The organism is Intrasporangium calvum DSM 43043, from assembly GCF_000184685.1.
In the GTDB taxonomy this organism is placed as follows: domain Bacteria; phylum Actinomycetota; class Actinomycetes; order Actinomycetales; family Dermatophilaceae; genus Intrasporangium; species Intrasporangium calvum.
Genome location: NC_014830.1, coordinates 224,855 through 281,212 on the forward strand (window position 1 = coordinate 224,855; position 56,358 = coordinate 281,212).

At 71.9% G+C, this 56,358-nt stretch carries 50 protein-coding genes (1 of these 50 running past the window's edge); 20 read left to right on the plus strand and 30 right to left on the minus strand.

What is annotated here, in order from left to right:
- Positions 1 to 91: 91 nt before the first annotated feature.
- The 3 genes from purB to INTCA_RS01070 all read right to left on the minus strand — a co-directional run bounded on the left by purB (position 92) and on the right by INTCA_RS01070 (position 3,001).
- A complete protein-coding gene (gene purB, locus INTCA_RS01060; RefSeq protein ID WP_013491089.1) occupies positions 92 to 1,501 on the minus strand; it encodes an adenylosuccinate lyase in 1,410 nt (469 codons plus the stop codon).
- A 191-nt stretch (positions 1,502 to 1,692) separates the two neighbouring features.
- Positions 1,693 to 2,484, minus strand: a complete 792-nt coding sequence (locus tag INTCA_RS01065; RefSeq protein ID WP_013491090.1) for a VOC family protein — start codon at positions 2,482 to 2,484, stop codon at positions 1,693 to 1,695.
- Between the two features lie 4 nt (positions 2,485 to 2,488).
- Entirely contained in the window at positions 2,489 to 3,001 is a 513-nt protein-coding gene (locus tag INTCA_RS01070) for a low molecular weight protein-tyrosine-phosphatase (protein ID WP_013491091.1), read from the minus strand.
- Positions 3,002 to 3,082: 81 nt separating this feature from the next.
- Here INTCA_RS01070 and INTCA_RS18465 point away from each other — a divergent pair, with 81 nt between their 5' ends.
- Positions 3,083 to 3,508 (plus strand): hypothetical protein, encoded by a 426-nt coding sequence (locus INTCA_RS18465; RefSeq protein WP_013491092.1) that lies wholly within the window; start codon positions 3,083 to 3,085, stop codon positions 3,506 to 3,508.
- Positions 3,509 to 3,517: 9 nt separating this feature from the next.
- Entirely contained in the window at positions 3,518 to 4,864 is a 1,347-nt protein-coding gene (locus tag INTCA_RS01080; RefSeq protein ID WP_013491093.1) for an MFS transporter, read from the plus strand.
- 90 nt (positions 4,865 to 4,954) lie between these two features.
- Here the strand turns inward: INTCA_RS01080 and galE are convergent, their stop codons facing one another.
- The 7 genes from galE to INTCA_RS01115 all read right to left on the minus strand — a co-directional run bounded on the left by galE (position 4,955) and on the right by INTCA_RS01115 (position 13,594).
- Complete coding sequence (gene galE / locus INTCA_RS01085; protein WP_013491094.1) at positions 4,955 to 5,971, minus strand: UDP-glucose 4-epimerase GalE; 1,017 nt, start codon at positions 5,969 to 5,971, stop codon at positions 4,955 to 4,957.
- Positions 5,972 to 6,309: 338 nt separating this feature from the next.
- Positions 6,310 to 7,206 carry a M56 family metallopeptidase gene (locus tag INTCA_RS01090; RefSeq protein ID WP_013491095.1) on the minus strand — a complete coding sequence of 299 codons (897 nt, stop codon included), beginning with the start codon at positions 7,204 to 7,206 and terminating at the stop codon, positions 6,310 to 6,312.
- Between the two features lie 14 nt (positions 7,207 to 7,220).
- Entirely contained in the window at positions 7,221 to 7,634 is a 414-nt protein-coding gene (locus INTCA_RS01095; protein WP_013491096.1) for a BlaI/MecI/CopY family transcriptional regulator, read from the minus strand.
- A gap of 12 nt (positions 7,635 to 7,646) precedes the next feature.
- A complete protein-coding gene (gene cydC / locus INTCA_RS01100; protein WP_013491097.1) occupies positions 7,647 to 9,356 on the minus strand; it encodes a thiol reductant ABC exporter subunit CydC in 1,710 nt (569 codons plus the stop codon).
- Entirely contained in the window at positions 9,353 to 11,014 is a 1,662-nt protein-coding gene (gene cydD / locus INTCA_RS01105) for a thiol reductant ABC exporter subunit CydD (RefSeq protein WP_013491098.1), read from the minus strand. The genes cydC and cydD overlap by 4 nt, the downstream gene beginning before the upstream one ends.
- Positions 11,015 to 11,021: 7 nt before the next feature.
- The gene (gene cydB / locus INTCA_RS01110; protein ID WP_013491099.1) at positions 11,022 to 12,095 is read right to left on the minus strand and encodes a cytochrome d ubiquinol oxidase subunit II; all 1,074 of its coding nucleotides are present in this window, start codon (positions 12,093 to 12,095) and stop codon (positions 11,022 to 11,024) included.
- A gap of 14 nt (positions 12,096 to 12,109) precedes the next feature.
- Positions 12,110 to 13,594: a cytochrome ubiquinol oxidase subunit I gene (locus INTCA_RS01115; RefSeq protein WP_013491100.1), complete on the minus strand. Its 1,485-nt coding sequence runs from the start codon at positions 13,592 to 13,594 to the stop codon at positions 12,110 to 12,112.
- A 185-nt stretch (positions 13,595 to 13,779) separates the two neighbouring features.
- Here INTCA_RS01115 and INTCA_RS01120 point away from each other — a divergent pair, with 185 nt between their 5' ends.
- Positions 13,780 to 14,157 (plus strand): GntR family transcriptional regulator, encoded by a 378-nt coding sequence (locus tag INTCA_RS01120; RefSeq protein ID WP_013491101.1) that lies wholly within the window; start codon positions 13,780 to 13,782, stop codon positions 14,155 to 14,157.
- A 26-nt stretch (positions 14,158 to 14,183) separates the two neighbouring features.
- Positions 14,184 to 15,221, plus strand: a complete 1,038-nt coding sequence (locus INTCA_RS01125) for a quinone-dependent dihydroorotate dehydrogenase (RefSeq protein ID WP_218916282.1) — start codon at positions 14,184 to 14,186, stop codon at positions 15,219 to 15,221.
- 82 nt (positions 15,222 to 15,303) lie between these two features.
- On the opposite strand, the gene paaK is transcribed toward INTCA_RS01125, so the two are convergent.
- The 4 genes from paaK to INTCA_RS01145 form a co-directional block, all read right to left on the minus strand.
- On the minus strand, positions 15,304 to 16,617 hold the full coding sequence (gene paaK / locus INTCA_RS01130) for a phenylacetate--CoA ligase PaaK (protein ID WP_013491103.1): 1,314 nt from the start codon (positions 16,615 to 16,617) through the stop codon (positions 15,304 to 15,306).
- Positions 16,618 to 16,683: 66 nt separating this feature from the next.
- Positions 16,684 to 17,562 (minus strand): amino acid ABC transporter ATP-binding protein, encoded by an 879-nt coding sequence (locus INTCA_RS01135; protein WP_013491104.1) that lies wholly within the window; start codon positions 17,560 to 17,562, stop codon positions 16,684 to 16,686.
- Complete coding sequence (locus tag INTCA_RS01140; RefSeq protein WP_041307091.1) at positions 17,562 to 18,533, minus strand: amino acid ABC transporter permease; 972 nt, start codon at positions 18,531 to 18,533, stop codon at positions 17,562 to 17,564. The genes INTCA_RS01135 and INTCA_RS01140 overlap by 1 nt, the downstream gene beginning before the upstream one ends.
- A 29-nt stretch (positions 18,534 to 18,562) precedes the next feature.
- Entirely contained in the window at positions 18,563 to 19,477 is a 915-nt protein-coding gene (locus INTCA_RS01145; RefSeq protein WP_013491106.1) for an ABC transporter substrate-binding protein, read from the minus strand.
- Between the two features lie 344 nt (positions 19,478 to 19,821).
- On the opposite strand from INTCA_RS01145, the gene INTCA_RS01150 reads away from it, so the two are divergent.
- The gene (locus INTCA_RS01150; protein ID WP_013491107.1) at positions 19,822 to 21,408 is read left to right on the plus strand and encodes a DEAD/DEAH box helicase; all 1,587 of its coding nucleotides are present in this window, start codon (positions 19,822 to 19,824) and stop codon (positions 21,406 to 21,408) included.
- Between the two features lie 61 nt (positions 21,409 to 21,469).
- Here INTCA_RS01150 and INTCA_RS01155 read toward each other — a convergent pair whose 3' ends face one another.
- Entirely contained in the window at positions 21,470 to 22,297 is an 828-nt protein-coding gene (locus INTCA_RS01155) for an RDD family protein (RefSeq protein ID WP_083807830.1), read from the minus strand.
- 88 nt (positions 22,298 to 22,385) lie between these two features.
- On the opposite strand from INTCA_RS01155, the gene INTCA_RS01160 reads away from it, so the two are divergent.
- On the plus strand, positions 22,386 to 23,381 hold the full coding sequence (locus INTCA_RS01160) for a stage II sporulation protein M (protein WP_013491109.1): 996 nt from the start codon (positions 22,386 to 22,388) through the stop codon (positions 23,379 to 23,381).
- Between the two features lie 116 nt (positions 23,382 to 23,497).
- Here the strand turns inward: INTCA_RS01160 and INTCA_RS01165 are convergent, their stop codons facing one another.
- Genes INTCA_RS01165 through INTCA_RS01195 form a run of 7 tightly spaced genes read right to left on the minus strand, consistent with a single transcriptional unit; the run spans position 23,498 to position 30,487 of the window.
- Positions 23,498 to 24,793, minus strand: a complete 1,296-nt coding sequence (locus INTCA_RS01165; RefSeq protein WP_013491110.1) for a DUF58 domain-containing protein — start codon at positions 24,791 to 24,793, stop codon at positions 23,498 to 23,500.
- A 22-nt stretch (positions 24,794 to 24,815) separates the two neighbouring features.
- The gene (locus INTCA_RS01170; protein ID WP_013491111.1) at positions 24,816 to 25,823 is read right to left on the minus strand and encodes an AAA family ATPase; all 1,008 of its coding nucleotides are present in this window, start codon (positions 25,821 to 25,823) and stop codon (positions 24,816 to 24,818) included.
- Positions 25,820 to 27,067 carry a DUF4350 domain-containing protein gene (locus INTCA_RS01175; protein ID WP_013491112.1) on the minus strand — a complete coding sequence of 416 codons (1,248 nt, stop codon included), beginning with the start codon at positions 27,065 to 27,067 and terminating at the stop codon, positions 25,820 to 25,822. The genes INTCA_RS01170 and INTCA_RS01175 overlap by 4 nt, the downstream gene beginning before the upstream one ends.
- Positions 27,064 to 27,708: a DUF4129 domain-containing protein gene (locus INTCA_RS01180; protein WP_013491113.1), complete on the minus strand. Its 645-nt coding sequence runs from the start codon at positions 27,706 to 27,708 to the stop codon at positions 27,064 to 27,066. Before INTCA_RS01180 ends, INTCA_RS01175 begins: the two co-directional genes overlap by 4 nt.
- 2 nt (positions 27,709 to 27,710) lie before the next feature.
- Entirely contained in the window at positions 27,711 to 28,835 is a 1,125-nt protein-coding gene (locus INTCA_RS19350) for a DUF7847 domain-containing protein (protein ID WP_013491114.1), read from the minus strand.
- A 48-nt stretch (positions 28,836 to 28,883) separates the two neighbouring features.
- Positions 28,884 to 29,315: a hydroxyphenylacetyl-CoA thioesterase PaaI gene (gene paaI / locus INTCA_RS01190; RefSeq protein ID WP_013491115.1), complete on the minus strand. Its 432-nt coding sequence runs from the start codon at positions 29,313 to 29,315 to the stop codon at positions 28,884 to 28,886.
- Positions 29,312 to 30,487 (minus strand): FAD-dependent oxidoreductase, encoded by a 1,176-nt coding sequence (locus tag INTCA_RS01195; RefSeq protein WP_013491116.1) that lies wholly within the window; start codon positions 30,485 to 30,487, stop codon positions 29,312 to 29,314. Before INTCA_RS01195 ends, paaI begins: the two co-directional genes overlap by 4 nt.
- Positions 30,488 to 30,542: 55 nt before the next feature.
- Between INTCA_RS01195 and paaN the strand changes: the two genes are divergently transcribed.
- The 3 genes from paaN to INTCA_RS01210 all read left to right on the plus strand — a co-directional run bounded on the left by paaN (position 30,543) and on the right by INTCA_RS01210 (position 34,658).
- Complete coding sequence (gene paaN / locus INTCA_RS01200) at positions 30,543 to 32,267, plus strand: phenylacetic acid degradation protein PaaN (RefSeq protein WP_013491117.1); 1,725 nt, start codon at positions 30,543 to 30,545, stop codon at positions 32,265 to 32,267.
- A gap of 32 nt (positions 32,268 to 32,299) precedes the next feature.
- The gene (locus INTCA_RS01205; RefSeq protein ID WP_013491118.1) at positions 32,300 to 33,625 is read left to right on the plus strand and encodes an MFS transporter; all 1,326 of its coding nucleotides are present in this window, start codon (positions 32,300 to 32,302) and stop codon (positions 33,623 to 33,625) included.
- Positions 33,626 to 33,806: 181 nt separating this feature from the next.
- A complete protein-coding gene (locus INTCA_RS01210) occupies positions 33,807 to 34,658 on the plus strand; it encodes a cell wall-binding repeat-containing protein (RefSeq protein ID WP_013491119.1) in 852 nt (283 codons plus the stop codon).
- Positions 34,659 to 34,736: 78 nt separating this feature from the next.
- Here the strand turns inward: INTCA_RS01210 and INTCA_RS01215 are convergent, their stop codons facing one another.
- A complete protein-coding gene (locus tag INTCA_RS01215; protein WP_013491120.1) occupies positions 34,737 to 37,730 on the minus strand; it encodes an AAA family ATPase in 2,994 nt (997 codons plus the stop codon).
- Between the two features lies 1 nt (position 37,731).
- Positions 37,732 to 38,928, minus strand: coding sequence for an exonuclease SbcCD subunit D (locus INTCA_RS01220; protein WP_013491121.1), 1,197 nt, complete (start codon positions 38,926 to 38,928; stop codon positions 37,732 to 37,734).
- A gap of 250 nt (positions 38,929 to 39,178) precedes the next feature.
- Here INTCA_RS01220 and INTCA_RS01230 point away from each other — a divergent pair, with 250 nt between their 5' ends.
- Positions 39,179 to 39,649, plus strand: a complete 471-nt coding sequence (locus INTCA_RS01230) for a VOC family protein (protein ID WP_013491122.1) — start codon at positions 39,179 to 39,181, stop codon at positions 39,647 to 39,649.
- 16 nt (positions 39,650 to 39,665) lie between these two features.
- Positions 39,666 to 40,001 carry a TfoX/Sxy family protein gene (locus INTCA_RS01235; RefSeq protein WP_013491123.1) on the plus strand — a complete coding sequence of 112 codons (336 nt, stop codon included), beginning with the start codon at positions 39,666 to 39,668 and terminating at the stop codon, positions 39,999 to 40,001.
- A 253-nt stretch (positions 40,002 to 40,254) separates the two neighbouring features.
- On the opposite strand, the gene INTCA_RS01240 is transcribed toward INTCA_RS01235, so the two are convergent.
- Together INTCA_RS01240 and INTCA_RS01245 are read right to left on the minus strand one after the other, a co-directional pair.
- Entirely contained in the window at positions 40,255 to 40,638 is a 384-nt protein-coding gene (locus INTCA_RS01240; RefSeq protein WP_013491124.1) for a phage holin family protein, read from the minus strand.
- A gap of 5 nt (positions 40,639 to 40,643) precedes the next feature.
- The gene (locus tag INTCA_RS01245; RefSeq protein ID WP_013491125.1) at positions 40,644 to 41,732 is read right to left on the minus strand and encodes a 6-phosphofructokinase; all 1,089 of its coding nucleotides are present in this window, start codon (positions 41,730 to 41,732) and stop codon (positions 40,644 to 40,646) included.
- Between the two features lie 152 nt (positions 41,733 to 41,884).
- On the opposite strand from INTCA_RS01245, the gene hisC reads away from it, so the two are divergent.
- The 4 genes from hisC to INTCA_RS01265 all read left to right on the plus strand — a co-directional run bounded on the left by hisC (position 41,885) and on the right by INTCA_RS01265 (position 46,861).
- Positions 41,885 to 43,003 (plus strand): histidinol-phosphate transaminase, encoded by a 1,119-nt coding sequence (gene hisC, locus INTCA_RS01250; RefSeq protein WP_013491126.1) that lies wholly within the window; start codon positions 41,885 to 41,887, stop codon positions 43,001 to 43,003.
- A gap of 216 nt (positions 43,004 to 43,219) precedes the next feature.
- The gene (pdhA, locus tag INTCA_RS01255; RefSeq protein ID WP_013491127.1) at positions 43,220 to 44,374 is read left to right on the plus strand and encodes a pyruvate dehydrogenase (acetyl-transferring) E1 component subunit alpha; all 1,155 of its coding nucleotides are present in this window, start codon (positions 43,220 to 43,222) and stop codon (positions 44,372 to 44,374) included.
- Positions 44,374 to 45,360, plus strand: coding sequence for an alpha-ketoacid dehydrogenase subunit beta (locus INTCA_RS01260; protein ID WP_013491128.1), 987 nt, complete (start codon positions 44,374 to 44,376; stop codon positions 45,358 to 45,360). Before pdhA ends, INTCA_RS01260 begins: the two co-directional genes overlap by 1 nt.
- A gap of 22 nt (positions 45,361 to 45,382) precedes the next feature.
- The gene (locus tag INTCA_RS01265) at positions 45,383 to 46,861 is read left to right on the plus strand and encodes a dihydrolipoamide acetyltransferase family protein (protein ID WP_013491129.1); all 1,479 of its coding nucleotides are present in this window, start codon (positions 45,383 to 45,385) and stop codon (positions 46,859 to 46,861) included.
- Between the two features lie 27 nt (positions 46,862 to 46,888).
- Here INTCA_RS01265 and INTCA_RS01270 read toward each other — a convergent pair whose 3' ends face one another.
- The 3 genes from INTCA_RS01270 to INTCA_RS01280 form a co-directional block, all read right to left on the minus strand.
- Complete coding sequence (locus tag INTCA_RS01270) at positions 46,889 to 47,749, minus strand: glycosyltransferase 87 family protein (protein WP_041307106.1); 861 nt, start codon at positions 47,747 to 47,749, stop codon at positions 46,889 to 46,891.
- Complete coding sequence (locus INTCA_RS20610) at positions 47,731 to 48,093, minus strand: glycosyltransferase 87 family protein (RefSeq protein ID WP_041307108.1); 363 nt, start codon at positions 48,091 to 48,093, stop codon at positions 47,731 to 47,733. Before INTCA_RS20610 ends, INTCA_RS01270 begins: the two co-directional genes overlap by 19 nt.
- Before the next feature lie 379 nt (positions 48,094 to 48,472).
- Positions 48,473 to 50,551, minus strand: a complete 2,079-nt coding sequence (locus INTCA_RS01280; protein WP_013491130.1) for an MDR family MFS transporter — start codon at positions 50,549 to 50,551, stop codon at positions 48,473 to 48,475.
- Positions 50,552 to 50,623: 72 nt separating this feature from the next.
- Between INTCA_RS01280 and INTCA_RS01285 the strand changes: the two genes are divergently transcribed.
- Positions 50,624 to 51,217 (plus strand): acyl-CoA-like ligand-binding transcription factor, encoded by a 594-nt coding sequence (locus INTCA_RS01285; protein WP_013491131.1) that lies wholly within the window; start codon positions 50,624 to 50,626, stop codon positions 51,215 to 51,217.
- 4 nt (positions 51,218 to 51,221) lie between these two features.
- On the opposite strand, the gene INTCA_RS01290 is transcribed toward INTCA_RS01285, so the two are convergent.
- On the minus strand, positions 51,222 to 51,572 hold the full coding sequence (locus INTCA_RS01290) for a TraR/DksA family transcriptional regulator (RefSeq protein WP_013491132.1): 351 nt from the start codon (positions 51,570 to 51,572) through the stop codon (positions 51,222 to 51,224).
- A 113-nt stretch (positions 51,573 to 51,685) separates the two neighbouring features.
- Between INTCA_RS01290 and INTCA_RS01295 the strand changes: the two genes are divergently transcribed.
- The 4 genes from INTCA_RS01295 to INTCA_RS01310 form a co-directional block, all read left to right on the plus strand.
- Entirely contained in the window at positions 51,686 to 53,143 is a 1,458-nt protein-coding gene (locus INTCA_RS01295) for a hypothetical protein (protein ID WP_013491133.1), read from the plus strand.
- A 77-nt stretch (positions 53,144 to 53,220) separates the two neighbouring features.
- Positions 53,221 to 54,486: an Nramp family divalent metal transporter gene (locus INTCA_RS01300; RefSeq protein WP_114610919.1), complete on the plus strand. Its 1,266-nt coding sequence runs from the start codon at positions 53,221 to 53,223 to the stop codon at positions 54,484 to 54,486.
- A 261-nt stretch (positions 54,487 to 54,747) separates the two neighbouring features.
- A complete protein-coding gene (locus INTCA_RS01305) occupies positions 54,748 to 55,908 on the plus strand; it encodes an acyl-CoA dehydrogenase family protein (protein WP_013491135.1) in 1,161 nt (386 codons plus the stop codon).
- Positions 55,908 to 56,358: the 5' portion of an acyl-CoA dehydrogenase family protein gene (locus tag INTCA_RS01310; RefSeq protein ID WP_013491136.1), read on the plus strand. 608 nt of this gene lie beyond the right edge of the window; 451 of the gene's 1,059 nt are visible here — the first part of the coding sequence; its start codon is at positions 55,908 to 55,910; the stop codon falls past the right edge of the window. The genes INTCA_RS01305 and INTCA_RS01310 overlap by 1 nt, the downstream gene beginning before the upstream one ends.

A 56,358-nucleotide genomic window follows, 5' to 3' on the forward strand; every position in this document is an offset into this window, starting at 1 on the left:
TGCTGGTGGAGAGGGCGGGAGGCTGCGGGCGGACCGGTCCGGCTGGAACCCGGCTCAGCGGCATACGGCCTGGGGCGACCCAGCCCCTGCCTCAGGGCAGGTAGTCGACCAACCGGCTCGCCAGCGCCGTGTAGGTCTGAGGCGTCAGCGCGAGGAACCGCTCCTCGACGTCAGCCGGCAGCCCGAGCCCACGGACGAACTCGCGGACCTCGTCGCCCCCGACCCGGCGGCCCCGCGTCAGCTCCTTGAGCCGCTCGTACGGCTCCTCCATGCCCGGCACGCCCCGCGCTCCCAGCGCCCGCATCGCCGACTGGATCGGCTCGCCGAGGACCTCCCAGTTCGACTCGAGGTCGGCCGCCATCGCCGACGGGACGGCGTCGAGCCCGGCCAGTCCCCGCGCCACGTTGTCGAGCGCGAGGAGGCTGTGTCCGAAGGCCGACCCGATGTTGCGCTGCATCGACGAGTCGGTGAGGTCACGCTGCAGCCGGCTCTGGACGAGGGTCGACCCGAGGACGTCGAGGAGCGCGTTGCCGACCTCGAGGTTCGCCTCGGCGTTCTCGAAGCGGATCGGGTTGACCTTGTGGGGCATCGTGCTCGAGCCGACCGTCCCCTGCCCGCGGACCTGCGCGAAGTAGCCCATCGAGATGTACGTCCACACATCCGTGCAGAGGTTGTGCAGGACCCGGTTGAAGCGCGCGACGTCGGCGTAGAGCTCGGCCTGCCAGTCGTGGCTCTCGATCTGGGTCGTCAGCGGGTTCCAGGTGAGCCCGAGCCCTTCGACGAACTCGCGCGACACGGTCGGCCAGTCGACGTCGGGCAGCGCGAGGGCGTGGGCGCCGAACGTGCCGGTGGCCCCGTTGAACTTGCCGAGGTACTCCTGCCGGTCGACCCGGCGCAGCTGCCGGCCCAGTCGGAACGCGAGCACGGCCAGCTCTTTGCCCATGGTCGTCGGGGTGGCCGGCTGGCCGTGGGTGTGTGCGAGCAGCGGCACGTCCCGGAGGTCGCGGGCCAGCGCGGAGACCTGCTCGACGAGGGCCTGTGCCCGGGGCAGCCAGACGTCCGCCACGGCGCCCTTGACCATCAGGGCGTAGGCGAGGTTGTTGATGTCCTCGCTCGTGCAGCCGAAGTGGACCAGCTCAGCGAGACCCTTGTCCTCCTCGGCGGGAGCGATCTCGGCGAGGCGGCGCTTGAGGAAGTACTCGACCGCCTTGACGTCGTGCACGGTGACCCGCTCGATCTCGGCGAGCTCGGCCACCTCGACCGGCCCGAACGTCTCGACGAGGCCGCGCAGCGCCGAGATCTCCGCGTCGGTCAGCCGGCGGACCCCGGGGACGATGCCGTGGGACGTCTGGTGGATCAGCCACTCCACCTCGACGCGCACCCGCTCCCGGTTGAGTGCGGCCTCCGAGAGGTGGTCGACGAGCGGGGCGACGGCGGCACGGTAGCGCCCGTCGAGCGCGCCGAGCGCGATGGGGGGTGTTGCGGCAGCGAGGGAGGCCATGCGCCCATCCTCCCAGAGCGCGTGGCGTGCTTCCGAGCCGTCCGTATGCCGCTGGGCTGGCCGGGTGCCCACGTGCTGGGCCCTCTCCTGCCGCCCTCACCTGCCCGCAACACACCCGCTTGTCGTGCGGTCCTACCGTCTGCAGTTGGGGGGACCGGGCGCTAAGCGGGTGTGTTGCGGCGGAGGGGCGGTCAGTCCAGCTCGGGGACGAGGACCGAGAACACCTCTCCCTCGGGGCCGCTGAGCACCGCACCGAGGCCGAAGGGTCCGTCGAAGGGTCCTTGGAGCAGCGTGCCGCCGAGGTCGAGCGCGTGGGCGACGGTGGTCACGACGCTGTCCGTGGCGAAGTGGGCCACCCAGTGCGCTGGGATCTCGGGCGGCCAGTCGGCCTCGATCTCGGCCAGGCCGTACGCAGGGTTGCCGTCACCGGTGTGGGCCGTCGACCAGCGGGGGCCGCCGTTCTCGGTCTCGTCGATGAAGCCGTGGGCGAAGATGTTCTCGTAGAAGTCGAGCACCACGTCGTAGTCGCGGGTCAGCAGCTCGTTCCAGGTCAGGGAGCCCGGCTGGTCGAGGGTGCCGCTGCCGGGCAGGTCGCCCGGCTCCCACACCCCGAAGTAGGCGCCCCCCGGGTCGACCGCGACCATGGTGCGTGCCAGCGCCCCGATCTGGACGGGGCGGCCGAGGGGGCGTCCCCCGTAGGTGGCGATGGCCTGCGCCGCGACGGTGATGTCGCCGACGCGAAGGTAGGTCGTCCACTGGCTCGGCACCGGGGCGGTCGGGGGCCGGCGGCTGATTCCGGCGACGGGCTGGTCCGCGAGCAGCGCCATGGTGTAGCCCCCGCTGGCCGCGTCGCCCGTCAACCAGCGCCAGCCGAACAGCTCGCTGTAGAAGTGCTGGGCCCGGCCGACGTCGCTGACCAGGAGGTCCACCCAGCAGGGGGCCCCATAGGGGTAGTGCGGAACGGTCACGTGGAGGTCTCTCATGCGATCAGGGGTGCTCCATCTCCAGCCTTCCCCTGATGTGCTCGAGGACACCCTTGCAGGCGGCCTCGACCTCGGTGAAGCACCGCCGGAAGTGCTCCTCGTCGCCGTACCAGGGGTCGCTCGTCTCGAGCGTCCCGGCCGCGACCGCGGTCGGGTCGAACTCGCGGACCAGGCGGATCCGAGAGCGGTGGTCCGATGTCGGCGCGAGCCGGCGCAGGTGCCGGACGTGCCCGTCGTCGGAAGCGAGAACGAGGTCGATGTCGTCGAACGCGGTCGCGTCGAACTCTCTCGCCCGATGGCCCGAGCCGTCGTAGCCGTGGTGGGCCAGGACATCGACGGTGCGAGGGTCGGCGCGCTCGCCGACGTGCCAGTCGCCGGTGCCGCTCGAGGACACCGTCACGGCGTCGGCCAGGCCGGCCTCCGCGACGAGCTGCTCGAGGATGACGTGGCCCATCGGCGACCTGCAGATGTTGCCGCTGCACACGAAGGTGACGTGGAACGGGCGAGGCGACGGCATGGCCCCATTCAACACCCGTCCACCACATCGCCGGCGCCGTGTCGCCGAGCCGTTGTCGGCGGTCGGTGAGACGGTGTGCCCATGACGACGACCCGTGGTGCGAGGACCCCCCGAGAGCTGCTGTCCGCCTTCGTGGGACGGGTGGCGGCCGGTGACGTGGCCGGGATCGCCGGGGCGTATGCCGCTGACGCCGTCGTCAGCCTGCCGCGCGGTCGGGAGGCGGCCGGCTCCCAGGCGATCGAGCGTGCCTACGCGGCCGCGCTGGCCGGGGGTGCGCTCCTCGCCGTGGGCCGGCCCGACGATGCGGCCGCCCTCGAGCTGCTCGTCGAGTCCGCTCGGGTCATCGAGACCGGTCCGCTGTCGATGGTCTCGTTCACGGGCGCCGACGGTGCGGTCCGGACGATGGTGGCCTGGCAGGGCGAGGACGGCTGGGCCTGGGTCCGCGACGGGTCGATGCTCCGCGACGTCGAGGCCGCGCTCGGGGCGGGCCTGTCCGACGTGGCGTAGGTTCCTCGTGTGGTGGACGGCAGCGAGACGCGCGAGGGGGCCACCGCGCGCCGGTCGCACCTCGTCGACATCTCGCCGCTTCGGGCGAGCCTGCCGTTCGCGCGGCTGTGGGCCGGCAACACGCTCGCGGGCATCGGGGCGCAGGTCACGGCCACCGCAGTCGCCCTGCACATCTACGACCTCACGGCTTCGACCTTCATGGTCTCCCTCGTCGCCTGGTTCGCCCTCGGGCCGGTCATTGCCTCCGGGTTGTACGGCGGCGCCGTCGCGGACCGCTTCGACCGACGGTCCGTCGCGCTCATCGCGTCGGTGGTGGCCTGGGCGTCGACCGTCTCGCTGGCCGCCATCGCGTGGGCGGGGGTCACGACGGTCTGGGCCTTCTACGTCATCACCACGGTCAACGCCGTCGCAGCCACCATCGCGTCGGCGACGCGACAGGCCATCACGCCCCGGCTGCTGCCGCTGCACCTGCTGCCCCAGGCCGCCGCGCTGACGGGTATCTCGATGGGCCTCATGGTGACGGCCGGCCCCGGGCTCGCCGGCGTGCTCGTGGCCCGGGTCGGCTACGCGTGGACCTACACCGTCGACGTCCTGCTCTTCGTCGCGGGGCTGTTCGGCCTCTGGACGCTGCCGCGGATCCGGCCAGAGCTCGACGAGGACGGGGCACCACCGGCGAGCGGGCTGCGCGCGGTCGTGGAGGGTCTCGCGCACCTGCGCACGGCGCCGAACGTCCGGATGAGCTTCGTCGTCGACATCATCGCGATGACGTTCGGGCATCCGATGGTCCTCTTCCCCGCCGTCGGTGCCGTGGTCATCGGCGGGGGCCCGGTCACCGCCGGGCTGCTCCTCGCGGCGTTCGCTGCCGGGGGCATCCTCTCGAGCCTCGGGTCCGGGCGCGTCACCGGCGCCCGGTGGCAGGGGCGGGCCATCCGCAACGCGATCATCGTCTACGGCGTCGCGATCCTCGGCTTCGGGATGGTCCTCGCCGTCGTCATGGTGGGCGGTCATGCGGTGAGCAGCCGCGACTTCGGGGATGCCGACCGCACCGCCCTCGTGGCCGCGGTGGTCTGCCTGGCCGTGGCCGGAGGAGCCGACAACGTCAGCTCGATCTTCCGCCAGTCGATCCTGCAGGCTGCGGTCCCGGACCGGCTCCGCGGCCGGATGCAGGGCATCTTCACCGTCGTCGTCACCGGCGGCCCGCGCCTCGGGCAGATGCTCGCCGGGTCCCTGGCCACGCTCACCGTGACCTGGGTGCCACCGGTCGTCGGTGGGGCGCTCGTGGTCGGGCTCGTCGTGCTCGCCGTGGCGAGAGTGCCGAGCTTCCGGGACTACGACGCGCTCGACCCCCGGCCCTAGGGTTGCGCAGGAGCCCAGCCGAGCGGCGGCGTGATGTCGCGCTGGAAGCCAGCCCAGCGGCATACGGCCTGCGCTTGGTGGCTGGCGCCGTCAGGCCTCGGGGTAGCCCTCCGGGTTCTGGCTCTGCCACCGCCAGGTGTCGACGCACATGTCGTCGATGTCCTTCTGCGCCCGCCAGCCCAGCTCGCGCTGGGCCCGGGTGGGATCCGCGAACGCCGCAGGCAGGTCCCCGGCTCGCCGACCGACGACCTCGTAGGGGATCTGCCGGCCGCTGGCACGCTCGAACGCCTGGATGACCTCGAGGACGCTCGTACCGACGCCCGTGCCGAGGTTCCACGTCGACACCGGGGCGGCCGTCCTCGCCAGCTGGTCCAGAGCCGCGAGATGGCCGGCGGCGAGGTCCTCGACGTGGATGTAGTCGCGCAGGGCCGTGCCGTCCGGGGTGGCGTAGTCGCTGCCGAAGACGTGGAGCCGCTCGCGTCGCCCGACCGCCACCTGCGCGACGAAGGGCATGAGGTTGTTCGGGATGCCCTGTGGGTCCTCGCCGATGGTCCCCGACTCGTGCGCGCCCACCGGGTTGAAGTAGCGCAGCAGGGCGATCCGCCACGACGGGTCGGCCCGGGCCACGTCGCGCAGGACCTGCTCGATCATGACCTTGGTCCAGCCGTACGGGTTCGCGGCCGCGGTCGGCATGTCCTCCGTGAAGGGGGGTTCGTTGCTGCCGTAGACGGTGGCGGAGGAGCTGAAGACGAGCGTGCGGACCTGGTGGCGGCGCATCGCCCGGATCAACGAGAAGGTGGTGCCGAGGTTGTTCTCGTAGTACTCGAGCGGCTTCTCGACGCTCTCGCCGACGGCCTTGAGCCCGGCGAAGTGGATCACGGCGTCGATCGGCTCCTGCGTGAAGAGGTGCTCGGTCTTCTCCTGGTCCACGAGATCGAACGCGTGCACGGGCAGGTGGGCGCCCGTGATTGCCTCGAGCCGGGCCACCACGGTCGGCTTGCTGTTGGCGAAGTTGTCGACGATGACGACGTCGTGACCTGCGGCGACGAGCTGGACGACCATGTGGGAGCCGATGTAGCCGGCGCCGCCGGAGACGAGTACACGCATGGAGCGAGCCTATCGACGCCGCAACACACCCGTCTGTCGCGTGCCTCCCCCTGCTGCAGGCCGGTGGAGCAGTCGGTAGCCGGGTGTGTTGCTCGGGGGTGTGGGCTCAGGCCGGGGGCCCTCAGTCGTGTCGGCCGCGAAGTCGGGGGCGGCGTCGCACAGGCGGAGCGAGGTCATGGTGGGGACCTTTCGGCCGGAACTGCGCTTCGACCTGCACTGAAACCATGACCATGACTTATGGAACAGGCCCGTCCGACCCTCGGACTCGAGTCGATGTGATCGATCGAGCATCGGACCGGTCGATGACATCGACCGGGAGGAGGGTCAGAGGGGGAGGGTCAGGCGGTGGCCCACGCGACGACGAGCAGGGCGACCGGCATGATCACGACCGACGTGGCGAAGAGGTACATCACCGTCGCCGCGACCCCGGCGGGCAGCCCCGCGACGGGTCCGGGCTGGAGCAGCTCGAGTCGCAGCCGGGCTGCCGACGGGGACTCGCCCATCGCGAGCATCCCCTCGGGCTTGACGGCCCCGGTGGCCATCCCGACGATGGCGCGGGCCGTGGACACGACGCCGGTGGCTCGCACGGCCGCGCGGTCGGCCAGCACCTCGATGAGCAGCTTGACCTCATGCATGGCCATCTCGCACCGGAACCAGCTGGGCACGGCCTCGTGGATGACCGTGAAGAACTCGAGGATGAGGTCGTGCCGGGCCCGCAGGTGCGCCCGCTCATGGGCGAGGACGGCGACGAGCTGGTCCTCGGGGAGCGAGTCGAGGGTGCCTTGCGTCAGCACGACGCGGCGGCGCATCCCCGGCACGCAGTAGGCGGTCGGGGTCGGGTGCTCGATGACGCGCATGTGCGCGGCGTGGGACCCGTCCGCCCCGACCGGCACGGCGAGGAGGTCGACGAGCCTCCGGTGGCGCCGGCGATGGGCGCGCAACCGGGTGCCGACCCGGTGGCCGGAGACGATGAGCCGGCCCGCGATGAGACCGCTCACGGCGACGGCGACCGCGATCTGGGTGGCGTTGTCAGCGAGTGCGGCGGTCGGCCCGATGACGTAGGGCAGCGCGGCGGGTGCGGCAAAGAGGGCGGCCAGCACGGCCCCCATCGTGGTCGACTGCCAGACGACGAGGGCGGCCCGCGGGGCGCGTCGGAACGTCGTCATGCCAGCCATGAGACGCGGCACCGGCCACGCGAGGGCGATCGTCAGGGTGAGCAGGGCCGCAATGACCATGGGCGACTCGAGGGCTAGCCGGTCTGGTGCGTGCCCTCACGCTGCTCGAGGTCAGCCAGCGCCGCACGGAGCTCGTCGAGCTCCTCGGGGGTGGACTGGTCGAGGAAGCGGAGCAGCGCGCTGCGACGTTGGGATCCGGCGAGCTCACCCAGGGTGTGGTGGAGCGCCTCGGACGTCAGCTCGTCGCGGGAGGAGGCGGGCAGGTAGCGCCAGGCGCGGCCGTCTCGCTCTCTGGTGACGAGCTGCTTCTTGGCCATGCGGTCGAGGACGGTCATCAGCGTGGTGTAGGCGAGGCCCCGCGTGACGCCGATCGCGTCATGGACATCGCGCACCGTCAGACCCTCGGGGTGCGCCTCGGTCGAGACCCAGAGGTGCTCCATGACGGCACGCTCGAGGTCACCGAGTCGGGTGGGTGGGTTGCTGGCCATGATGCTTCCAATCTACCTGTGCGGATGGGTGACAGTGAAAACGCGGTCCACGAGGTGAAGCCCCTCAGGCCGGTGTGTGACCAGAACGACAGCGGGGTGTCCGCCGTCGCCGGTGTCGCGCCGCTGTGCGAGCAGGTCCGTGAGCACACTGCGGGCGGTCGGGGGGTCGAGGTGGGCGACCGGCTCGTCGAGGACGATCACGGGCCGACGGCTCAGGTGAGCCCGGGCGATGGCGAGACGGGCTCGCTCACCGCCGGACAGTCCACGGCCGCCCGCCCCGAGGACGGTGTCGAGTCCGTCCGGAAGGCTCGGAACGAGTCGGCCGAGGCCGGCACGGTCCAGGGCCCGGAGCACGTCCTCGTCAGTCGCGCCGGGGCGGGCGAGCGTGAGGTTGTTGCGCACCGAGGTCGCGAAGACGTGCGGCTCGTCGTCGACGACGGCGACCCGCGCGCGGGCCCGGTCGAGCGGCTCGGTGAGGACGTCGCGGAGCCGCCCGTCCGCCGCAGTCTCGTACCGTCCGGCACGGGGGTCGAGGTGCCGGGCCAGGACGGCGAGCAGGGTGGACTTCCCGCTGCCGTTCGGCCCGACGACCGCAACGGTCTCGCCGGGCGACAGGTCGAGGTCGAACGGGCCCAGTACCGGCCCGTCAGCCTGCTCGTCGCCCGGCACGGCCGACCCGCCCGACCCTCCCCAGCTCGCCGTGACGGCCTCGAGGCGCAGGCCGCCGAACGGCTCCGGTCCGGTGTCGGCGCCGTCGGGCCCAGCCCGTCCGGCGTCGTGGACGGCGGGGTCCTGGGTGAGGAGCGCGTCGGTGCGTGCTGCGGCGGCGCCGGCCTGCGCCCGGGCCCGCATCGCGTCGGCGAGCGGGGCGATGGCGTCGGCCAGGGCGACGGGCGTGAGGACGAGCAGCGCCTTGACCGGGTTCGACAGCTCGAGCCCGGTGGCAACGGCGGCGGTGGCGATGGTCGCGGTCGCGACGACGAGGAGGAAGGTGCCGGCGGCGAGCGCTCGGCCGCGAACGGCCGTCCGGGTGGCGCGTGCGACGTCGTCGTGCGCCTCGTCGAGCCAGCGGGTGGCCGTCCCCCAGGCCCCGATCGCCCGCAGCTGGTCGGCCTGGGTTGTCACGAGCTCGCTGACCCTGACCACCTCGGCGCGGGCGGCCACGAGGGCTCCCAGCGTGCGCGCCTCGGTCCGGTGCGCCAGCACGCTGACCAGCGCGACGGCGACGCAGACCAGGGCCACGACGAGGCCGACGGGCGGCGCGATGACCGTGGTGAAGCCGATCGCGAGGGCGCCGGCGACCGCGCTGGAGACGACGGGCACGGTGACCCGGACCTGCGCCTCGACCTCGTCGGTGATGTCGTGGACGACGGCGGTGAGCACGTCCGCGCGGCGACGCCGCCCCAGCCGGGCCGGGGTGAGCGGGAGGAGTGCCTCGTATGCCGCTGACCTCCGGGCGGCGAGCGTCGCGAGGGACGCGTCGTGGCTGACGAGGCGCTCCCAGTAGCGGAACACGGGCCGGGCGATGCCGAAGGTGCGCACGGCGACGATGGCCGTCATCAGGGTGAGGATGAGGGGCCGCTCGGCCGCCCTGGCGATGAGCCACCCCGACGTGGCGGTCAGGGCCACGCCTGAGGCCGTCGCGATCCCGCCGAGCAGCCCCGCGAGCGCGATGCGGCCGCGGTGCTCGGGGGCCGAGCCGGGGCGGACCGGCCCCGTCACCGGGCCACCTCCGGCCGGACGCCGGGGGTGAGCCCGGGGATGGCCAGGTCGTCGCGCGGTCCATCCGGCTCGGGCAGCGGGAGCAGGTGGAGGTGCTCGTCCGCCACGGCGACGAGCTCGGGGCGGTGCGTGACGACGACGACGATGCGGCGCTCGGCGAGCTCGACGATGAGCGCGTTGACGGTGTCGGCGACCTCGGGGTCGAGGTGGGCGGTGGGCTCGTCGAGCAGCAGCAGCGGCTCGGGGGCGAGCCAGGCGCGGGCCAGCGCGAGTCGTTGCCGCTGACCGGCGGAGAGGCCGAAGCCGTCGTCCCCGAGCCTCGTCGACAGCCCCTCGGGAAGCCCGGCGACGACACCGTCGAGGCCCACGGTCCGGAGCGCCTGCCAGAGGGCGTCGTCGGACCGGGCGTTGCGCTCGGCGTCGTCCGCGAGGGTGAGGTTGGCGCGAATGGAGCCCGCGGCGAGGAACGGTCGTTGAGTGACGTAGTGCGACGGTGGCGCCGTCAGCGAACCGGACGAGGCGGCCTTGAGACCCGCGATGAGGTCGAGGAGCGTCGTCTTGCCCACTCCCGAGGGGCCGGTGATGGCGTAGAGGCCCGACCCGACCACGAGGTCGAGGTCACGGATCACGGGAGCCAGCCCAGCGGCATACGTGTAGCTGACGTCCCTGAGGTCGACCCGGGCGAACGGGGCGCCGGTCGGGGACGGGGAGGGCGGGTCAGCGAGGGCGCCCAGGATGTCGTCGAGCGCGGTCGCGCCGTCGGCGGCGGCGTGGAACTCCTGCCCGACCCGGCGGATCGGCCAGTACGCCTCGGGGGCCAGGAGGATCGCGGCGAGGGCCGGGGTGAGGTCCATCGAGCCATACGACAGGCGCAGGCCCACCGTCACGGCGACGAGGGCGACACTGATCGTCGCCAGGAGCTCGAGCGCGGCCGAGCTGAGGAACGCGATACGGAGCGTCTCCATCGTCGCCCGGCGGTGGCGTTCGCTGACCTCACGGACGACCTCGACCTGGCGCCGCCCCCGCCCGTAGCCGACGAGCGTCGGCAGACCCCGGACGACGTCGAGGAAGTGCCCGGACAGGCTCGCCAGGGCTGCCCAGCGGCGCTGCGTCGAGTCCTCCGTCGCGCGGCCGATGAGGGCCGCGAACAGCGGCAGGAGCGGGACCGTGAGGACGACGATGAGCGCGCTCGGCCAGTCGACGACGGCGAGCGCCAGGACCGCGACGACCGGCACGACGGCCGCCGTGACGAGGGTCGGGAGGTAGCGAGCCGCGTACGGCTCGACCGCACTCGCTCCCGAGGTGGCGAGGGAGAGCGCGGTCGCCTGGTCGACGGGGGCGCTGCCGGCCGCAGCCGGACCCGCGCCCCAGCGTCGGACCAGGGCGGAGCGCAGGGCGGTCGACACGCTGACGCCCGCCCAGGCGGCGACGACCTCGGTCGCCCAGGCGAGCACCGCCCGGATGGCGAAGAGGATGCCGAGCCAGGTGGCGGGAGCGGCAACCGGACGGTCATCGACAACCGCCACGACGACGCCCGTGAGGGCGAACGCCGTGGCGATCGTGGTGACTCCGGTCGCGATCCCGATCGCCGCCAGGGCGGCCACCGGCCTCCGCGCCGCCGGGACGACGTGGAGGAGGCGCGGGTCGAACGGCCTCATCCAGGCATCACCCGACCCGCTGCAGGGGCTGGTCGGGCCGGTCTGGCAGGACGTCCTCAGGAATGTGGCCGACGGTGAGGCGCTTGCGGAAGATCCAGTACGTCCACGCCTGGTAGACGAGCACGAGCGGCGTGAAGATGAGCGCGACGACGGTCATCACCTTGAGCGTGTAGTCGGAGCTCGAGGCGTTGTCCACCGTGAGGTTCCACGCCGGGTTCGTCGACGACGGCATGACGTTGGGGAAGAGCATGAGGAAGTAGGTCGCGACGGCCAGGGCGATGGTGACCGCCGTGCCGAGGAAGGCCCAGCCCTCCCGCCCTGCCCGGTTCGCCTGGAGCGCGCCGAGGAGCGCGACCGCGGCGACGATGGTCGTCGCCCACGAGGCCGCCGTGCCGTCGCTGATCCCGAGGAGGAGCAGGAGGGCGACGGCGAGGACGACAGTGACGAGCCCCATCCGCTCAGCGATGCGCCGGGAGTCAGAGCGGATGGGGCCGTCGGTCTTGAGCGCCACGAAGATCGCCCCGTGCGTGACGAAGAGCGCGACGAAGGTGAGGCCCCCGAGGATCGGGACCAGGCCGAGGAGCGTGAAGAGGTTGCCGGTGTACTCCATGTCGGCGTCGATCGGCACCCCGCGGACGATGTTCGTCAGGGCGACGCCCCAGAGGAAGGCAGGGACGAGGGAACCCCAGAAGATCGCGAGGTCCCAGCGCGACTTCCACTCCGCGCCGCCGCGCTTGTGGCGGTACTCGAAACCGAGGTTGCGGAGGATCAGCGCGACGAGGATGAGGAGCAGGGGCAGGTAGAAGCCGCTGAAGAGCGTGGCGTACCAGTGCGGGAAGGCCGCGAACGTCGCGCCACCGGCGGTGAGGACCCAGACCTCGTTGCCGTCCCAGACAGGGCCGATGGTGTTGAGCAGGACGCGGCGGCGCTTCTCGGCGTCGACGGCGGCCGCGCCGACGGCTCCCTTCGTCCGGCCGAGGACCGGCAGGAGGATGCCGACGCCGAAGTCGAAGCCCTCGAGGACGAAGTACCCGGTCCAGAGGACGCCGAGGACGATGAACCAGAAGGTGGCGAGATCCATGGTGGACGGTCCTTTCAGTAAGCGAAGACGAGGGGTGCGTCCTCGTCCCGCTCACTCGGTTGCTGCGGCTGCTCGAACGGGTCGGCGCCACGCCGGACGTAGTGCAGGAAGAGCTTGATCTCGACGACGGCGAGCGCCCCGTAGAGGAGCGTGAAGCCGACCATCGAGGCGATGACCTCGCCGGCGGAGACGGAGGGGGAGACGCCGCTGGCGGTGGTCATCAGCCCGAAGACGAGCCAGGGCTGCCGGCCCACCTCGGTGAAGATCCAGCCGAACGAGTTGCCGAGGACGGGCAGCAGCGGCGCGGCGACGGCGGCCCAGAAGAGCCAGCGCTGCGTGGGGGTGCGCCCCTTCCGCGTCAGCCAGAGCACGGCAAGGGCGATCGCGGCTGCCGCCATCCCGACGCCGATCATGAGACGGAACGTCCAGTAGGTGGTCGGGATGTTCGGGACGTAGTCGGTGGCCGGGTCCGCGACGAGCGGGTTGCCGGTCTCGCCGTAGGTCTTGGCGTACTCGTTCTTGAGGTCGAGGATGCCCGCGACCGCACCGTTGACGTCACCGGTGGCGAGGAAGCTGAGCAGGCCGGGGACCTCGATGATCGGGTTGGCGTGCTGTCCGTCGAGGGTGCCGAGCGTGAGGACGGAGAACGGCGCGCCCTGGCCTTCGGGCACCGACTCGTAGAGGCCCTCGGCGGCGGCCATCTTCATCGGCTGGACCTCGGTCATGATCTTGCCCTGGATGTCACCGGTCACCGCGACGCCGAGCCCCGCGACGAGGGTGACGACGGCGCCGATGCGGACCGCCGTGCGGTAGAGCGAGGCGTCCCCGGAGGCGAGCCGGTCGGCCGGGTCGACGCCCTCGGCGGGCAGGGCCTCGCGACGCATGAGGTGGAGTGCGACGCCCATGACGACGGCGCCGCCGACCATGTAGGCGGCGAGGATGACGTGCGGGAAGGTGACGAGCTGCACCTTGTTGGTCAGCAGCGCGAAGAAGTCGGTGAGCTCGGCGCGCCCGGTGTCGGGGTTGTACCGGTAGCCGACCGGGTTCTGCATGAACGAGTTGGCGGCGAGGATGAAGTAGGCCGACAGCAGGGTGCCGATGTGGACGATCCACATCGTCGCGGCGTGGAGCCGCTCGGGGATCCGGCCCCAGCCGAAGATCCACAGGCCGAGGAAGGTGGACTCGAGGAAGAAGGCGAGGAGCGCCTCGACCGCGAGCGGTGCGCCGAAGATGTCTCCGACGAAGCGGGAGTAGTCGGACCAGTTCATCCCGAACTGGAACTCCTGGACGATGCCGGTGACGAGCCCGAGGGCGAAGTTGATCGTGAAGAGCTTGCCGTAGAACTTGGCCAGCCGCAGCCACTCCGGGCGGTGGGTGCGCACCCACCGCGTGTGGAAGTAGGCGACGACGGCGGACAGCCCGATCGTGATCGGCACGAACAGGAAGTGGTACACGGTCGTGATGGCGAACTGCCATCTCGCAAGGTCGGTGGCATCCATGAGGTCTCCGGGAAGGCATGCGGCAAACTACGTGTGGTAGTAGATACTACGGTATGTAGTAGCCGGTATGCCGCTGAGTTCCGTTCCGCGGGACGGTGGCCTTGGGCACCCTCCCGCCCTCCCCCTCGGCGGCGCCCAGGGGAGTTGGTTCAATGAGGCATCGAGCCGAGCATCGGGAGGGCGTCATGACTGGTCCGAACGACCTGAGCATCACCATCGACCCGGCATCGGCGGAGCCGCCCTTCGAGCAGGTCCGCGCCCAGCTCGCCGCCCTCATCCGCTCGGGCCGGCTCCTGCCCGGGGACCGGCTGCCCACGGTCCGGGCGCTCGCGGCCCACCTCGGGCTCGCGGCGAACACCGTGGCTCGCACCTACAAGGAGCTCGAGGCGGCCGGGCTCGTCGAGACCAGGGGACGGGCCGGCACCGTCGTCGCCTCGGGGGAGCACACGGCCGACGTCGCCCTGGCGGCGTTGGCCGCGAGGTACGCCGTAGCCGCCCGGGAGGCCGGCGTGGATGACGCGACCGCGGTCGACCTGGTCCGCTCGGCCCTCCGCAGCTCCTGACCCGGGTGGCGGTCCGACATGGGAGCATGTGGGCCGTGATCTACGAGCGCGTCGCCCGTCCGGCCCTGTTCCGCCTCGGTGGTGGCGACCCTGAGATCGCGCACGAGCGGACCATCGGTGCGCTGACCGCGCTGGCCAAGGTCCCGCCGGCGGTGGCGGCGCTCCGCCGCCTCAACACCGTCGAGGCCCCACGGACCGTGTTCGGCGTCCGCTTTCCCGGCGTCGTCGGGCTCGCTGCCGGGATGGACAAGAACGGCGTGGCGCTCCGGGCCTGGCCGGCCCTCGGTTTCGGCCACGTCGAGGTCGGCACCGTGACCCGGCACGCCCAGCCCGGCAACCCCCGGCCCCGCCTCTTCCGGCTCCGCGAGAGCGGCGGGATCATCAACCGGATGGGCTTCAACAACGACGGGGCCGAGGCCCTCGCGGCGCGGCTCACCGCCGTCGGGCCGCTCGGCGTGCCCCTCGGGATCAGCATCGGCAAGTCGAAGGTGACGCCGGTCGAGGACGCGGTGGAGGACTATCTCCACTCATTCCGGGCGCTGCGCCGCTTCGCCGACTACGTCGCGGTCAACGTCAGCAGCCCGAACACTCCGGGACTGCGGGGGCTGCAGGACCGCGCCGCTCTCGACGAGCTCGTCGGGGCGCTGGCGGCCGAGGCGCAGGGCACCCCGCTGCTCGTCAAGATCGCGCCGGACCTGACGGACGAGGCGATCGGGGAGGTGCTGCAGGTCTGCGCGGACCACGGCGTCTCCGGTCTCATCGCGACGAACACGACGGTCTCCCGAGGCGGAGTCGCCGCCGCCGACCGGCCGGTGGCCGACGTGGAGACCGGCGGGCTCTCCGGGCGCCCCTTGACGGCGCGGGCCCGCGAGGTCGTCGCCTTCATCCACCGCGAGGCGCCGGAGCTGCCGGTCATCGGCGTGGGCGGGATCTCGAGCGTCGACGACGCGCACCGGATGCTCGACGCCGGGGCGTCCCTCCTGCAGGTCTACACGGGTTTCATCTTCGGTGGTCCTCCGCTCATCCGGGCGATCAACCGCAGCCTCGCCCCCGCTGGGACCTGACGGGGGGGCACCCGGCGAGCTCAGCGGCATACGGCGGAGGGGACGGGCGAGGGGACGGGAAGCGCGTCCGCGTGTCCCACCCTCACCCCTTGGGGCGTTCGTCGACGATGCGCCGCGCCTTGCCGATGGACCGCTCGATCGACCCCGGCGCTCGCACCTCGACCCGGCACGAGGTGCCGATGTTCGTCTTGATCTCGTGCTGCAGGTGACGGGCGATCGCGTCGGCGTCGGCGTCGCCGAGCGACTCCACCGGCTCGACGAGGACGGTCAGCTCCACCATCCGGCCGGGCTGGCGCAGCACGCACTGGAAGTAGGGGGACAGGCGCGGCTCGGCGAGGACGAACTCCTCGATCTGGGTGGGGAAGACGTTGACCCCCCGGATGATCATCATGTCGTCGGAGCGGCCGGTGACCTTCTCCATCCGGCGCATCGACGGGCAGGCCGTCCCGGGCAGGAGGCGGGTCAGGTCCCGGGTGCGGTAGCGGATGACCGGCATCGCCTGCCTCGTCAACGAGGTGAGGACGAGCTCGCCGAACTCGCCGTCGGGCAGGACCTCCTCGGTGACCGGGTCGATGATCTCGGGGTAGAAGTGGTCCTCCCACAGGTGCAGGCCGTCCTTCGTCGTGCCCGCCTCCTGGGCGACGCCGGGCCCCATGACCTCGGACAGGCCGTAGATGTCCACCGCGTCCATCCCCGTGCGCTCCTCGATCTCGCGGCGCATCGCCTCGGTCCACGGCTCCGCCCCGAAGATCCCGACGCGCAGGCTCGTCGACCGCGGGTCGATCCCCTCGGACTCCATCTGGTCGATGAGCGAGAGGAAGTAGCTCGGCGTCACGAGGATCACCGTTGCGCCGAAGTCCCGGATCAGCTGCACCTGCCGCTCCGTCATGCCGCCGCTGACGGGGACGACGGTGCCGCCGAGCCGCTCCGCCCCGTAGTGCGCGCCGAGCCCGCCGGTGAACAGGCCGTACCCGTAGGCGACGTGGATGATGTCGCCCGGGCCGCCGCCGGCGAAGCGGATCGAGCGGGCCATCAGGTCGGCCCACGTGTCGATGTCCTGCTTCGTGTAGCCGACGACCGTGGGGCGGCCGGTGGTGCCGGAGCTCGCGTGGATTCGCACGACCTCGGTCCGGGGCACGGCGAACATCCCGAAGGGGTAGTAGTCCCGCAGGTCGGCCTTGGCGAGGAACGGCAGCCTGCGGAGGTCGTCGAGCGACCGGATGTCGTCCGGCGTCAGGCCCTTCGCGTCGAACGCCGCCGTGTAGTGCGGGACGTTGGCGTATGCCGCTGAGATCGTCGCGCGCAGCCGCTCCGTCTGCAGGTGGCGCAGCTCGTCGACCGAGAGGGTCGGGATCTCGTGGTCGGGCAGGGCGGGGGCCGGTGACTCCGTCGTCATGAGCCCCAATCAAACATCAAGTGGCCCCGCCGTCCACCTGTGGACGAGGGGCCACTCGAACGGAGGTCAGGCGGGCTCGACCTGCTCCTGCTCCTGCTCGTCACGCCGTTCCTGCTGCTCCTCCGAGCGCATCCGGCGCAGGAAGGAGCGGGTCCGCTCCTGCTGCGGGTTGCTGATGACGTCCCGGGCGGTGCCTTCCTCGCAGACGACGCCGGCGTCCATGAAGACGACGTGGTCGGCGACCTCACGCGCGAAGCCCATCTCGTGCGTCACGACGATCATCGTCATGCCGGCCTCGGCGAGGTCGCGCATGACGCGGAGCACCTCGCCGACGAGCTCGGGGTCGAGGGCCGACGTCGGCTCGTCGAAGAGCATCAGCTTGGGGTCCATGGCGAGGGCCCGGGCGATGGCGACGCGCTGCTGCTGGCCACCGGAGAGGGCCCCGGGGTACGCCTTCGGCTTGTCCGCGAGACCGACGCGCTCGAGCAGCTCGAGGCCGCGGGCCCTCGCCTTGGCCTTGCTGACGCCCTTGACCTGCATCGGCGCCTCCATGACGTTCTCGAGGGCCGTCTTGTGCGGGAAGAGGTTGAACCGCTGGAAGACCATGCCGATGTCGCGACGTTGCGCCGACACCTGCTTGTCGGTCAGGTGGTGCAGGTGTCCCTTCTCGTCCTCGCGGTAGCCCATGAGGTCGCCGTCGACCCAGATCCGGCCGCCGTCGATCGTCTCGAGCTGGTTGATGCAGCGCAGGAAGGTCGTCTTGCCGGAGCCGGAGGGGCCGAGCAGGACGACGACCTCGCCCCGGTGAACGGTCAGGTCGATGCCCTTGAGCACCTCGTTGCCGTGGAAGGACTTCGTCACGTTGACGGCGCGCACGAGCGGTTGGCTCCCGTCGGCGCGGGTCCGCTGGTCCGGCCGGCCCTGCTGGTTCGTCGTGGTCGTCATCAGGCCCCTCCCATCCCGGCCGGGCGTGCCGCGCGCTTGGCCTGGGCCTTGCGCGCCTGGCGGCGGGTCTCGCCGAACCCGCGCCCGAAGTAGCGCTCGAGGTAGTACTGGCCGACCATGAGGACCGAGCAGACGATGAGGTACCAGCCGACCGCGGCGACGAGAGACGGCATGATCTGCAACGTGCGGGTGCCGATGATCCGGGTCTGGTTGAAGAGCTCCATCTGCACGGGGATCGCAGTGAGCAGCGAGGTGTCCTTGACCATGGCGATGGTCTCGTTGCCGGTGGGCGGCACGATGACGCGCATCGCCTGCGGCAGGACGATCCGGCGCATCGTCTTGCCCGAGCTCATGCCGAGAGCCTGCGCGGCCTCGGCCTGGCCCTTGTCGACCGACAGGATGCCGGCGCGGGCGATCTCGGCCATGTAGGCGGCCTCGGACAGACCGAGCCCGATGATGCCGAGGAAGATCCCGGTGCTGATCCCGGTGCTGAACCGGTTGACGTCGACCGTCGCGAAGGTCAGGTCGGTGCCCCACCCGAGCGACTCGGCGAGCTGTTGGCCGAAGGGCAGCCCCAGCGCGAGATCCGGGTAGAGGTACCCGATGCTCCCCATCATGACGAGGAGCACGTAGCGGGGGATCGCACGGAAGAACCACGTGAAGACGAACGACACCCCTCGCAGCACCGGGTTGGCCGAGAGGCGCATGACCGCGATCGCCACGCCGAAGACGACGCCGAGCACCATCGCCCCGGCCGTGCCGAGGAGGGTTCCCTTGAGGAGCCCCTCGAGGACCGGGTTGAAGTTCATGATCCGCAGCGCCTGCGGGAAGTTCCACCGCTCGTTCGTCAGGAACGAGCTCGCGACCATGGCGACGACGACGGCGATGGCCGCGAGGGCGACCCAGCGCCACGGGTGGGGGACCGGCCGGGCGTGGATCGCGCCCGGCCGGTCCTCGGTCCCGAGTGACACCTGAGGAGTCTGCTCAGGGGACACACTCATCAGGGGTTGACGGCGAAGTCCGTGATGCCACCGCTCTCGTTGCCCCACTGCTTGAGCACGGCGTCATACGTGCCGTCGGCCTTGAGCGCCTTGAGTGCGTCGGCGATCGCCTGGGCGAAGTCGGCCTGGTCCTTCGGGACGACGAAGCCGTAGGGGGCGGCGTCGTAGATGTCGCCGACCGCCTCGAGCTGGCCGTTCGTCTGCTTGACCGCGTAGAGCCCGATGGGGGAGTCGGCGAGCATCGCGTCGGTCTTGCCGGAGACGACGTCCGCGGTGACCTGGTCCTGCTTCTCCTGGACCACCAGGGTGATGTCGGGCTTGCCGGCGTCCTTGCAGGCCTTCTGCTTGAGCGGAAGGTCGTCGGTCTCCTGGACGGTGCCCTTCTGGACGCCGATCGTCAGGCCGCAGGCGTTGTTCGGGTCGACGTTCTTGGGGTTGCCGGTCTTGGCGACCCACTGGGTGCCGGCGTTGAAGTAGCTCACCATGTTGACTTCCTTCTTGCGGTCGTCGTTGATGGTGAAGCTCGAGACTCCGGCGTCGTACTTGCCGCCGGTCACGCCGAGGATGATCGTGTCGAAGCCGGCGTTCTGGTACTCGGCCGTGACGCCCAGCTTGGCGGCGACGGCGTTGAAGAGGTCGACGTCCATCCCCTCGACGGTCTTGCCGTCGTTGCCGATGAACTCGTTCGGCGCATAGCTCGCGTCGATGCCGACGATGATCTTGCCGGCGCTCTTGATCTTGTCCGGAACCTTCTCGGCAAGGGCCGCGTCTGCCGAGCCGGTGGAGGCAGGGGTGCTGGCCGACGGGGAGCTGGGGGACCCGGAGCCCGGCTCGAGGCTGTCAGAGCCACAGGCCGAGAGGGTGAGCCCGACAGCAACCATGCCGGTTATGGCAAGGAGGGGCAAGCGACGCATGAGTGGTCCTTCCACGGTTCGGACGGGGGCGTCCGTGGTGCTGTTTGAGAACGCCGATACTGCCACCTTCCAGCGCGCGTGCCCATGGGCGCAACCGAACCGTTGTGTTGCGTCCGAGTTGAGCGAAATCCTCCCGCTGGACGGGCGGATGCGAGGAAACCGCCCACCGTCCGTTACCGTTGACCTCAGTGGCCCGCCCAGTTCTGCCTCGGGCCATCTCTTCTTGGTGGGACCCATCGCTCTCGCCCCAGTCGATTCGCTCTTGCGCCGCGACTGGCCCTCCGTCTCGGAGTGGCCTCGCGCCGGGCAGAACGACCATTCTCTGACCTCTGGAGTCCCCACCTGTGTCCATCGACACGACTGACCTGACCTTCGGCGCGCTCGGCGTGCCGTCCGCCCTCACCGCGGCGCTGGCCGACCTCGGCATCACGACGCCGACCCCGATCCAGGCCGCGACCCTCCCCGACTCGCTGGCCGGTCGCGACGTCCTCGGCCGTGGCCGCACCGGCTCGGGCAAGACGTACGCCTTCCTCCTGCCGATCGTGGCCCGTCTCGCCGCGGCGCCGACCCGGCGCAGCCCGGGCCGACCTCGTGCGCTCATTCTCGCCCCGACCCGTGAGCTGGCCACGCAGATCGACACGGCCCTGGCGCCGCTGGCCGCGACGGCCGGCCTCAACAGCCTGACGATCTTCGGTGGCGTGGGCCAGAACCCGCAGGTGCAGGGCCTGCGCCGCGGCGTCGACGTCGTCGTCGCCTGCCCGGGTCGTCTCGAGGACCTGATGGGCCAGGGCCACGTGTCCCTCGACTCGGTCGAGATCACCGTGCTCGACGAGGCCGACCACATGGCCGACCTCGGCTTCCTCCCCGGTGTCCGGCGGATCATGGACAAGACGCCGGCGACGGGCCAGCGGATGCTGTTCTCCGCGACGCTCGACGGCGCGATCAACGTCATCGTCAAGCGCTTCCTCACCAGCCCCCGCACCCACGAGGCGGACTCGGCCCAGTCGCCGGTCTCCACGATGGCGCACCACGTCCTGCACGTCACCTCCGACGCGCACCTGGCGGTCATCCTCGACCTCGCCGCGGCCCCGGGCCGCAAGGTCGTCTTCACGCGGACCAAGCACCGGGCCAAGAAGCTTGCCAAGCAGCTCAACTCGTCGGGAGTTCCGGCCGTCGAGCTGCACGGCAACCTCAGCCAGGGCGCGCGGACCCGCAACATGGACGACTTCCACAGCGGTCGGGCCCAGACGCTCGTCGCGACGGACATCGCAGCCCGCGGCATCCACGTCGACGACGTGGCGCTCGTCATCCACGCCGACCCGCCGGTCGAGCACAAGGCCTACCTCCACCGCTCGGGTCGCACCGCGCGTGCGGGGGCTGACGGCACGGTCGTGACGATGATGCTCGACGACCAGGTGCGCGACGTCCGTGACCTGACGCGCAAGGCCGGCATCAAGCCGACGACGACGCGCGTTGCGGTGGGACACCCCCTCCTCGTGGAGCTCGCTCCCGGTGAGCGGTCGTATGCCGCTGGGCTCGTCCGGGAGGCCGTCCCCACCGTGGGTGGTGGCGCTCGCAGACAAGGTGGATCCGGATCGTCCCGCGGGACCGGTGCTCGGGACGGGGCCGGGCAGGGTCGCGCCGGTGGCGGTCGGGCCGGTGGTGGTCGCGCCGGTGGTGGCCGCGGGGCGGGTCGGTCCGGTGGGTCCGCCGCTGCGGGCGGCTCCGGCTCCTCGGCCGCGTCCGGCAGCGGGCGCCGTGGTGGCAGTGGCAGCAGTGGCAGCAGTGCCGGTGCCCGCGCCGGGGCCGGCGGCAACGGTGGACGGGGCCGGCAGGGCGGCAGCGCCACGGTGTACTCGACGAGCTCCGGCGGTGGAGCAGCGGCGTTCTCGGCCGGCACCCGCGCCGGAAGCCGCCGCCGGGCCGGCTGAACCCAGCACCCCCTCACCTCTCGCAGGGTCGACGTGATCGATCGAGCCCGTTCTCGATCGATCACCTCGAATCGGGGAGGGCTCTTTCTCGCAGGGCCTGCTCGCGGTGCAACCGCTCGAGGTCCCGGCGGTAGCGCTCGGCCATCACCGCCGTGAGGATCGCCTCGGGGTCGTTCCCGGGCGGGGGCGGAGGAGCGACGAGCGGCAGCACCCGGGCCAGCAGCTGACGGCCCAGGGCCTGCCTCGCCTCCGGCACGAGGAGCCGGGCCCGGGGCAGGAACTGTCGGACGGCCACGGCCAGGTCAGCGGCCACCGGCGCGATGTCGGCTCGCCGGGCCCAGCCCTCCAGGGCGAGTGGCGCGACGGGTGGCAACGGCAGCTCCAGACGGCTTCGCTCGGCGATGACGTAGGTGCCGGCAGCGAGGTCCCCGAGCCGTTTCGTCCGGGCCGTGACGAGGGCGGCGATGACGGCCGCCACCCCGGTCAGCAGGTACACCTCGACCCACCCCACGAGAGCCCGGGCCAGCGCGTGCCGGAACGAGATCGGTCCACCGTCGTCCCGCACGACCCGCAGCCCGGTGATGAGCTTGCCCAACGTCTTCCCGCGGGTCAGCGTCTCCGACACCGTGGGCACACCGACGAGCACCGCGACGAAGGACACGATGACGGCCGTGCGTGAGACCGCCTCGGAGGACTGGCCGGTCAGGGCCCCGGCCGCGAAGAAGACGCCGACGAGCAGCCCGACGTGCAGCACGACGTCGATGAGGCCGGACAGGACGCGGGTGCCGATGCTCGCGACGGGCACCTCGAGCGCGACGCCCTCACCGGTCACCGACTCCTCGGGGGCGTAGCTCCGCGAGCCCTGCCTCGTCGGTGACCCAGCCGTCATGGGAGGCAGCGTACGCACCCGACCCGGCCCAGCGGCATACGACCTCATGGCCGCAGGCCCAGCGGGGAGTGGGCTATATCGTGACCGCGTGAACCTCGACGCGCTCGTCGCCGCGCACTCGGCCCAGTGGAGCCGGCTGGACGAGCTGAGCCGGCGGCGTCGGCTGACCGGCGGCGAGGCGGACGAGCTGCTCGACCTCTACCAGCAGGTGTCGACCCACCTGTCGCTGATCCGCTCCGGCGAGGCCGACCCGACGCTGATCCGGCACCTGTCGACGATCCTCAGCCGGGCCCGCGTGACCCTGGCGGGACGAGGCTCGTCGACGTGGGCTGACCTCGGGGCGTTCTTCGTGCGGACGTTCCCTGCGGCGCTCTACCGGCTGCGGCGGTGGTGGCTGGGCACGCTCGCCCTCAACCTCGTGGCCGCGGTGCTCGTCGCCTGGTGGACCGTCGAGCACCCGCAGGTGTACACGTCGGTGATGTCGCGCGCGCAGATCGACGCCTACGTCGGCACCGACTTCGAGAACTACTACCGGGAGTTTCCGCACCACGAGTTCGCCACGCTCGTCTGGGTCAACAACGCGTGGGTGGCGGCCCAGTGCATCGTCTTCGGCGTGCTCGGCCTGCCCGTCGTCTACGTGCTCTGGCAGAACACCCTGAACCTCGGCGTCGCCGGCGCGCTCATGGCCAGCCACGACCGCGCCTCGCTCTTCTTCGGGATGATCCTGCCGCACGGGCTGCTCGAGCTGACCGCGGTATTCGTCGCGGGCGGGGCTGGGCTGTGGCTCTTCTGGTCGTGGATCGAGCCGGGGCCGCGGCCCCGGGCGGTTGCCTTCGCCGAGGCGGGGCGCACCGTCATCGCGATCGCGCTGGGGCTCGCCGCGGTGCTGCTCGTCAGCGGGATCATCGAGGGTTTCGTCACGCCGTCCGCCCTGCCGACCGGGGCGCGGATCCTCATCGGTGTCCTCGCTGAGGGGGCGTTCCTCGCCTACGTGTTCGTGGTCGGACGGCGAGCCTTCCGGGGCGGGGCGACCGGGGACGTGTCGCGCGCGGCCGTGGGCGACGCCGCCCCCGTGGTCGGCTGACCCCCAAACCCCATCGAAAGAGCACTTCGTCCCCCGGCCAATCGAAAGAGCACTTCGTCCCCCGGCCAATCGAAAGAGCACTTCGTACCAAGGGGGACGAAGTGCTCTTTCGATGGTCAGAGGAGGCCTTCGCTCTTGAGCCAGAGGTAGTGGTCGGCGAGCCTGGCCGGCAGCTCATCGGCCTCGGCGTCGATGACGTCGACGCCCAGCCGCGCGAGGGCGGCCGCCACGCGCTCCCGTCGGGCCATGGTGCGCTCCGCGGCCGCGGCGCCGTAGACGTCGGCCACGGTGGTGCGCTCGGCCAGGAGGGTTCCGACCGCAGGATCGGCGACGCTGGCGAGGACGACCCGGTGCCGTGCGACGAGCGTCGGGATGACGGGGAGCAGACCCTCCTCGATGGCCGCCGGCTCGAGCGGGGTGAGCAGCACGACGAGGGATCGCTGGTGGTGGCGGCTGACCACGGCGGACGCCAGGGCGGACCAGTCGGCCTCGACGATGGCCGGCTGGATCGGCGCGAGCGCGGAGACCACCTCGGCGAGCGGGCTCGTCCGGTCGGTCGACCCGATCACCCGCACGCGCACCCGCTGATCCCCCGCGATGACGTCGACGCGGTCGTGCGCGTGCCCCGCGAGCGCCGTGAGGAGCAGGGTGGCGTCCATCGCCGCATCGAGGCGGGGGACGTCGCCGACCCGGCCGGCGCTGGTCCGCGACGTGTCGACGACGACGACGATGCGACGGTGCTGCTCCGGCCGCCATGTGCGGACGACGACCGACCCTCGCCGGGCGGTGGCCCGCCAGTCGATCGACCGCACGTCGTCGCCCTCGACGTAGTCGCGCAGGGAGTCGAACTCGGTGCCCTGGCCGCGCCGGCGGACGGCGGAGCGCCCGTCGATCTGGCGCAGGCGGGACAGCTTGCTCGGCAGGTGGCGCCGCGAGTGGAAGGGATGGAGCACCCGGATCGTCCCGGCGACGGTGATGGAGGCCTGGCGGGCGGCGAGGCCCAGGGGTCCGTGCAGGCGCAGCGTCACCAGGTCGGCGTGCCGGTCACCCCGCCGCGTCGGGCGCAGCCGGGTGGTCAGCCGCACGCGGTCCCCGGAGCGGAGCCGCAGGTCGTGCCGGTCGTGCTCCGCCCCGGCGGACGGCTGCCACGCATCCCGGACCTGGCCTCGGACCGCTCGCCGGCCCGGGTTGGTCACCAGCAGCTCGCTCGTGACGGCCTCGCCGAGCCGGACCAGCGGCGCCACCGACCGCTCGATCACGAGACCACGCGGGGAGGGCGCCAGGGCGAGATCGGCCAGGACGAGAACGAGGACTCCGAGCGTCCACAGCAGCACCGTTCCGACGCCCGGACGCCAGGCAACGGCGACCGCGCCGAGCAGGACCACGAGGGCGGCCCGGCCCGTCAGGACCATGGCTCACACCCACTCCGCCGGCTCACCGAGGCACCGCCACGGAGCCCAGCGCGCTGTCGAGCACGGCTGCGACGCTCACTCCCTCCAGCTCGGCCTCGGGACGGAGGGCGAGGCGGTGCGCCAGCGTCGCGTGGGCCATCGCCTTGACGTCGTCGGGGGTGACGAAGGCGCGCCGGTGCAGCCACGCCCAGGCCCGGCTCGTCGCGAGCAGGGCGGTGGCCCCGCGCGGGCTGACTCCGAGGGCCAAGGAGGGGGAGGTGCGGGTCGCCCGGGCGATGTCGACGATGTAACCCGTGATCTCGGGGGAGACGACGACTCGCTGCACGGCGGCGGACCCCGCGGCGAGGTCGGCCGGCCCGGCCACGGCTGTCAGGCCGGCAGCGGCGAGGTCCCGGGGGTCGAAGCCGGTCGCATGGCGGCGCAGGACCTCGACCTCGTCCTCTCGCGCCGGCAGGGGCAGGCTCACCTTGAGGAGGAACCGGTCGAGCTGGGCCTCGGGCAACGGGTAGGTGCCCTCGTACTCGACGGGGTTCTGGGTGGCTGCGACGAGGAACGGACGGGGCAGCGGCCGGGCGGTCCCCTCCACGGTCACCTGCCGTTCCTCCATCGCCTCGAGGAGGGCGGACTGCGTCTTCGGCGGCGTCCGGTTGATCTCGTCGGCCAGCAGGAGGTTGGTGAAGACCGGTCCTTCCCGGAAGGTGAAGTCGCTCGTCCTCGGGTCGAGCACGAGCGAGCCGGTCACGTCGCCGGGCATGAGGTCGGGGGTGAACTGCACTCGCTTGGTCGTGACGTCGAGCGCGGCTGCGAGGGCCCGGACGAGGAGGGTCTTGGCCACCCCCGGAACCCCTTCGAGCAGGATGTGGCCCCGGGTCAGGAGCGCGACGATGGCACCGGTCACGGCCGCCTCCTGCCCGACGACGGCCTTGCCGACCTCCGCCCGGACGGCGAGCAGTGCGTCGAGGGCGGCCCGTCCGGCGTCGTCGGGGCGCCCGGGATCATGGGTCGGGGTGTCAGTGGTGTGGTCGGTCATGCGCGTCGCACGTTCTCCTCGAGTTGGGCCAGCTGCTCGGCGAGCAGCACCAGGTCTCTGTCGTTCGTTGGGGCGGGGCCGTCGAGCAGCGCACGGACCTCCGCGGTGCCACGCCCTGCGGCCCGGGCCACCGCCTCGACCAGGTCCGACCCCACGGTCGGGGTGGGCAGACCGAGCCGTGCCGCCAGACGGTGCCGGGTCCCCGATCTCAGGCTGCTGGCCGCTCGGCCCCGGTCACCGGCGCGGCGGTACAGCCGCCCCCGGGCCTCGGTCGTCTCGACGGCGCGCACCACGACCGGCAGCGGCTCGGTGACGATCCGGCCCAGCCGCCGCCCACGCGCGAGCGCGAAGGCGATGAACGCGATGACGAGCAGGAGGACGCCGGGGTCGAACCAGTCCGGCACCCCTCGGTCGGACGAGCGATGTTCGCCGCTGGCGTCAGCCACATCCAGGTCGGAGAGGCCGGGCACGTACCAGACGAGCCGCTCGCTGTTGCCGAGGGAGCGAAGTCCGACCGCTGCGTGGGAGGCGTCGCCGACCCGCGCGTTGGTCAGGGCGTCAGCCGAGCCGAGGACCACGGTCTCGGGCTGGGCGCCCGACGCAGGCAGCACGACGAGCGCGACGCCCGACTGCTTCTCGGGGAAACAGCCCGTCGCGCCGCGCGGGAGGGCCGGCCCGTCGTCGTCGGCAGATGCGTAGACGGTGGTCGTGGCGTCGAGCCGGTCGTCGGCCTCGACGATGTCGGAGTTGCACCCGCCGGTCAGCTCTGCCCGCCCCCCTCCGGTCGTCACGAGAGGGACACCCAGGTCGCCCAGGGCGAGGTCCCCGGGCTCGAGCAGGACGAGCCGGCGAGCGGATGACGAGTGCCGGGAGGTGCGCTCGGCAGCCGCCTCGCCCAGGTAGTCGAAGGACCCCACGACCACGGTGGTGCTCGGGTCCACCCGCGCGGCCTCGAAGGCTCGGATCGTCCGCACGACCTCGACCTGCACGCCCTGCTGACGCAGGACCTCGGCGAGCGCTCGGGACCCGTTCCGCGAGGCACTGTCCGGGTCACCCAGCGTCCCCGAGCGACCAGCTCCACCGGAGAGGACCGCCAGCAGACCCACCGCCACGATCCCGGCAACGGCGAGGAGGGCGGCGAGGCCCCAGCGACGTCGCGCCGGGGGCCCGGCGCTGGCCGGGGACCCACCCGGCAGGGCGGGCAGGGCGGGCAGGGCGGTGGCCTCCGGCAGCCGGGTGCTCACGGGGTCACCCTCGTGCGCCGGAGAAACGGCCGGGAGGCAGCGAGCCGGGTGTCGAGATCGGCGATGGACCGGGCGACCGCCTCGTCGACGTGGGCGTCTCCGTAGCGGATGGCATCGAACTGGTCGGCGGCGCGACTCAGAGCCGGCGCCTCCTCGGGCAGGAGCGCTGCGAGGGCCACGCTCACCTCGTGGGCGGTCCGGCCGGGGCTCTCGTCGATGACGGCTCGCTCCGATGCGGAGGCAGCGATGGCCCGGAACCAGTCCGTCGCCGCGTCGTCGACCTCACCGACGGCGTAGGCAGCCCGCGCCCGCGCCCGGTACGCCTCGGCGTCGAGGTGCGGCTCGTCGAGGACGCCACCCGCGCCGCCCCGGGGTGTTCCCGCTTCCCGGCCGAGCCTCGTGACGAGGACCACGCCGAGGAGAGCCGCGAGGAGCGCCAGCACGACGGGCAGCACCCACCCCGGCAGGGCTCCCGGGTCGTGCCGCAGCAGCTCGTCGACGAGGTCACCGACCCAGTCGAGCAGCCGCTGGAGCAGGCCGCGCTCGTCGGCGTACTCGGGGCGGGACAGCTCTCGCAGCACCCACTCTCGAGCCTCCTCGGCCGAGGGGTCGACCGGCACGGACACGGCCCAGACGTGCACGGTCAGCCGCTCGGTGAGGTGGGGAGCTGCTGCATGAGCTGCACGTCGAGCCCCTCGCGACGGATCCGCTGGTCGACGTAGAGGAGCGAGTCGACGCCGGAGACGAAGGGGGTGACGAGGACGCCCTGGACGAGGAGCGAGACGGCCTGGGTCAGCGGCAGCACCCAGGCCATGGACGTGGCGTCGGGATCATCCGCTGCGAAGAGGGCGATGAGGCCGATGGGTGTCGCGACGATGGACCCGACGATCGAGGCCACGATCGCCGTCAGCAGCCGGATCCCGAAGATCCGCCAGAACGGTCGTCCACCGGTCAGCCCCCACGACCGGCGGACCGCACGGCGCGGACCGGCCGACTCGAGCACCACGATCGTCACGGCGAAGCTGACCTTGACCCACAGGTAGACGGCAGCGGCTGCGAACCCGACGACGAGGAGCACCGTGAGTGCCACGCTGCCCGCGCCGTCACCCGAGGCCCAGGTTCCGGCGGCGGCCAGGAGGACGACGACGATGACCCCGGCGAACATCGCCACGATGAGGAGCGTCGTGCCGATCGCGGGAAGGATGCGGCCGCGAGTCTGCTGCCAGGTCTGCCCCAGGGTGACCTTCCGGCCCTGGATGGCGTGTCCGATGACCAGGGCGACGAACAGCGGCAGGAGGAGGGAGACGACCCACATCGCGAGGCCCGGCACGTACGACGCCAACGTCGCGTCGCTGTACGCGCCCGCGCTGAGGTTCGGGTCGCCGAAGGGGTCGGCGCTGAGGACCGCAGCGAGGCCGAGGTCCTGGCCGGCGAGCCAGATGGCGAGGGCCGTCGCGGGCACCAGGGCGAGCGCCGTCGTCAGGAGCGCCAGGCCGAGGGTCGCGCCCGGGTTGCCGCGGACGGTGGCGAAGACCCCGCTCCAGATCTCGCCCAGGGTGAGCGGGCGCAACGGGATGATCCCGGGCCGGTACTCCAGCCGCGGAGCGGGGGGAGGTGGCGGAGCGGGGCGGTACCCGCCCGAGGGCGGCGGTGGCGGCGGGGCCGAGCCCGCGTCGGGCGGCACCGAGCCCGCGTCGGGCGGCACCCATCGGTCGGTGCCGCCGGAGGGGGCAGGGCCGGGGGCCGCCCAGCCCGGTTCGTCGCTCATCCGTCGTCCGTCCTCCCTGTGGTGCCCGAAATCTACCGGGCTCCGCCGTCACTGACGCTTGAGGGACCTGCTCCGGCCGCGGAACTCGGCGATGATCTGCCCGTCCGACTCGCGCTTGACGGTCACGTCGGTGATCCCGCTGCGGCCGAAGGCGGATCGCACCATCCCCTCCGCGACGAGCACGTCCCCGAGGCGGCTCGGCGCGGTGAAGGTGATGTCGGCCCCGGACGCGACCGTCACCACGCCGCGGGAGTTGCAGGCCAGCGCGAAGGTCGAGTCGGCGAGCGTGAAGACGAAGCCGCCGTGGCAGATGTCGTGCCCGTTGACCATGTCCGCGCGGACCGGCATCCGGACGACGGCGTGGTCCTGCTCGATGACGACCGCCTCCATGCCGAGCCGGCGGGAGGCCTCGTCGTCAGCCCACATCTGCCGCGCGAACGCCACGCCGGCGTCCTCGCCACCGCCCACGGGTTCGCTCATTGCACCGTTCCGTCGAGGAGGGCGGGGCTCGGTCGGTAGCGCCCCCCGGGGAAGACCCGGTCGAGCTCCTCGATCTGGCGGGAGACCACGGCGAAGCCGAGCGACCGCCCCCACTCGATCGGCCCGCGCGGGTAGCGGGTCCCGAGCACCATCGCGATGTCGACGTCCGCTGCGGTGGCCTCCCCCCGCCCGACGAGGTCAGCGGCCTCGTTGACGAGCATCGCCACCGTCCGCGCGAGCGGGTCGGTCTCGACCGGGCCGCCGACGAGACGCTCAGCCAGCCCGAGGTCGGGGTCACCGCCGACGAGAACGCCGTCAGCGGCATACGTGTAGACGCCCTGCCCGGTCTTGCGACCGAGCCGGCCCGCCTCGACGAGGCCACGCTGGAACTCCGTCGGCGCGTAGCGCTCGTCCCGCCCGGTCTGCTCCCAGACGGACGTGCCGACGGCGAGGTTGACGTCCTGGCCGATGAAGTCGGTCAGCTCGAGCGGCCCCATCGGGAAGCCGCCCTTCTCCCGCAGGATCCAGTCGATCGTCGCGGCGTCTGCCACGCCCGCCTCGACCATCCGCTGCGCCTCGCCGTAGAACGGCCGGGCGACGCGGTTGACGATGAAGCCGGGCGTCGACGAGCAGCGCACGGGGGTCTTGCCCCAGGCGCGCATCAGCTCCACCGCCTCGTCGAGCACCGTGGCCGAGGACCGTGCGCCGTGGATCACCTCGACGAGCGCCATCACCTGCGGCGGGTTGAAGAAGTGCAGGCCGACGACCCGCTCGGGATGGATGACCGCCTCGGCGATCGCCGACACGTCGATGCTCGAGGTGTTCGTCGCGAGGATCGTCGAGGCGGGCTGCGAGCCGCCGAGCTCGCCGAAGATCTTCCGCTTGAGGGCCAGGTCCTCGGGGACCGCCTCGATGACCAGGCCGCAGTCGGGCAGCTCGGCGACCGAGCCGGCCGGTGTCAGGCGCCCGCGGATCGCCGCGGCGTCGTCGGCGGTGAGCCGGCCCTTCGCGACGAGGCGGTCGAGGCCGCCCCCCAACCGGTCGGTCGCGGCCTCCGCAGCACCCGGGACGGCGTCCACGAGGCTCACCCGGTGACCGGCCGTGGCGGCCACCTGCGCGATCCCGGCACCCATCGCGCCGGCTCCGATGACAGCGACGTCAGTGAGGTTCATGGGCACCATCCTGCCCGGTCCGCCGCCGGGCCGGACAACGCCTAACCTTGAAAGCGTGACTGCACAGGCAACGAAGCCCACCCACCCGCTGCTCGACCAGCACGCCGGCGTCCTCGACGAGATCCGTCAGGCGCTCGCCGAACGATCCTGGTTCTCCCGCTACCCCGAGTCCCCGTCCCCGCGCGTCTATGGCGAGACGGCGGCCGCCGACGGGCTCGCGGCCTACGAGGCCCACCTCAACCGGCCGTATGCCGCTGAGCTGGCTTCCGGGGTGACCGGCACCTTCGTGGGGAGCGAGGTCTCCCCCTACGGGCCGACGCTCGGGGTCTCCTACCCGGCCCTGGACCTCGATGCAGCGCTCGCCGCGGCACGGGCTGCCGTCCCGGCCTGGCGGGATGCCGGTCCGCAGGTCCGCGCCGCGGTGTGCGTCGAGATCGTCGACGCGATCAACAGGCGGTCGTTCGAGGTCGCCAACGCGGTCATGCACACGTCGGGCCAGCCGTTCGTGATGTCCTTCCAGGCGGGCGGGCCGCACGCTCAGGAGCGGGCGCTCGAGGCGGTCGCCGCGGGCCTCGTCGAGCAGGAGCGCGTGCCGGCGTCGGTCGTCTGGGAGAAGCCGGGCAAGGACCGCGAGGGCAAGCCGGCGCCGATCCGGATGCAGAAGGACTACCGCATCGTCCCGCGCGGCGTCTCCCTCGTCATCGGGTGCAACACCTTCCCCACGTGGAACGCCTACCCCGGGATCTTCGCGTCCCTCGTCACCGGGAACCCGGTCGTCATCAAGCCGCATCCCCGCGCCGTGCTGCCCCTCGCGATCACCGTGGAGGCGGCCCGGGGCGTGCTCGCCGCGGCCGGCTTCGACCCGGCGCTCGTCCAGCTCGCCGCCGAGGTCGACGGGCAGGGCCTCGCGAGGACGCTGGCCGAGCGGGACGAGGTCGCGATCATCGACTACACCGGCGGGCCGGCGTTCGGCGGCTGGCTCGAGGAGCGCGGGGCGGCCCTCGGCAAGCTCGTCTACACCGAGAAGGCGGGCCTCAACACGGTCGTCGTCGACTCGACCGACGACCTCAAGGGCCTGCTCGGCAACCTCGCCTTCTCCCTCACGCTCTACTCGGGGCAGATGTGCACCGCACCGCAGAACATCTACGTGCCGACCGGTGGCGTCGACACCGACGAGGGCCATCTGTCCTTCGACGAGTTCGGCGAGCGGCTCGGCTCCGCGGTGTCCCGCCTGACCGGTGACGACGCGAAGGCGGTCGAGCTGCTCGGCGCGACGGTCAACGACCAGGTGCGCGCCAACGCCGAGTCCCTCGAGGCGATGGCCGCCGAGGCGGAGGGCCGCGTGCTGCTCCAGTCGCGGCGGATCGCCCACCCGGTCTATGCGGAGGCGGTCGTCCGGGCGCCGGGGCTGGTCGCGGTGGACGTGCAGCGCGAGGACGTCTACACGCAGGAGTGCTTCGGGCCCGTCGGGTTCCTCATCCAGACCGCCTCGACCGAGCAGTCGTTGGCGCAGCTGGCCGACACGGTCAAGGAGCACGGCGGGATGACGGCGTCGGTCTACTCGACGAGTGAAGAGGTCCTCGAAGGGGCGCGGGAAGCGGCGGCGACCGGCGGCGTCGCGCTGTCCGAGAACCTCACCGGCCAGATCTTCGTGAACCAGACCGCGGCGTTCTCCGACTTCCACGGCACCGGCGCGAATCCGGCGGCGAACGCCGCCTACACCGACTCGGCGTTCGTCGCGAACCGCTTCCGCGTCATCACCGCCCGCCGCCACATCTGACCCCCCACTCGAGTGTGCAGGAAGTGCCAACCGTGACGCTCCTTGAAACGCCCGTCGACCGGGCCTCCTTGCAGCGCAAGGTCATCCGCACCCTGGTGGCGACCCAGATCCTGGGAGGCGTCGGCATGGCCAGCGGGATCGCCGTCGGCGCGCTGCTCGCGGAGGAGCTGAGCGGGACCGAGTCGCTCGCCGGGGTGGGCACCACCTCCCAGGTCCTCGGCAGCGCCCTCATCACGATCCCCGTCGCCCGGGCGATCGCCGCCCGGGGGCGCCGCGTCGGCCAGTCCCTCGGCCTCGCGGTGGCCTTCGCCGGGGCCGCGCTCGTCATCACTGCCGCGGTGGCCGGCTCGTTCCCGCTCTTCCTCGTCGGGATGTTCCTCTTCGGCGGTGGCACGACGGCGAACAACCAGGCGCGCTATGCCGCGGCCGACCTCGCCGCGCCCGCCCATCGGGGCCGCGACCTGTCAATCGTCGTGTGGGCCACCACGATCGGCTCGGTCGCCGGGCCCAACCTCGTCGGACCCGGTGTGTCGGTGGCCCGACTCATCGGCATCCCCGACCTCGCGGGCTCGTTCGTCTTCTCCCTCGCCGGCTTCCTCCTCGCGTGGGCCGTCGTCACCCGCCTGCTGCGTCCCGACCCGCTCGTGACGGCCAAGGCGCTCGAGGCCACCGCCCACGAGGAGCGAGCCCAGCGGCATACGGCTGCGATCGCTGACGGCACGACGACGGGACCGGCTCCCACCGCGCCCAACCACGACGGGTCGATGGGGCGCGGGCTCTCGGTCATCCGCGGCAACGCCCGCGCCCTTCGGGCCGTCCTCGTCATGGGGCTCGGCCACCTCGTCATGGTCAGCGTCATGGTGATGACGCCGATCCACATGAAGCACGGTCACGCCGAGCTCGAGGTCATCGGCTTCGTCATCTCGATCCACATCCTCGGCATGTACGTCCTGTCGCCCGTGGTCGGCACGGCCGTCGACCGGTGGGGCGGCCGGCCCGTCGCGATGCTCGGCGGCGGGATCCTCACGGTGTCAGCGGTGCTCGCTGCGCTGTCCGACGCCGGGTGGTCGGCGCTGCTGCTCGTCGCGCTGTTCCTGCTCGGCGTCGGCTGGTCGTGCACGCTCGTGTCGGGCTCGACGCTGCTGACCGGAGCGGTCGAGACCGATGAGCGGCCGGCCACGCAGGGGCTCGCGGACGTCTTCATGGGCTTGGCCGGTGCCGGCGGCGGGGCTGCTGCGGGAGTGGTCGTCGGTGGCTTGGGCTACTCGTGGCTCGCCTCCGGTTCGGCGGTCGTGGGCCTCGTGATCGTCGTCGTCGCCGGGTCGACGTCGCGGCTGAAGGATCAGCAGCCCCACTGACCGCCCCTGTGGGGACGCTCGAACCCGCCCGCGCGACGACGGTCGGTGTTTGACCGAATCGGCGGACACGCGATGCTCGAGGCGGGACCATGTGGGTGAAGGTCGGTGTCACCGACCCGGACGCAGTCGGGGGATGCAGTCCGTACTCCGACGGCGCCATCCATCGGAGTCAGGAGTGAGCATGACCAATCCAACCGCTCGCCGAATCAGCCGATCCAAGAAGCTCGCCGCTGGGGCTGCTGCCCTCACCCTGCTGGCCCTCGGGGGGGTGCAGGGCGCGAGCGCCGCGGACCCAGGGGTCGACATCGTCTACGTCGCCACGGGCGCCAACTTCCCCGACGCCCTGGCCGGAAGCGTTCTCGCGGCCCTCGAGGGCGCGCCGATTCTCCTGGTGACCAGAGATACGATCCCGGGTCCGACGGCCACGGAGCTGGCCCGGCTCGACCCGAGGTACATCAGGGTCCTCGGCGGAACCTCAACGGTCAGCGACGCGGTCCTCACCCAGCTCAAGGCCTACGCCACCGCCAACACGGCGGACGAGGTGACCCGGATCGCGGGGCTCAACCGATACGCCACGGCGGCGGAGATCTCCCAGCTCGTTCCCGCCGCCGCCTCGAAACTGCCGGACAACCAGGTCAGGATCGTGACAGGCAGCCCAGGACTTCCCTCGTCGATCGGCGTCGTGGCATCGACGACCGTCACCCTCCCCGACGTCTGCCCCGGGGCCGACGGCTGGAAGGTGCGTGCCACCGCCAACGGGTACTACCTCACCTCGGGATCGGTGACCTCTGGCGCGGCGACCACGGCGCTGTCGCTCGACAACCCCGGCAGCTACCTCGCGTCCACCATCACGAACCAGAACTTCGTGCCGAACGTGGGACAGACGCGTGAGAACTACGTCAGCGACTTCATCTTCGATGGCGTCGACGCGGGTACCCACACCATCCGCCAGTGGGGGGTGGAGGACACCAACGTCGACGTCACGGCTGCGCAGAACCGCCTTCTCGTCGAGGTGATCGGCTACACCTGCTGACCACCTGATGCCGTATGCCGCTGGGTCCGCTCCGCACGGACCGGACCCGGCGCGTCGGCCGGGGCCCGGGTGGCTGAATCAGGCGGTGACGCGCAGGGTTGACGTGCGGTCCTCGTTGACGAGGATCTCGATGCGGTCCGCGACCCGGGACTTGAGCTCAGTCACGTGGCTGACGATCCCCACGGTGCGCCCCCCGGCCCGCAGGCCCTCGAGGGTGTGCATCACGTCGTCGAGGACGTCGGGGTCGAGCGTGCCGAAGCCCTCGTCGACGAAGAGGGTGCCCAGGTCGACGCCGCCGGACTCGGAGCGAACCACCTCGGCGAGCGCCAGCGCGAGGGACAGGGAGACGTAGAAGGTCTCACCGCCCGACAGCGTGCCGACGTCACGAACCTGGTTGGTGTGCATGTCCTGAACCCGGACTCCGAGCCCCGACTTGGCGTTGCCCTGCTTGGCGTCGGTGTGCTCGAGGGAGTAGCGCCCCCCGGAGAAGCGAGCGAGCTCGGTGTTGGCCGCGGCCAGCACCTCGGCGAACCTCCGGATGAGGACGTACTTGGCCAGGTCGAGGTTGAGCTGGTTGTCGCCGTTGCCCGCGACGAGCTGGCCGAGCCGCACCGCGTCGGCGGTCTCGGCGATGCAGGTGGCGTGGCGGTCGAGGGCGGCCCGGATCTCCGCCACGCGGTCCTTGGTGCGCTTCACCTGGCTGCGCAGGCTGCCGTGCTCGCTGGTCGCGGCCTCCATGTCCTGCTTCGCGGCCCGCTCGAGGGTGACCATCTGGTCGATGTCGTCGAAGAGCGTGTCCAGTTGGACGTCGGCCAGCTCCGGGCCGGACAGGCCGGCCTTGACGCGCGTGCAGGCGGTCTCGAAGTCGGCGATCTCCTTCTCCCGCGCCGCGATCCACTCGACCGGCTGGTCGGCCGCGAGCCAGGCCCCGACGTCGGCGAAGCCGGCGGCTGCGAGGTCGGAGTCTCGCGCCGCCTCGTCCTCGGCCACGCTGGCCCGGGCGGCGTCGCGCCGGCTGAGGGCGTCGACGAGGGCGTCGACCCGCGCCGCCACCTCGACGAGGGCCGCCCGCCGCGCCGACACGGTGGGGTGTCCGGCCCGGGCCGTCTCGACGACCGCGGTGTCCGAGCCGAGGCGTTCGCCGAGCTCGGTCGCCGAGTGCTCGCACCGGGCGACCTCGGCGGTCAGCTCGGCGCTCCGCTCGCTCAGCTCGGCACTACGGAGGCGCAGCCCGGCGAGCGTCGCCTCGGAGCTCGCCACCGCGTCGGCGGCCTGCAGTGACGCGGCCAGCTCCGCTGCGGCGCGCTGCGCGGCCGCGGTGGCCGCGTCGACGTCGAGGCCGTCCGCGGCGACCGCGAGCCCGGCGATCTCGGCGCGGAGGCCGGCGAGCCGGTCGGTGACCGCGGTGACCTCGGCGCGCAGCGCCTCGACTCGCTCCTCCTGCTCGGCGACCTGCTCGGGGGTCACGGCGTCTGGGGTGGGGCGCGCGGGTGCGGGGTGCTCGAGCGAGCCGCAGACGGGGCAGGGCCGCCCGTCCTCCAGGGTCAGCCCGAGCTCGCCGGCGATGTCGTCGATCCGGGCCTGACGCAGGCTGGCCAGGCGGGACTCTCCGGCGCGCAGCGCGATGAGGGCCCCGGCGGCTCGCTCCTCGGCCCCGGGCAGCCGGGCGCGGGCGGCTGCCTCCTGCGTCGCCGCCTCCAGCTGCTTGTGGGCGCGGGCCGCCGCAGACGTGCGGCCCTCGAGCAGGGAGTGGAGGTGCCGGGCTGCCGTGAGCGACTTCTCGTGGGCCGCGAGGGACGCCGGGAGCGACTCGAGCTCGGTCGTGACGCTGCCGAGCGCGGCGCGGGTGCGGTCGGCGCGGGCACGGAGCTCACCGAGCCGCGTGCGGCGTAGCTCGAGGGCGCCCTCGAGCTCGGCCGCGGACGTCAGGGCGCCGACGACCTCGCGCGTCGTCGACGCGGCAACCCGCAGCTCGGCCGTCGTGAGGTCGCGCTGCTCGGGGAGCACCCGGGCGCGGGCTGTTGCGACCGCGGCCTCGGCCCGCTTGAGCGCCGCCTCGCTCTGGGCCAACGTGCGCACCGCACCGGCCACCGGACGGGCCTGCCGCGCTCGTGCCACCGCCGCCCGGAGCCGGTCGAACTCGACCGCGCGGGCGCCGAGCGACTCGTCCTCCCGCTGGAGCTCGAGGAGCCGCTGTCGTCGCTGCCGTCGGAGCTTGGCGTCACTGACCATGTCGGCCATCTGCTGGTGGGCCTCGATGGCCTCGCGGCTCGCCTTCGCGGCGTGGCGCTCCCTCGTGGCCAGCTCGTCCACGACCTGGGCGAGCTCGTCGTCGAGATCGCCCGGGGTGGCCTGGGCCAGCGCGACCAGCGAGTCCCGCCGGTCCGCCTCGATCGCGGCTGACACGGCGAAGGCGTGGATGCAGTCGCGGATCTCCGTGACCGCGCCCTGCCGGCGGGCCTGCGCGAGCCGACCCGACTCGACGATCTCGTCCTGGACCCGGCGGAAGAACGCGGTCCCGAAGACCTTCTCGAGCAGCTTGCCCTTCTCCTCGGACCTGGCCCGGAGGAACGTCGCGAACTCTCCCTGCGGCAGGATCACCGTCTGGACGAACTGGGCGCGGGTGAGGCCGACCGCTCGAGTGATCTCGTCGTCGCACTCCCCGATGTTGGCGGAGAGCAGCTCGCCGCCCTCGAGGTCGTCGGGGCTGGTGATCCGCCACAGCTTGACCGAGGGCTGTTGCACCGTGAGGCCGGTGCCGCGGGACTTCGGGCGCTCGAACCGGGGCGTCCGCCGCACCCGGTAGAGGCCTGACTGCGTCTCGAAGACGAGCGTGACGACGGGGATCTCACGGGGGTCGGCATGGTGGGAGTGGATCCGCTCGGCGTCGGCCGACTCCTGGGCGACCTTCCCGTAGAGCGCGAAGGTGATCGCGTCGATGATCGTCGACTTGCCCGAACCGGTGGGCCCCTCGAGCAGGAAGAGGCCCGCCCGCCCGACCGCACTGAAGTCGATGACCTCGGTGCCGGCGAACGGCCCGATGGCCGTCATCCGCAGGTGGTGCAGCTGCATCTCAGGCCACCTCCTGGGCCTCGGCGAGCGCCTGGGCCTTGACGGCCGCCTCGTAGCCGGCGACGAAGCAGCCGATCTCGCCGGTGCTCGCCTCGGTCTTCGTCACGTAGGAGATGAAGTCGGACCCGAGCTCGCGCGGGTCGCGCTCGCTGACGGCGGTCGTCCCGCGCACGCCGCGCTCGATCCGCCCGTCCGGCTCGTGGAAGACCTGGAGGACGTGCGGGAACCGGGACTTGAGCCGGTCCATCAGGGAGTCGGGCCGGACCCGGTCCGTCAGGGTCACCCGCAGCCATGCGTCCTCGTGCATCGCGTGCGCGGGGTCGGCGAGCAGGTCGTCGAGCATCCCGCGGAGGGTGGCCATCGGGCGAGGCTGGGTGATCGGGAGCGGGGTCACGACGACGGGCCCGGCGGCGGGCAGGTCGACGAGAAGGACGCACTTGGCGTGGTCCTGCTCGGAGAACGAGTAGCGCAGCGGCGATCCCGAGTAGCGGACCACCGACCCCTCGGCGCACTCGGGCGACTGGGGGCCGTGCAGGTGGCCGAGGGCCGCGTAGTCCAGCCCCGCGAAGACGGTGCCCGCGACGCGGTCGACGCCACCGACGGCGATCGAACGCTCGGAGTCGCTCGGCTCGGCACCGGCGACGAAGGCATGCGCGACGACGACAGAGCGCACCCCGGTGCGGGCCCTGAGGTCCTCGCGGATCCGGTCGCAGGCCGCGCCGACGACCGCCTGGTGCGACCGGGGGAGGAGCTCACCGCCGCGGGCGAGCGCCGCGCGGGCGTGGTCGACGTCGAGGTAGGGGATCCCGTAGATCGCCGCCCGCACCCCGTCGGACCCGTCGAGGAGCACGGGCAGGTCGACCATCGAGAGGTCGGTGATCATCCGGATGGTGTCGCGGAACAGCCCCGCGCCGTAGCCGAGCCGGATCGCCGAGTCGTGGTTGCCCGAGGTGACGACGACGGTGGTGACCTGGGACAGGCGCGACAGGGTCCACTCGAAGAGCTGGACCGACTCGACCGGCGGCACCCCGCGGTCGTAGACGTCGCCGGCCACGATGACCGCGTCGACCGGCACGCCGTCGGGCGGGTCCTCGACGAGCTCGCAGATCCGCTCGAGCACAGCGGCCTGCGCCTCGTGGAGGCTCACCCCGTGGAGGGTGCGCCCGAGGTGCCAGTCCGACGTGTGGAGCATCCGCATGCCATGAAGGTAGGACGGCCCGCCGACAGCCACGTCGCGGACACGCCACGTGTGACCAATGAGGCCGTATGCCGCTGGGCTGGCTCCCGCTCGAGTGTGCACTTCGTGCCGCCCAGGTCCCGTTCGAGTGTGCACTTCGTGCCGCCCAGGTCCCGTTCGAGTGTGCACTTCGTGCCGCCCAGGTCCCGTTCGAGTGTGCACTTCGTGCCGGTCCCGGGGTGTTGTCGGTGCCGCGCGACACCATGGCTGCATGAGCCGCGAGTTCCAGGTCACCTTCGATGCCGCCGACCCGATCGGCCTGAGCCTGTTCTGGGCGGAGGCCCTGGGCTACGTCGTCCAACCCCCTCCGGGCAGCGACCTGTCGCCGGAGACCCCGGCCGAAGAGGTGGTCGAGGCGTGGATGTCCTTCCTCACCGCCACCGGCGTGGCGATCGAGCGGCACCGTTCGGCGTCGGCGATCGTCGACCCGACGGGGTCCGGACCGCGGGTGTTCTTCCAACAGGTCCCCGAGCCCAAGACCGCGAAGAACCGCGTCCACCTCGACGTCCGGGCCGCGCCGGGCCTCGAGGGCGACGAGCGGATGGCCGCGCTCGAGGCCGAGTGCCAGCGGCTCATCTCGTTGGGCGCCAAGAGGATCCGCCGCTTCGAGCCAGTCCCACCGATGTCCGCCGGGTTCATCGTCATGGCGGACCCTGACGGCAACGAGTTCTGCCTCGACTGAGCGCCATACTGCTGCCATGGCCTACGACGAGGAGCTCGCCAACCGGATCCGGTTCGTGATCGGGCCCGATCCGGTCGTCTCGGAGAAGAAGATGTTCGGGGGCCTGGCCTTCCTGGCCCACGGCAACATGGCCGTCGCGGCGAGCGGCCAGGGCGGCCTGCTCGTCCGAGTCGATCCGCAACGGTCGGACGCACTCGTCGACGACGTGCACGTCCGCCGGATGGAGATGCAGGGCCGGCAGATGGCCGGGTGGCTGCGCGTCGACGGTGACCTGGTCGACGAGGATGCGCAGCTGCGCAGGTGGGTCGACGAGGGTCTCGGCTACGCCCGCACGCTGCCACCGAAACGCTGAGGCCCCGCGCCCGAACGTCGACGGGACCACCCGGTTCCGGGCCGGGGCCCGATGGGTGTTGCCGACAGGAGCCCGCGGCCACCCGTTATCGGGCCGGGGCCCGATGGGTGTTGCCGACAGGAGCCCGCGGCCACCCGTTATCGGGCCGGGGCCCGATAGGTGGGCCCCGATGGGTGGCCCGATAGGTGGGCACGAGCGGGAGCCAGCCTCCGGTGAGGAAGCGGGCTCAGCGGCATACGGACGAGGGGTTGTGTCAGTCCTTGGGGTTGAAGAACCCCAGGATCATCGACACGAAGGTGATGATGAGCGATCCGAGCACCGCGTCCCAGAAGAAGTGCTCGACGTGGAAGGCGAGGTTGAGCTGGTCGGCGAGCCACGAGGTCAGCTGCAGCATCAACGCGTTGATGATGAAGACGAACAGCCCGAGCGTCAGGATGATGAAGGGGAGGGACACGGCCTTCGCGATCGGCCGCACGAACGTGTTGAGGACACCGAAGATCAGCGCGACGATCAGGACGGTGCGGACGATGGCCGCCGTGTCCGCCTGGGTCCCGAAGGTGATCCCGTCGACGAGGAGGGCGGCGATCCAGAGCGCGATGCCGTTGATGACGGTCTTGATCACGAAGTTGAGCAGCATGGCGGTCAGTCTTCCACGCGCTCAAGCCGGTCGGCGGGTATGCCGGGGTACTCGTCGCCGGGGATCCGTGGCTGGAACATCGTGTTGAGCCGGAGCAGGTCCGCGTCGACCATCTTCAGCTGCCCGACGGCGTCGGAGATCGGCACCCGGACGATGTGACCCTGCTGCAGGGCCACCATCTGCCCCCACGCGCCGTCGAGGGCGGCCTCGACCGCGGCGACGCCGAATCGCGTCCCGAGGACCCGGTCGAAGGCCACCGGCGAGCCGCCGCGCTGGATGTGGCCGAGCGCCGTCATGCGGCTCTCGATGCCGGTCCGCCCCTGGATCTCCCGGGCGAGGATCGACCCGATCCCGCCGAGGATCTGGTGGCCGTACTTGTCCATCTCGGGCTCGGGCAGCTCCATCGTGCCCGGCTGGGGAAGGGCACCCTCGGCGACGACGATGATCGTCGCGAAGCGGCCCTTGCGGTGCCGGTGGACGATGCGCTCGCAGACCTCGCCGATGTCGAAGGGCTCTTCCGGCACTAGGGTGATCGCCGCGCCACCGGCGATGCCGGACCACGTGGCGATGTGGCCGACGTGCCGGCCCATCACCTCGACGACGAGGACCCGGTGGTGCGACTCCGCGGTCGTGTGGAGCCGGTCGATGGCGTCGGTGCAGATCTGCACGGCGGTCTGGAAGCCGAAGGTCATCTCGGTGAGGGAGATGTCGTTGTCGATCGTCTTGGGGACGCCGACGATGGGGAAGCCGTTCTCGTGGAGACGGGCGAGGACGCTCATCGAGCCCTCGCCGCCGACCCCGATGATCGCGTCGAGGCCGTGCCGGTCGTAGGCCTTGCGGACCTTCTTGAGGCCGTCCTCGAAGGCGAAGGGCTGGTCGCGGCTCGTCCCGAGGATGGTGCCGCCGAGGGGCAGGATCCCGCGGCAGCGGTCGACGTCGAGCAGCTCGAAGTCGTTGTCCATGACCCCGCGCCAGGCGTTGCGGAAGCCGACGACAGTGCTGTCGTAGGTCACCTCGGCGGCGCGGACCGCGCCCCGGATGACCGCATTGAGGCCGGGACAGTCCCCGCCCCCGGTGAGGATGCCGATGCGCATGTGCAGCGTCCTTCGTGTGTGGGCATGCAAGAGGAGTCGAAGCGGCGTTGGCGCGACAGTGTGAGCCTAGCCACAGTAAGCCGTATGCCGCTGGGCTCGGTCCACGGGTCGGGACCCTCCCAGCCCTCCCGCCCATCAATAGAGTGGTGTGCATGAGCGACGACGCCGTGCAGCCCCCGCCCGCCACCCCGGGTGCCTCCCCGACCGTGCGGTTGCGCCAGGTGCTCGGACAGATGCCGGACTACAAGCCGGGCCGGCCCGCCGCGGCCGCCGCAGGGGTCACGCCGTTCAAGCTCTCGTCCAACGAGAACCCCTACGGGCCCCTTCCCTCGGTCCTCGCGGCGATCACGGAGGCGGCCGGTTCGGTCAACCGCTACCCCGACATGGCCGTGGTGGGGCTGCGCGAGCGGCTGGGGCGGGCCCTGAGCGTGTCCTCCGACTGCATCGCGACCGGTACCGGCTCCGTGGCCGTGCTGGCCCAGATCGTGCAGGCGGCGTGTGACGCAGGGGACGAGGTCGTCTTCGCGTGGCGGTCCTTCGAGGCCTACCCGATCGTCACCCAGCTGGCCGGTGCGACCCCGGTGATGGTGGCGCTGGACGACCGCGCCCGGCACCGCCTCGACGCGATGGCCGACGCCGTCACCGAGCGCACCCGTGTCGTGCTCGTCTGCACGCCCAACAACCCGACCGGCCCCACGGTGCACCGGGCCGAGCTCGACGCGTTCCTCGACCGGGTGCCGAGCGACGTCATCGTCGTCATCGACGAGGCCTACGTCGAGTTCGTCCGCGACCCCGAGGCGGTGCGCGGCCTCGAGGTCTGGCGCGAGCGGCCCAACGTCGTCGTCCTGCGCACCTTCTCCAAGGCGTACGGCCTCGCCGGGCTCCGCGTCGGCTTCGCGGTCGCGCACCCGGACGTCGCCGCGGCGATCCGCAAGACGGCGACGCCGTTCGGGGTCAACTCGCTCGCCCAGGTCGCCGCGGTCGCCTCGCTCGACGCCTTCGACGAGCTGAACGAGCGCGTCGAGTCGATCGTCGCCGAGCGTGAGCGCGTCGTCCGGGCGCTCCAGGACCAGGGCTGGAAGCTCCCCGACTCGGACGCGAACTTCGTGTGGTTCCCGCTCGGGTCGGACTCGACGGCGTTCGCTGAGGCGTGTGAGGCGGCCGGACTCATGGTCCGGCAGTACGGCGACGACGGGGTGCGGGTCACCATCGGCGAGGCCGAGGCCAACTCGCGTCTGCTCGAGGTGGCCGAGGCGTTCGGCGCGCGGTAGGCGGGAGCTCCTGACGCGGCGCCCACGGTCGCCACGTACCGTGAGTAGCCGTCCCGCATTGTGAGGTTTCCGGAGGGCTCCGGTAAGTTCCGTGCCGAGGACCCTCATGGGTGCGCCGTCACCTCGGCGAACCCGTGTGACACAGCCGTCGGGCGGGTGACCCCCGTGCGCGGCCCGACCAGAAATGCCGGACTCCACTCCGGTGAAGGAGCCCACGTGAGCGACAAAGTAGTCGCCGAGCTGCACGAGCCGACCCCAGCGGTCGGTGACGGCGGCCCGGACATGATCCAGCTGCTGACCCCCGAGGGGGAACGCCTCTCCCACCCCGACTACGACAAGTACGTCGCGGACCTGACGCCCGAGGATCTCCGGAGCTTCTACCGCGACCTCGTGCTCATCCGCCGCCTCGACGCCGAGGGGTACGCGCTCCAGCGCCAGGGTGAGCTCGGGCTGTGGCCCAGCCTGCTCGGCCAGGAGGCCGCCCAGGTCGGCTCGGGCCGGGCGCTCAAGCCGCACGACATGTGCTTCCCCACCTACCGTGAGCACGGCGTCGGCTTCGTGCGGGGCATGGACCCGCAGAGCTCGCTTCAGCTCTTCCGCGGGGTGAGCCAGGGCGGCTGGGACCCGAAGGACCACAACTTCCACCTCTACACGATCGTCATCGGCGCCCAGACCCTGCACGCCACGGGCTACGCGATGGGCGTGAAGATGGACGGCAACGTCGGCACGGGCGACCCCGACCGCGACACCGCCGTCATCTGCTACTTCGGCGACGGTGCATCCTCGCAGGGCGATGTCAACGAGGCGTTCGTCTACGCCGCGTCGTTCGACGCCCCGGTCGTGTTCTTCTGCCAGAACAACCAGTGGGCGATCTCCGAGCCGGTCTCGAAGCAGACCCGCATCCCGCTCTTCCAGCGCGCCCGCGGCTTCGGCTTCCCGGGGATGCGCGTCGACGGCAACGACGTCCTCGCGACCTACGCCGTGACGCAGCACTGCCTGGACGAGGCGCGCAACGGCAACGGTCCGCTCCTCATCGAGGCGTTCACCTATCGGATGGGCGCGCACACGACGGCTGACGACCCCACGAAGTACCGCGTCTCCGCCGAGGTCGAGCAGTGGAAGTTCCGCGACCCGATCCTGCGCCTCAAGACGTACCTGTCCCACGAGGGCTGGGCCGACGAGGCCTTCTTCACCCGGGTCGACGAGGAGGCCGACCAGTTCGCCGCCGAGCTGCGCCACGGCTGCATCACGATGGACACGATGCCCGGCGAGACGATGTGGGACCACGTCTACGCGGAGGACCACCCGGTCATGGAGGCCGAGCGCGCCGCGTTCCAGGCCTACCAGGCGAGCTTCGAGGAGGCGAACTGATGGCACTCGAGAAGGTCACCCTCGGCAAGAGCCTCACCAGCGGCCTGCGCCGGGCCATGGAGCGGGACCCCAAGGTCGTCCTCATCGGTGAGGACATCGGCAAGCTCGGTGGCGTCTTCCGGATCACCGAGGGCCTGCAGAAGGACTTCGGTGAGGCGCGCGTCATCGACTCGCCGCTCGCCGAGTCCGGCATCGTCGGCACCGCGGTGGGTCTGGCCCTGCGCGGCTACCGGCCCGTCTGCGAGATCCAGTTCGACGGGTTCGTCTATCCGGCGTTCGACCAGATCGTCAGCCAGGTCGCGAAGTTGCGTGCCCGCTCGCTCGGCGCGGTCACGATGCCGATCGTCATCCGGATCCCGTTCGGCGGCGGCATCGGCTCCCCCGAGCACCACTCCGAGAGCCCCGAGGCGTACTTCGCCCACACGGCCGGCCTGCGCGTCGTCGCGTGCTCGAACCCGGAGGACGCCCACTGGATGATCCAGCAGGCGATCGAGTGCGACGACCCGGTGATCTTCTTCGAGCCCAAGCGCCGCTACCACGACCGGGGTGAGTACGACACCGCCGCGACCGAGGCCCCGAGGGGCCTGTTCGAGGCGCACATCGTCCGACCGGGGTCCGACGTCACGATGGTCGGCTACGGCCCGGTGGTCAAGACGATGCTCGAGTCGGCGGCCGCGGCCGAGGCCGACGGAACCTCGATCGAGGTCATCGACCTGCGCTCGCTGTCCCCGCTGCCGATCGACACGATCGTCGGCTCGGTCCGCAAGACCGGCCGGCTCGTCGTCGTGCACGAGGCGAGCAGCTTCCTCGGGATGGCCTCGGAGATCTCTGCCCAGGTGACCGAGCAGTGCTTCTACGACCTCGAGGCTCCGGTCATCCGGGTCAACGGCGCCAACATTCCGTATCCGCCGAGCCGGATGGAGGAAGACTTCCTTCCGGACCTCGACCGGATCCTCGACGGCGTCGACCGCGCCCTCGCCTACTGACGACTCGCGAAGGAATCCTCTAGTGGCAATTCGCACGTTCAACCTGCCCGACCCCGGTGAGGGTCTCGTCGAGGCCGAGATCGTCGAGTGGAAGGTCGCTCCCGGCGACACCGTGAAGGTCAACGACATGGTCCTCGAGATCGAGACGGCCAAGTCGCTCGTCGAGCTGCCGATCCCGTGGTCCGGCACCGTGAGGGAGCTCCTCGTCAACGTCGGCGACACCGTCGACGTCGGCACGCCGATCATCAGCATCGACGACGGTCAGGGTGGCGACGCCCCGGCCGCGCCGGCGGGTGAGACGGCCCAGGCGCCGAAGGGGGAGCAGCAGGAGGCCAATCTCGTCGGCTACGGAGCCAAGGCCGGAGCGACCGCTCGCCGCGCTCGCAAGCAGGGGGATGGCCGTATGCCGCTGGGCTCGGTCCCCGAGTCGGCGCCGGCACGCGCGGCGGCACCCACCGAGACGGAGCAGGTTGCCGAGGCCGAGCCGGTCGCCGAGCAGACCGCCCCGGCTCCGCGCACCGAGTCCCCGGCACCCGCCGTCGAGCCGGTGGCCCGAGAAGGCCGTCCCAAGGCGAAGCCCCCGGTCCGCAAGCTCGCCAAGGACCTGGGTGTCGATCTCTGGTCGGTGCCGGGCTCCGGCCCCGACGGCATCATCACCCGCGACGACGTCGAGTCCTTCGCGCGCGGCGTCAACCTCCCTGAACGGCAGGGCGTTTCGGACCAGGGCGAGGCGGCGGCCAGCGTCTCCGCGGCACCGAGCCCAGCGGCATACCCCTTCGGCTCGGGCGAGCGGGAGGTGCGGACCCCGATCAAGGGCGTGCGCAAGATGACCGCGCAGGCGATGGTCGGGTCCGCGTTCACCGCGCCGCACGTCACCGAGTGGGTCACCGTCGACGTGACCAGGACGATGGAGCTCGTCGACCGGCTCAAGCGGTCGCGTGAGTTCAAGGACGTCAAGGTCACGCCGCTGCTCGTTCTCGCCAGGGCGATGATCCTCGCGATCAGGCGCAACCCCGGCGTCAACGCGACGTGGGACGAGGCGGCGCAGGAGATCGTCCAGAAGAACTACGTCAACCTCGGGATCGCCGCGGCCACCCCGCGAGGGCTGATCGTCCCGAACATCAAGGACGCCCACGGCATGTCGATGCTCCAGCTCGCGCAGGCCATCGGCGAACTGACGGCGACGGCGCGGGAGGGGCGGACGCAGCCGGCGGAGATGTCGGGCGGCACGATCACCATCACCAACGTCGGCGTCTTCGGCGTCGACAGCGGCACCCCGATCATCAACCCGGGCGAGTCGGCGATCGTCGCGTTCGGTGCGATCCGCAAGATGCCGTGGGTCGTCGAGGGCCCGGCCGGCGACGAGATCGTGGTCCGGCACGTGACGCAGCTGGCGATGAGCTTCGACCACCGGCTCGTCGACGGCGAGCTGGGGTCGCGCTTCCTGGCTGACCTCGCGGCGATCATGGCGGACCCGGGCCAGGCCCTGGTCTGGGGCTGAGCCCCGCTTCCACCGCAACACACCCGCTTACCGGCTGCTTGCCCCCGCTGCATCTGGGGTGAGCACGCGGTGGGCGGGTGTGTTGCGTCCGGGGCCTGCGACCAGGACGGCCGACACAGCCACGAGCGAGGCCAGCCCGAGCACCGCATAGGCGTCTGACAGGAACTTGGCCGCGAGGGACGCCGAGTACTCGCGTCCGCCACCAGAGGGTGCAAGCCACATGACGCGCGTCGTGGTCGCGACGAGCCACGCCACACCGAGACCGACCAGCACCGGTTGGCGCCGAGATCTGCCGGCCCGTCCCGGGGCCACGAGCCAGAGCATGAGCGGCAGGGTCCACACCCAGTGGTGGATCCACGAGATGGGAGAGACGAGCAGACCGCACAGGGCCACGATCAGGACGGTCCCGAGCGCGTCCCGGTCGCCCGCCCGTCGCACGGCCAGCAGGGTGACGAGGACGACGGCCACCACGAGGAGGGCGGTCACGACAGGGAATCCGCCCGGGCCGGCGGCTCGCCAGACGGCACCCTTGACGGACTGGTTGGAGAGGAACTCGACACCGCCCACGCGCTCCGGGCTCCAGACCGCGCGCGTCCAGAAGTCGAGCCACGACGCCGGCATGACGAGGGCAGGGACGACGGTCAGGACCGCGCTCGCGACGGCGGTCCGCGCGAGGGTTCGCCACTCGCGGCTCACCAGGGGAACGAGCAGGAAGATCGCCGGGGTGAGCTTGACGCAGATGGCCACGGCCAGGAGCAGCCCGGCAGCGCGGCTGCGTCGGGGCATGAGTACGAGGAGGTCGACCAGGACGAGCCCGGCCAGGATGAGGTTGACCTGACCGAAGCGAACCGTCTCGGCAACCGGCTCGGTCAGCGCGGCCAGCAGCACGACGGGGACCCCGAGTCGGGGTCGATGCGCAGGTGGCGGAGGCTCAGTCCGACGATCGTCGACAGGCCCAGGTAGGAGAGCGCGGCCACGAGGAACGCCGCGACTCCCGCGGGGACGAGGGCCAACGCCGTGAACAGGGCCGCGGAGAACGGGGGATAGGTGAAGGGCAGCGCTCCGTCCGCGCCGCGGTACATCTGGTCGCCGCCGCCGAGCAGGACCTCGCCCGCCCGGCGGTACACCTCGAGGTCGATCGGCACGCCCGGAGCCGTGGCGACGTGGACCGCAGCGAGGGTCACGGACAGCACGAGGTAGGCGAGAGTCAGCCGACGGCCCCGAAGCGCCACGCATAGTCCTTCCGACGCGCCAATGGCACGTACGGAGGAACGCTTCGGACTGATCATTCGATACCCCTGATCGGATGTGTGCGGAACGGACGTGCGTGGCCACGCGCCGCAAACCTATGGGGACTACGTGACCCCGGCAATGTCAAACGGGAACGTTCACGCGACGGGCAGCTGCACTTCACCTTGGGGCGCAGAGCGGAAGGGCCGCCGAGGCACCGGGCGTGGAGGGTGCCTCGCAGCGGCGGCGAGCCCAGCGGCATCCGGCCTCCCGATCGGCCACCCGCGCCCGACGGCAACACACCCGTTTACCGACCGCTTGCCCCCGATACATCTGGGGTGATCACGCGGTGAGCGGGTGTGTTGCGGAGCAGGCCGAGGGTCAGGCGCGGGTCCGCATCGCGTCGACGAGGTAGGCGGCAGTGAGGTCGTCGCCCACCCGCTCGAGCATCTGGATGTCGACGGCCTCGTACCGCTCGGCCACGGTGGGCTCGACGGTCGTCATGACGGTCCGCGCGTCCCGCTCCGCCACGGCCGTCGCCAGCTCGCGCTTGAGCTCCGGCGTGAGGGGCCCGGAGACGCGGGCCGCCTCGGCGACCTCGACGGCGTAGCGCTCGGTCTCGGCGGCGACGGCGTTGTCCTCGGTCGTCAGCATGTGGGCGGTGCGCTGCAGCAGCGCGGCTCCTCGCTCGACGTCGCCCTGCCCGACCTCCGCGACGGCTCGGGACAGGAGCGGCCGGTCGCCGGACAGGGCTGCGTCGGCAAGCAGCCCGAGCCGGAGGCCGAGCAGCCGCTCCTTGGTCCGCGTGTTGCCGGCCTCCCGGCCCAGCGGGACCACGAGCTCGTCGTCCGCGGCGGTCTGGGTCATCGTGTCGAGCAGCTCACGCCCCGCCTCGTCGGCGGTGTGGACGGTGTTGCGCAGCGGCAGCTCCTTGATGAAGAGGGTCGCGACGAGCGCGATGGCGAACGGCACGAGGCCCCAGAGGAACACGGCGTGCAGCGAGTCAGCGAGGCCCTGCTGAACCCCCGTGACGACCTCGGGGGGCAGGTTGACCAGCGCGGCCGGGTCGAGCACCGACCCGGCGTCGACCTGCTGGCCGGACGTGGCGAGCCGCTCGGCCGCACCCGCCGGCAGGTGCGAGGCGATGTTGACCGCGAGCCCGCTCGACATGATGGTGCCGAAGACGGCGATCCCCACCGTCGAGCCGACGTTGCGGAAGAACTGCGTGGACGCGGTGGCGACCCCGAGGTCGCGGCGTTGGGCGGCGTTCTGCACGATGAGTGTGTACACCTGCATCGCCATGCCCAGCCCGATGCCGAACACCACCATGGCGAGGGTGAGGTCGAGCTCGTCCGCGGCGTAGTCCATCCGGATCAGCATCCAGAACCCGGCCCCCATGATGAGGATGCCGACGAGGGTCTGGAGCTTGTAGCGGCCGGTCCTGGTGATGACGAGCCCGGCGACGATCGACAGCCCGATCATGGCCACCGACATCGGCATGAGGATGAGGCCGGAGTTCGTGGCGGAGACGCCGAGGACGCCCTGCGCGTAGACGGGCAGGTAGATCATCGCGCCGAACATCATGACGGAGACCATGAAGCTGGCGATGTTGGACAGCGTGAAGATCGAGCTGCGGAAGAGGCGTAGCGGCAGCACCGGCTCCACGGCCCGCCGCTCGACCGCGATGAAGGCCACGAGCGCGACGAGCCCCACGGCGTAGAGGCCCATTGTGACGGGGGAGTCCCACGCCAGGGTCGTGCCGCCGAGCGAGGTGGGCACGAGCAGGAGGATGAGCGCGAGGGAGAGGAGCGCGATGCCGGCCTTGTCGATGACCGTCTCGCGGTCGACGTGGTCGAGGTGGAGGAAGCGGGCGATCCCGATGTAGGCGACGACCCCGATCGGCAGGCTGATGAAGAAGAGCCAGCGCCAGCCCCAGTTGTCGGTGACGAAACCGCCGACGAGGGGGCCGAGGATCGAGGAGAGGCCGAAGACGCCACCCATGAGGCCCTGGTACTTGCCGCGTTGTCGCGGCGGGATGATGTCGCCGATGATGGTCTGGGACAGCGGCATCAGCGTCCCCATGCCGACGCCCTGCAGGGCGCGCGCCCCGATGAGCCACCAGAAGTTCTGTGCGAAGCCGGACAGGACCGAGCCGACCATGAAGACGACGAGGCCGCCGAGGTAGAAGCCGCGCCGTCCGTAGATGTCGGACAGCTTGCCGACGATGGGCACGGTGATCGCGCTGACGAGCATGGCGGCCGTGGCGAGCCAGGAGTAGTGCTCCATCCCGCCCAGCTCGGCGACGATGCGGGGCAGGGCCGGACCGACGATCGTCTGGCTGATCGACGCCACGAGCATGCCGAGCATGAGGGCGGTGAAGATCTGCCGCGCGCGGGGGTCGAGGCCGGTCGAGACGTCGTCCGGCTCGGTCGTCCGGGAGGTGGCGGGGGAAGACGGCATGGACCAACGATATGCGAATAGTGCACCCACTGCAAAATTGCGCTGACTGCACGAATTTCCTATGCTGCCCCCATGAGCGAGCCGGACTGTGGACTGCGTGAGCGCAAGAAGCGTGAGACGCGGATGGCGATCCACCGCGCAGCCCTGGACCTCGTCGAGGAGGCCGGCTTCGACGCCGTGACGACCGACCAGATCGCGGCTCGTGCCGGGGTGAGCCCGCGCACCTTGTTCAACTACTTCCCGACCAAGGAGAGCGCCGTCCTCGGCGCGACCCCGGCCGACCTCGACGAGATGCGGGCCCTGCTCGATGCCCGGCCGGCGAGCGAGCCGATCCTCCAGTCGATCCGGGCCATCGTCGAGGCACGCCTCTCCCCGACGACGTACGACCCGCAGCTGCGCGCGCAGCGACGGCGGGTCATCCTCAGTGAGCCGTCCCTCGGGCCGGCGCTGGTGGGCAACAACATCCGGGCGGAGAACGTCCTCACGGAGCTCGTCGCCGACCGGCTCGGCCTCGACCCGCGCGAGTCAGTGCGGCCACGCGTCACTGTCGCGAGCGCCCTCGCCGCGGTCCGGGCGTGCATCGAGCACCAGCACTCCGGGGGGAGCGGCACCGTCGAGGAGGCGGTGGACGAGGCCTTCCTCCTCCTCGAGCACGGCTTCGCCTGAGCGGTCAGCCCTGTCCGGCGTGCTCGACGCAGGTCCGGGCGGTGGGGCGGGCCTCGAGCCGCTCCTCCGGGATCCGGCGACCGCACACGACGCAGAGCCCGTAGCTGCCCTCGTCGAGGCGCGCCAGGGCCGCGTCGATCTCGCCGAGGTGCTCCTCCGCCTGGTCGATGAGGGCGGCGACCTGCGACCGCTCGTAGGCGATCGTCGCGCCCTCGGGGTCGTGCTCGTCGTCCGAGTTGGAGTCCACCGCAGCCTCGACCACCTGGCCGAACTCCCGCCGGAGCCCCTCGAGCCGATCCACGGTGGTCTGGCGCTCCTCGGCCAGCCGGGTGCTGTGCGTCGTCGTGTCGGTCACTCGGGTCTCCTCTCGTCGTCCTCGGTCCGAAGTTCCCCACATTGTCCTCCGTCAGGCCCCGGCCGCACGTGTGTGGCCCGTCACGCCTCGCCCGGAACCGGCAGGATGGGGTCATGGCTGAGCACCGCGGTGTCGTCTTCCCGCTCGACGAGGCGTCGGGGCGGCGCAGCACGGCCGCCGTGGGTCGGGCCGTCGTCGCGGACGCGCTGCTCTCCGTCGACCCGGTGGGGGCCGCGTCGGCCGCCCGCGAGACGAACTGGCGGCAGGGCTACCTCGAGCACTTCCGCCGGCTCGTCGAGGCGGGCCTGCCCGGCGCGGCGGCCGCCCACACCATCGCCAGGGAGGGCCTGATCTCGGTCCATGCCCGGATGCGCTGGACGGGGCCGTCCGGCGAGGTGGCGCTCGCGGCGGCGGTCGAGGAGCCAGTCACCCGGCTGGGCTCCGCAACCATCCGCGGCGAGGGCGCCCCCGACCGCACGATCTCCCTGCCTTATGCCGCTGAGCGCGCTTCCGGGGACCGGCTCCGTCGCGTGCTGGCCGGGTGGGTCGAGCGCGGCGTCGTCGAGCCGAGCTGCGCGGAGGCGGTCGAGCTGGTCATCGCGAACCCGGACTGGCTGGACCTGTCCGACCAGACGATTGTCGTGCTCGGCGCCGCCGCCGAGATGGGCCCGCTCCGGTCGCTCCTCCGGTGGGGCGCCGACGTCGTGGCGGTCGACCTGCCGCGCAAGGACCTCTGGCACCGGCTCATCGGCGACACCCGACGGCTCTCCGGCTCGATGACCGTGCCGGTGCAGCCGGGCTCGGGTCCCGTCGAGTCCCGGCTGGGCGGTGACCTCGTCCACGACCTCGCGTCGGTGACCCAGTGGGTGACGTCGCAGGAGGGGCCGCTGGTCCTCGGCAACTACGTCTACGCGGACGGCGCCACCAACGTGCGGGTCGCCACTGCCGTCGACGTCCTGACGCAGCGGGCCGTGGCGGAGCGCGGGCGCGACGAGGTCTCGCTCGCGTTCCTGGCGACGCCCACCGACGTGTTCGCGGTGCCCGGGGGCGCGGTGGCCAGGTCGGTCGAGAACTACGCCCAGCGGCATACGTCCAAGGTCTTGCGGGTGCCGTTGCGCACGCTGAGCGGCGGGCGCCTGATGCGCCGCAACTACGTGCCGGGCGAGGACCCCGGCATCAACGACTCCGTCGTCCTCCAGCAGGGGCCGAACTACCTCCTCGCCAAGCGGCTCCAGCGGTGGCGCGCCACGGCCCATCGCGCCGACGGGGGACTCGTCTCCCTCAACGTGGCCCCGCCCACTCGGACCCGCTCGGTCGTCAAGAACCGGGCGCTCGCGGCGGCCTATGCCGGGGCGCACCGGTTCGGCGTCGAGGTCTTCGAGCCCGGAACGGCGAACACCCTCATGGCGATCCTCCTCGTCCACGACCTCCGCGTCGGCGCGCCGGCCCGTGAGCACCCGTGGCAGGACGAGGCCGCCGCTGCCGTCCACGGTGGGCTGTGGACCTCGGCCTATGACCCCAGGAGCGTCCTCGGGATCGCGGCGCTGCTCGGTCTCGCGGCGGCCCGCTGATGCGTGTGGGTGTGAGCGTCGGGTGAATGTGGTTGTCCGAGTTGGCGCGACGGGTCCCTGTGGCCCATGCTCTGACCATGGGTGACCGACCGGGCCGCGCGCTGCCGTCGCACGTCGACGCGCGCTCCCCCGAGCACGGGCTCGGCGGGACCTTGCGTGCGCCTCGGACGCTCGTGCCCGCGCTCCTCGCGGCGATCGCCTACGTCGACCCCGGCAACTTCGGGGTCAACATCACGTCCGGCGCCGAGCACGGGTACGCGCTCGTGTGGGTCGTCGTGTTCGCCAGCTGTGCGGCGATGGTGATCCAGTACCTCGCTGCCAAGCTCGGGATGGTCACCGGCCTCAGCCTCGCCGAGCACAGTGCCCGGCGGTACCCGGGCGTCGGGCGCATCGTGCTGTGGACCCAGGCCGAGATCGTCGTCATCATGACCGACCTCGCCGAGATCGTCGGCGGTGCGATCGCGCTGTACCTCCTCTTCGGGATGCCGCTCATGTGGGGCGCGGTCGCGGTGACCGGGTTCAGCCTCGTCGTCCTCTACCTCAAGGTGCACGGGCGCAGCCACTTCGAGTCCGTGGTCCTGGTCCTGCTCGCCGTCATCATCGGCTCGCTCCTCTGGCAGGTGCTCGTCGCCGAGGTCGACCGGGTGGCGCTGCTGCGGTCGGCGGTGCCCGGCCCGCTGGACTCGTCGGCGGCGCTGCTCGCCGTCGGCATCGTCGGCGCGACCGTCATGCCCCACGCCCTGCACTTCCACTCCGCGGCGTCGCGGACCCGCGACGACGGCCAGGTCGAGCCCTCGCAGGCCGTCCGCCTGCGGATCGGGCGGCAGACAGTGCGCTCCGTCGTCATCGCGATGACCGTGGCGGGCGCGGCCAACATCAGTCTCGTCGTCTTCGCCGCGGCCCTGCCGAGCGAGGCGGGCGCGAGCATCGAGACCGCCTACGCGGCCCTGGGGGCGGAGGCAGGGCAGATCGCGGCCACGATGCTCGCGGTGGCGCTGCTCGCCTCGGGTCTCGCGTCGACCCTCGTCGGCGTGCAGACCGGGGACGTCGTCATGACCGGCTTCGGCAGGCGGCCGATCCCTGCCCTGCTGCGGCGCACCCTCGCCGTGGTGCCCGCGCTCATCATCCTCGGGCTCGGGGTCGAGCCGACCCTCGCGCTCGTGTGGAGCCAGGTCATCCTGTCGTTCGCGCTCCCCGGGACACTCATCCCGCTCCTCCTCTTCACGCACGACCGGCGGCTCATGGGCGCCATGGCCAACCACCGGCTGACCACGGCGGTGGCCTGGATCATCACCGCCGTCATCGTCGGGCTGGTCGGGTTCCTCCTGGTCAGCGGCGCCTGACCCCATCCCCCGCCCCCCATCCCCCGCAAGCCAGTCCCCGCAAGCCAGTCCCCGCAAGCCAGTCCCCGCAAGCCAGTCCCCGCAACACACCCGGAAAACCTGCAACTCACCGTGCTGCAGCAGGGGCGAGCAGTCAGGAGCCGGGTGTGTTGCGGTGTCAGCCGAGGTCGCCGGCGAGCGGCATACGGCCACGCGTGCATCGGCGGCGGCGCGTGTGGGAGGCTGGCCCAGAGAGCCAGCCAGCATGCCGAGGGAGGTTGCATGGCGCGGGAGCCCCGAGCGCCGATCGTCCCTCCCGTCGTGGTCGAGGGCGAGGTCCTGAGGGGACTACGGCTCGAGGTGCGGGAGTTCCTCGCCGGGCAGATCGAGTCAGGTCGCTTCACGCCGCACGTCGACACGTGGCTGACCCGCTGGGACCGCGACTTCACCCGTGAGCTCGGCCGGCGGGGGTGGCTCGGCATGGTCATCCCCGAGGAGTACGGCGGCCAGGGCCGGACCTATCTCGAGCGGTTCGTCGTCACCGAGGAGCTCCTCGTGGTCGGTGCCCCGGTGGCGGCGCACTGGGTGGCCGAGCGGCAGATCGGCCCGTCCCTGCTCAGGTTCGGCACCGAGGAGCAGAAGCGCCACTTCCTGCCCCGGATCAGCCGGGGTGACCTCGTCTTCGGCATCGGGATGAGCGAGCCGGACTCGGGCTCGGACCTGGCCAGCGTGCGCACCCGGGCGCAGCAGGTCGACGGTGGCTGGCGCCTGACCGGTACCAAGGTGTGGACGTCCGGCGCGCACGAGGCCGACGCCTTCTTCGCGCTGGCCCGCTCGGCCCCCCTCGACCCGGCCCACCGGCACCAGGGCCTGAGCCAGTTCATCGTCGACCTGCGGGCCCCCGGTGTCGAGATCCGCCCGATCATCTCGATGGGCGGGGACCACCACTTCAACGAGGTCCACCTCGACGGCGTCCTCGTCCCCGACGACCGGGTGCTCGGCACGATCGGGGAAGGGTGGCAGCAGGTCACCTCCGAGCTCGGCTTCGAGCGCAGCGGCCCGGAGCGCTACCTCTCGACCTTCCAGCTGCTGGCCGCCGCCGCCGAGGCGATGGAGGCCGGCGTCCTGCCCCTCGACCCGGGCCTCGGCCGCCACGTCGCCCGGGTCGCGGCCCTCCACCAGATGTCCTTCGCCGTCTCGACCGCCCTGGAGGCGCACGCCGACGCCGACACGGCGGCGGCGGCCGTCAAGGTCCTCGGCACGACGACGGAGGGCGACATCGCCGACTACGTCGACACGCTGACGGCGACCGGCTGGATCGAGGACGAGGAGCTGCACACCCTCCTGCACGCGGCGATCCTGCAGCGACCCGGGTTCACCCTGCGCGGCGGCACCAACGAGATCCTGCGCGGCGTGATCGCCCGCGGACTGGGGATGCGGTGATGGCCGAGCTCGAGCACCTCGCCAGGTCCACCAGCGCCGACCCCGATCTCGTCGCGATGTTGACGGACCTCTTCGCCACGTACCGATCGACCAGGCCGGCGCCCACCGAGCTCCTCGACCTCGACCTCGGACTGTGGGCCCAGCTCGACGAGCTCGGCCTGACGAGGCTCACCGCGTCCGAGGCGAGCGGGGGCAGCGGCGCGAGCTGGGTCGAGGGGTCCGCCCTCCTCGGGCTCGCCGCAGCGGCAGGGGCGCCGGTCCCGCTCGTCGAGCACGGGATGCTCGGCGCGTGGCTGCTCGAGGAGGCCGGCCTGCCCAACGACGGGGCCCTGCGGACCGTGTGCCGCCCGGACCCCTCGGGGCGGGCCCTCAACGTCACCTTCGCCCGGGACTCCGCGTCGATCGTGGCGCTCTGGGAGGACGCGGACCGCTGGCGGGTGGCCGACGTCC

What these genes read in the sequence shown, in the direction of transcription:
- INTCA_RS01295 (WP_013491133.1), top strand. Translation starts at nt 51,686, where the DNA reads ATGGCTGAGCACCGCGGTGTCGTCTTCCCGCTCGACGAGGCGTCGGGG.
- INTCA_RS01095 (WP_013491096.1), bottom strand. Translation starts at nt 7,634, where the DNA reads ATGGCCAGCAACCCACCCACCCGACTCGGTGACCTCGAGCGTGCCGTC.
- INTCA_RS01120 (WP_013491101.1), top strand. Translation starts at nt 13,780, where the DNA reads ATGACTGGTCCGAACGACCTGAGCATCACCATCGACCCGGCATCGGCG.
- INTCA_RS01245 (WP_013491125.1), bottom strand. Translation starts at nt 41,732, where the DNA reads ATGCGCATCGGCATCCTCACCGGGGGCGGGGACTGTCCCGGCCTCAAT.
- INTCA_RS01165 (WP_013491110.1), bottom strand. Translation starts at nt 24,793, where the DNA reads ATGGTCCTGACGGGCCGGGCCGCCCTCGTGGTCCTGCTCGGCGCGGTC.
- INTCA_RS01195 (WP_013491116.1), bottom strand. Translation starts at nt 30,487, where the DNA reads ATGAACCTCACTGACGTCGCTGTCATCGGAGCCGGCGCGATGGGTGCC.
- INTCA_RS18465 (WP_013491092.1), top strand. Translation starts at nt 3,083, where the DNA reads ATGACGACGACCCGTGGTGCGAGGACCCCCCGAGAGCTGCTGTCCGCC.
- hisC (WP_013491126.1), top strand. Translation starts at nt 41,885, where the DNA reads ATGAGCGACGACGCCGTGCAGCCCCCGCCCGCCACCCCGGGTGCCTCC.
- INTCA_RS01285 (WP_013491131.1), top strand. Translation starts at nt 50,624, where the DNA reads ATGAGCGAGCCGGACTGTGGACTGCGTGAGCGCAAGAAGCGTGAGACG.
- cydB (WP_013491099.1), bottom strand. Translation starts at nt 12,095, where the DNA reads ATGGATCTCGCCACCTTCTGGTTCATCGTCCTCGGCGTCCTCTGGACC.
- INTCA_RS01090 (WP_013491095.1), bottom strand. Translation starts at nt 7,206, where the DNA reads ATGGTCATTGCGGCCCTGCTCACCCTGACGATCGCCCTCGCGTGGCCG.
- purB (WP_013491089.1), bottom strand. Translation starts at nt 1,501, where the DNA reads ATGGCCTCCCTCGCTGCCGCAACACCCCCCATCGCGCTCGGCGCGCTC.
- INTCA_RS01170 (WP_013491111.1), bottom strand. Translation starts at nt 25,823, where the DNA reads ATGACCGACCACACCACTGACACCCCGACCCATGATCCCGGGCGCCCC.
- INTCA_RS01240 (WP_013491124.1), bottom strand. Translation starts at nt 40,638, where the DNA reads ATGCTGCTCAACTTCGTGATCAAGACCGTCATCAACGGCATCGCGCTC.
- INTCA_RS01235 (WP_013491123.1), top strand. Translation starts at nt 39,666, where the DNA reads ATGGCCTACGACGAGGAGCTCGCCAACCGGATCCGGTTCGTGATCGGG.
- galE (WP_013491094.1), bottom strand. Translation starts at nt 5,971, where the DNA reads ATGCGTGTACTCGTCTCCGGCGGCGCCGGCTACATCGGCTCCCACATG.
- INTCA_RS01210 (WP_013491119.1), top strand. Translation starts at nt 33,807, where the DNA reads ATGACCAATCCAACCGCTCGCCGAATCAGCCGATCCAAGAAGCTCGCC.
- INTCA_RS01305 (WP_013491135.1), top strand. Translation starts at nt 54,748, where the DNA reads ATGGCGCGGGAGCCCCGAGCGCCGATCGTCCCTCCCGTCGTGGTCGAG.
- INTCA_RS19350 (WP_013491114.1), bottom strand. Translation starts at nt 28,835, where the DNA reads ATGAGCGACGAACCGGGCTGGGCGGCCCCCGGCCCTGCCCCCTCCGGC.
- INTCA_RS01125 (WP_218916282.1), top strand. Translation starts at nt 14,184, where the DNA reads ATGTGGGCCGTGATCTACGAGCGCGTCGCCCGTCCGGCCCTGTTCCGC.
- INTCA_RS01065 (WP_013491090.1), bottom strand. Translation starts at nt 2,484, where the DNA reads ATGAGAGACCTCCACGTGACCGTTCCGCACTACCCCTATGGGGCCCCC.
- INTCA_RS01300 (WP_114610919.1), top strand. Translation starts at nt 53,221, where the DNA reads ATGGGTGACCGACCGGGCCGCGCGCTGCCGTCGCACGTCGACGCGCGC.
- INTCA_RS01145 (WP_013491106.1), bottom strand. Translation starts at nt 19,477, where the DNA reads ATGCGTCGCTTGCCCCTCCTTGCCATAACCGGCATGGTTGCTGTCGGG.
- paaI (WP_013491115.1), bottom strand. Translation starts at nt 29,315, where the DNA reads ATGAGCGAACCCGTGGGCGGTGGCGAGGACGCCGGCGTGGCGTTCGCG.
- INTCA_RS01215 (WP_013491120.1), bottom strand. Translation starts at nt 37,730, where the DNA reads ATGCAGCTGCACCACCTGCGGATGACGGCCATCGGGCCGTTCGCCGGC.
- INTCA_RS01070 (WP_013491091.1), bottom strand. Translation starts at nt 3,001, where the DNA reads ATGCCGTCGCCTCGCCCGTTCCACGTCACCTTCGTGTGCAGCGGCAAC.
- INTCA_RS01220 (WP_013491121.1), bottom strand. Translation starts at nt 38,928, where the DNA reads ATGCGGATGCTCCACACGTCGGACTGGCACCTCGGGCGCACCCTCCAC.
- INTCA_RS01135 (WP_013491104.1), bottom strand. Translation starts at nt 17,562, where the DNA reads ATGACGACCACGACGAACCAGCAGGGCCGGCCGGACCAGCGGACCCGC.
- paaK (WP_013491103.1), bottom strand. Translation starts at nt 16,617, where the DNA reads ATGACGACGGAGTCACCGGCCCCCGCCCTGCCCGACCACGAGATCCCG.
- INTCA_RS01260 (WP_013491128.1), top strand. Translation starts at nt 44,374, where the DNA reads ATGGCACTCGAGAAGGTCACCCTCGGCAAGAGCCTCACCAGCGGCCTG.
- INTCA_RS01280 (WP_013491130.1), bottom strand. Translation starts at nt 50,551, where the DNA reads ATGCCGTCTTCCCCCGCCACCTCCCGGACGACCGAGCCGGACGACGTC.
- INTCA_RS01115 (WP_013491100.1), bottom strand. Translation starts at nt 13,594, where the DNA reads ATGGATGCCACCGACCTTGCGAGATGGCAGTTCGCCATCACGACCGTG.
- cydD (WP_013491098.1), bottom strand. Translation starts at nt 11,014, where the DNA reads ATGAGGCCGTTCGACCCGCGCCTCCTCCACGTCGTCCCGGCGGCGCGG.
- INTCA_RS01230 (WP_013491122.1), top strand. Translation starts at nt 39,179, where the DNA reads ATGAGCCGCGAGTTCCAGGTCACCTTCGATGCCGCCGACCCGATCGGC.
- INTCA_RS01155 (WP_083807830.1), bottom strand. Translation starts at nt 22,297, where the DNA reads ATGACGGCTGGGTCACCGACGAGGCAGGGCTCGCGGAGCTACGCCCCC.